The sequence below is a fragment of the Prevotella fusca JCM 17724 genome (assembly GCF_001262015.1).
GTDB lineage: Bacteria > Bacteroidota > Bacteroidia > Bacteroidales > Bacteroidaceae > Prevotella > Prevotella fusca.
Window position 1 is genome coordinate 1,740,172 of record NZ_CP012074.1, and the last position, 57,671, is coordinate 1,797,842.

The window sequence follows — 57,671 nt, forward strand, 5'->3', positions numbered from 1 at the left end:
TTTTCATGCAGTTCAAAGCTAATACATGGTCTTTTGGCTTTGAAAAGACGCCCAATTGACTTGCAATAGATGCCCTTTTGAGGTCTAACTAACGCCCTTTTGAAGTCCAATTGGGCATCTTTTCTTGTACGACTTCATAACTGACTGATTTACTGTTGGTTGCAAACTTGCTTTTTATATGTGATTTTCCCTTTGTTTGTAGATGATTTATTTGAAATTATGTAAATGTTTTTCAAATCCTTATCTGTGTTTTCAACGTATGAAAATGAAAAGGTTTTCTGTGTCTGAGGATGATAATAGAATAGACAGCCAAGGCTTTCTTGGCTATTATTTTGTATAATGCATAACTTCGGTTCTTCCGTTAAAGCTATACGAAAAGCATCTACGCATTTAACGGAAGAACCCTTTTATTTGAAGCTCCACCTTAGCTGTGGGGCTTCGTTGTTTTCATTCAATTAGTGATGGCGATAAAAGTTTTCCCATACAAGTTAGTCATTAGTGTCTTGCTATAATGACAAAAAGAAACCTCTCTTCCCTTTTTCTATTGATATGGTGTTGGTAAACACCAATGATAATGGCTGACCACCTTGGAATATGTTGCAGGGTGAGAGGCTGCTTGTCGTTAGAAGTACTTTCAATATGCTATTAGAACAATTTTCGGATGAACTAAGTCTTCTTTGAGGCTATATTCTGAAAGGATTGCTTCAGTTCTACTGCATAATCCTAAGGAGATTGGTCGGCATTAAATGCCGACTCCTCTGCGATAATCCATGGGCGTGATGCCGTACATCCTCTTGAAAGCACTGTAGAAATTAGGCGTGTGCCTGAAGCCGCAACGGTCGGCGACCTCCTCGATAGTCATTTCTGGGTTCGTTTCCAGCAGATGGCATGCCCTTTTCATCTTTATCTTCAGCATGTACGAGGAAGGAGATTCGCCTGTGATGGTCACGAGTTTCCGGTGGAACTGCCGGGGGCTCATGCAGAGTTTCTCTGCCAGAGTGTTCACGTCCAACTGTCGTCTGTCCATGAGCTGATAGATGAAGTCGACCGCTTTAGTCAGGAAGCGACGCTCTGCATCTGTGAGCTGTGTGTTTTTGTCTTTGTGCGTATCGGTGTTCTTGCTGAACTTGTCGCGCAGGCGGAGATAGCGATCGAGAAGTTTCTCCACCCTTGTGTGCAGCTCGTCAGCGTTGAAAGGCTTGGTCAAGTAGACGTCAGCTCCAGCTTCCAGTCCCTTAATTCGCTCTTCCTCTGTGATTTTTGCCGTTATCACAATGATGGGAATATGGTCGGTAATTTCGTTGGCGCGCACCTGTCGGCATACTTCCTGTCCGTCCAATCCGGGCATCATGAGGTCAGTTATGATGAGGTCGGGAACAAGCTCAAGTGCTTTTTCCAATCCATCCTTGCCATTATCGGCGTAGGAAACGGCATATCGGTCAGCAAACTGCGAGCCGATGTAGGCAGCTACGTTGTGGTTGTCCTCGATGACAAGCAGTTGGAATCGGCTTTCGCTGCTTCCGCTGTCAACAAGTGCTGTTTCGCTCTCTGGAAGAAGCGGCGTGTTGATTACCGGTGCGGCGGCAATCTGTTTCCCTGCTTCGTTGTATATCGGCACACAGATATGGAACGTTGTGCCTTTTCCTTCTTCGCTTTCTACCGTTACTGTTCCTTTCACGGCATCTATGATTTGCTTCACGAGAGCCAGCCCTACACCTGTTCCGATGTGCTTGGCATCGCCCTCACCTTGATAGAACAGATCGAAAACATGGCAGAGAGTCTCTTTGTCCATGCTACAGCCCGTATCGGTTACGTCAGCGAAAAGGTTTTCGCCCTCACGCCATACCGCCACACTCACCTTGCCGTATTCGGGAGTGAACTTGAAGGCGTTGGAGAGCAGGTTATTCATTACTTTGTTCACATAATCGGGTACGAAGTCCATCTTCACAGTTTCCTTGGCGAAGAACTGCAGGTCGATGTTACGGCTGCGGGCGTATTCGCGGTAGCTTTCCACTATCATGGAGAGATAAGCCATGATGTTTCCGTTCTGCCAGTCAGCATCTCCCACTGCCGACTTCATCTTCGAGATATCCAAGAGCTGGTTGATGAGCGTGAGCAGTTCCTTGCCCTGTTGCTCGATAGTTCTTGCCTTGTCTTCCACCTCTGCTATGTCAAGCGATTGCAGGTCATGGCTTAAAGCGAGTATCATCGTAAGAGGGGTTCTGAACTCATGAGTGATATTGGTGAAGAAATTCTCACGTAGTGCCGACATTCTCTTCAATGCCTGATGATTGCGTCGGCGCAATCGGTTTGTATAAAGTGCCATAGACAGCAGTCCTGTCAGCACAAGCAGTGCAAGTCCCGAAACTGCAAAGCCGATATACCGCATCGTGCGTTCCTGTTCCAGCCTATGCTGGGCTTCGCTCATTTGCTTTGTCTGTCGATTGCGTTCTATTTTCAGACTTATGTTTTGTATGTGGTTCACCTTCTCCATGTCCAGGATGCTGTCCCGCATCATCGTAGCCATCTCATGGAAAGCCAATGCTGAGTGGCAGTCTCCTGTCTGTTTGTGATGCTTATAATATAAGGTGTATATTTTTTCCAGATGTTCAGGAGACTTGATGTTCTCCGCCACCTGTTTTGCTATGTCAAGATATTCCATTTCCCTCTCTGCATTGCCTGTGATGTGGTAGATACCGGCAAGGGCAATGAGAGAGTTCAACGAATGCCACTCGTCTTTCGAGGCTTCCATCATCTTTCGGGCAGTCTCGTATTCTGCCGTTGCCTTGTCGTATTGATGCGCTTTCTCGTAAAGCGAGCCGAAATAGGTATGGCAGAGCGATATGCCGAGGTCGCTGCCAGCCTCCGTGTTCAGTACCATCGAGCGGCGGTAGTAGACCCAAGCCGAGTCCGTCTGCCCCCGATGCTCGAAGATGTAACCGAGATTGGCGTAATTGATAGCTTGTCCCACCAGGCTGTGAAGTTCCTGTTCGCCATGCAATGCCATGCGTAGCACGCTGTCGGCACGTGTGTAGTTTCCCAATGTCATGTATATATTGCCCAAGCCGTTAAGCGACACTGCACGGTTCTTCTTGGCAGTAAAAGAGGTGTCAGTACATTCCTCGCTCATCTTCCATGCGTTGTAATGATACTCTTGTGCCGCATCAAGCATGCCCAAACGGCGAAAGTCTGTACCGATGTTATTCAATGCCTGTACCCATTCCAGCGTGTCACCGATGCCTTCCGCCTGTTGTAATCCCTCGTTGTGGACACGCAGTGCCTCGTCAAAACGGCTCTCGTTCCGCAGTGCCTTTCCCCATTCCCTGAGAGTGATGACGCTGCCGAGCTTGTTTCCCTCCTTTTCCATTCGTTTTTGCAGCAGGGAAAGCGAGTCTATGCCGTGCGTGGAGCGTACGGTACTTTCCGTCTCTTTCCGTTCTTCCAGGCTAAAAGAGGCTTTTTCCCTTTCGCATGAAGTCAGTAGAAAGGAAAATAAAATAAACGCTGATAATGCACTTGAAAACAGGTGTTTGTGTTTGCTCCACCCCGTAAATGTCAAAAGGCTCATAGTGGGGTTGTAAAGTGACTTAAAGGACATGTATGTCGTATTGCATAGGTATGATAATCTTTGATACTTCATAAGTGTGTTCATTCTTGGGTCAGTTATTCAGAAGTGGGAATCATACGGATGGTATATCCGTTTTTCTCCACTTTACAGTCTCCGTCCAAATTGATGAGCAGAGGCTTTTTCAGTGGAGTTGCGTGGTGGCTTTCAGCAGAACATTGATTTCACGGTTCAGTTTTTTTCTGCACCGATGTTGTTCTTGATAATGGGACGAAGCAATGCCTCGATGTATTCCCGTTAGTTCTGCTTGTTCAACAGCTCATTGAGACTACAGCGCAAAACGCTTGCTCAGAACAACGTGTATCTTGCACTTTTTATTTGATCTCAAAATGGAGTTTACCTCCAATAGTGCTAATAAACGGGCTTTATGTCCCAAAGTTAAACTTTAGTCCATGAGTTATGCGAAAAGTGTGCGGTCTCAATGTTTACAAAGATAATGTTTTTGTGTGTATCGACAAAGAGAATGGCGTTAAAATTCAGTTTAATATAGGTATATTGAACTGGAATGTGGATGTTTTCCGTAATTTGCAGGTTTCCTTCTGCGATGCTTCCTTCTCAAGCGAGGCACTGAGGAAAAAACAAAGAGAAGTCAACGGAAAAATCCTTTTGGAAACTTGAATTTCATATTTCTTAAAAAGAGTAAAGCTATTTATGGGTTTCTTATGATTATAAGTGAGTTGGGAGCTTGGTATGTCTGATTAGAATAATCATGGTAGCTGCAGAATGTCCGATTAGAATAGTTTTTTGTCCACTTAGCATAGCTCTATCGATACTTTTTTCTTATAATTTTACAACAGATTCAGTAAAGAAGAACGTTTCCCTATGAACGAAAAATTACGATAGGAGGAACGTAGGCGAAGTTTGTTTTGCAAGTGTTTTGCGGGATTAATTGCTATATTAGCAGAAGGCGCATTACTTTATAAGCTCATTTATTTATTAACCTTTTAAAGAATTAAATTATGGAGACAGATGACGACAGATTATCCAGGTACATAGACGGCATGAGGCGTCAGCGAGCAGGTGATTCAGAAGATGGTCGAAATGTATCCAGCAGCGGATATGTCAGACCTACTTTAGTATCCTCAAGTGGAAGTTCCGATACTGACCGTCAGCGAACGGGTGGTTCTGAAGGAGGTCGAAATGTATCCAGCAGCGGATATATCAGACCTACTGGGGGATACTCAAGTGGAGGTTCCGATGCTGACCGTCGGCGAGCCATCAATGCCTACATCAGCGGTCTCATCGCTGATAGCAGCTTGCTCACATCATCCGAAATAGGATCTACCGGACCGAGACAGTCAGGACAGTATCTGAAAATACACCGTCGTGTGGACTGGCATGCCAAGGCGAAGACGTCGAGTGTTACCACCAGTTCAAACAACATCTTCCCCGGAGCGCTCATTGTGGTTGACGGAAATGTGACCTCGCTCAACCCCACCATTCTGAATGTGAAGCGCGGTAAGGTGAATGTGCGCGTGGAGCAGTTCAATGGAGCCGTTATCAGCGGGCGAGATTCCATTGTGGCTGATGCTTCCAAGGAATCCTCGGGAAGCATGGCCGTGGCTGTGGATCATGCCATTGATAATATCCTCCATGACTTCTACAACTCGGGTGTTACCATCCCACCGGGCATCGTTGACAAGACGGAGACCTACCACAGTTACAAGGAGGCCGAGTTCGGCATGCATGCCTCGGCAGGCTATGCCGGTGCATCACTCAAGGCTTCTTATGAGTCGAGTAGCAATTCCTGCCGCAGTATTTCCATCCGTGACTTCTGTCAGAAGTACTACACGGTGAAAGCCGACCTGCCCGATGGTGATTATTCGCAGCTATTCGGTGATGATGTAACAGTAGACATGTTGCGCCGGAAGATACAAAACAATGCTCTGCTTTTCGTGGACTCCGTAACCTACGGGCGTCGTGCCTACTACTGTTCCGAGATAGAGACCCACTCTTCGTCTATGCTCGCCACGGCAGAAGCAGCCTACAGTACTTACTTCTCTGCTGACTCGAAGTGGAAGAAGAGTTCGCAGGACATACGGTTCAAATCGTGGTTCGTGCTTGACGGAGGAAACATTGCTGGAACCAGTGCCTTCTATGAGGGTGTGCCTGGCACCAATCTCATGGCGAGTAGCGACGGACAGGAAGATGGGCAGCAGACCACCCTCGACCGTATCATCGCCTATCAGGATGAGATGAAGAGGCGAGTGAACAATTATGTGCAGAGCGGCATCTCCATCGACCGCAACACGCAGGGTGTCATTCTCTCCTATACCACCTCGTTCATGTCGAATAACCTTGTGGCTGCTCAATTTGGCAATACGGGCAGTTACATCGAAGAAACAGTCATCCCGATTCATCCCGTGCAGATACTTTTCCAGAACCGTCGAGAAAGACCGAGATACATTAGTGCCAGTTGGACGGAATATACCGTAGACGATTACGGGAATATCTGGGAAAGCCAGGTGGAGTATCCGAAGACCCATGTCGGAGGTAAGAGGGGACTCAGTATAGAAGTTACAAGGAACACCTATCAGGTGAAGAACATTAACATCAAGGTGTGGGAAGGTGACAGTGTAAATATCGTGTCGGGTGGAAATATTCTGCTCGATGCCGACAACAACTACTATCCTTCGGAGGAGGTTTACTATGTTGTCTACTGGAACAGGTCCATGAAGGCTGAACTGCTTGACAAGGCACATTGGGATGCCCATGTGGGCATGGAGGTAGACCTCGGTTAGTCTCCCTGCCAGCATCGCATCTGTGAGCGGTTGCGTAGTGTGCAAATCAGATAGTTCACCTGCACTGCCCTCGGGCTTCTGTTCGTTGGAGACAAATCACTGAAAGAGGCGGCTGTGCCGTCCTCTTTCTTTTTTTCTCCCTTTCACGATATGTTCTTATCTTTGTAACAGGTTGTTCGATTTATACAAAGCGTTGTATATAAACCCTGAAGATGGCTCACCAGATTCTGTAGTAAGTTACGTACTTAAACCAATCAACCAAGGTTAAACATAAACCTGAAAGTAGTCAGCCGGAAACATTGAAACCACGCTTTATGCAATTTATTTTCATGAAAAGAAATATTTTTTTTCGTGAAGATAAATATTTTTTTTCATGAAAATAAATTCTTCTTCTCGTGAAAATAATTCATTCGGGAGGGTTGTGGGGACGTAGCGAAGGCTTCTGAAGAGCTGTCAGACATGTATAATTCAGTGGTAAGAAAAGGTGTCTTTAGTAGCTTGTTATTCTTTTTTTGTCTATATTTGCAAATGAAAATAATTCTATATACGATATGAAACAATTCTGTAAGGTTATTCTTTGTTTAAGCTGTGTGGCATTTGTGCTGAGTGGCTGCCGTGATAAGGCGCAGTCTAAAGCTGATGCTGCAGACTCTTTGGTTTCGACAGGGCAGACGGTTAAGCCGGTGTCAAAGTCGGAAAAGGAAGAAGATATACATAAGTATGAGGTTGCTGACCGGCAACGGATAACAGATTTCATTCCTAAAGGTTATAAACTTTTCAACAAGATTTCGGGCGACTTGAACAAAGACGGGTATATTGATTGCGTGTTGATCATCAAGGCAACACGCAAGGATGGCTTCGTGAAAGATTTTAAAGACGAGGTGGTTGACCGAAACCGCAGGGGGATTATCGTGCTGTTCAACAAAGAGGGCGTCTACGAAGTTGCATCTAAGAATTACACTTGCTTCTCGTCAGAGAATGAGGACGGCGGCATTTATTTCTCTCCCGATTTGGGTGTAATCATAAAGGACGGTAAATTGTATCTACATTATTATTACGGCCGATATGGTTATTGGGAGTATTGTTTCCGTTATCAAGACTCTGACTTTATGTTGATAGGTTATGAGTCTTCAAGTGATCGTGGCCCGGTAGTGCTTAGAAAAGTGAGTGTCAATTTCCTCACCAGAGTTAAGTATGTTGATGAAAATATCAATCCAGAAGGCGAAGAAGAGGATGAAGAGTTTGAACGTGAGGTTATAAAACTAAAGAAAAGACCGTTAAAGAAACTATCGGAGATAGCTGATTTCGACGAACTTGAAATATAGAGATTGAATACTGATGATTAATAGATAAGATATAAGCGTTGAAGCGAATGAATAAGACTGTAGTAGGGCTGGTATTAGCGGTCTTTATGTTAGTTGGCTGTCGTGATAAGGCACAGAGTTCAGGTGATGCTGCTGACTTTTTAGCCATGACAGCAAAATCAGTGAAGGTGACTTCAGATTCAGTAAAGAAAGATAAAGAAAGCCAAGTAGAGGATGGTGACCGACGACGGATAACAGACTTCGTACCTCAAGGGTACAAACTAATGATGGAGAAAAGGCTGAAGAATACGAACGAGAAGATTTTAAATTGAAGAAAGCTCTATTACTAAAGCTCTCTGAGATTCGTGCTTTTGAAAACTTGGAATTTGAGCAAGAATAAGTAAAACAACTAATAATTAAGCTATATTTCAAGGCTTGCGTATAAGCCCCGAGAGCTTGCCTTTAAACGTATAGAGTGCAAGAATCGGCTCAAAATACCATTCATTTTACTCGTTTTTAGGCTCACGATGAGCCGATAATTAGCTTTTTATTGCTATATTTGCACCGATTAAGGTTTGTAAGTCATGAATGAATCAAGAGACATATTGCAATATCTGCATTATCATCCACTCTCTTCTCGTGGTGATATTACTGCTGGAACGGCTTTCAAAGGTAGTGATGCAACTTTGAAACGTGTGATAGCAGCAGGCATTAAGGCAGGTGACATCGTGGCAGAAGGAAAGGCACGTGCTACTCGTTATAGGCTTTCTCCCCAAGCTCAGTTACTGATGCCACTCAATCTTGATACCTATTTCGCACTTGAAGTGGATGAGCGACAGGTGCAAAGCAGTTACAATTTTGAATTAATTAATGGTCTACTCACAGAAACAAGACTTTTCTCAGACAAAGAGCAAGCTCACCTTGATGCGTTACAAGATGAATTTCGGCAGCATGTCAATGAGTTGACTGATAATGAGTATCGTAAGGAGATGGAGCGGTTAGGAATTGATCTTAGTTGGAAGTCTTCGCAAATAGAAGGTAACACATATACTTTGCTTGAAACAGAACGTTTGCTCCGTGAGAGTAAGACAGCAGAAGGTAAGACGAAAGAAGAGGCTGTGATGCTGCTCAATCATAAGGATGCTTTGAGCTTTATCCTTGATAACCCAGACTATCTACAGGAACTAACGGTTAGTCATATAGAGGATATTCACCAATTACTAACAAAGGATCTCTCTATAGATAAAGGTCTTCGTCGTCATCGTGTTGGTATTACTGGAACCAATTACCATCCTTTAGATAACGAGTTTCAAATCCGTGAAGCTATGAGAGATGCTTGTAAGCTAATCAACAGTAAATATAATATCTTTGAGAAAGCCTTACTCACACTCTTACTTCTGTCTTATATTCAACCCTTCTCAGATGGAAATAAGCGCACAGCACGTATTACGAGCAATGCAATACTTATCGCTAATGACTATTGTCCACTTAGTTTTCGTTCCATAGACTCTATAGACTATAAGAAAGCTATGCTCATTTTTTATGAGCAGAATAACCTTTATGCTTTTAAGCAAATATTCATAGAACAATTTGAATTTGCCGTAAAGGAGTATTTTTAATGCAAAAGAAGATGTGAACGTCGATTTATATTTACGCTTTTTGAGGTGCTAACTTAGAGATTTGGGGTTAACAGAGGGAGACTTACTTTTACGAAAACAATACGGAAAAAAGGCAATTATAAAGTGTGGAGATTCACACATTATAATTGCCTCTTTAGGTTATTTGAAAAAGCCGCTTGGGCTTATCTTATCCCACCTGACTACCCGGTTTCACCTCACCCATGGTAGTTGTGACGGTGAGTGAGCCGTCGAAGTTGACAGCTGAGAGAATCATTCCCTGACTTTCAATGCCCATCATCTTGCGAGGAGCAAAGTTAGCCACGAAGAGAACGTCCTTACCTGTGAGCTGTTCTGGCTCATAGTAGGCTGCAATACCGCTGAGGATAGTGCGCTCAACACCTGAACCATCGTCGATGGTGAACTGCAAGAGCTTCTTACTCTTCTTCACCTTCTCGCACTTGATGATATGTCCTACACGGATATCGAGCTTCTCGAAGTCCTCGAAAGGAATATCCTTCTTGATTGGTTCAGCCTTGTATGAAGCGGCTTCGTTCGCCTTCTTTGTTTCTTCTAACTTATTGAGCTGAGCATCGATAGCCTCATCCTCAATCTTCTCGAAGAGCAACTCTGGTTCAGCAAGCTGCTTGCCGGCAGCAAGGAGTTCGGTAGAACCGAGTTCACTCCAGTCATACTCCGTCATGTTAATCAGCTCACGAAGTTTCTTACTGCTGAATGGCAAGAATGGTTCGAAAGCAATACTGAGGTTGGCAACGAGCTGAAGCGAGATGTTGAGGATGGTCTCCACACGCTTAGGGTCAGTCTTCCAGAGCTTCCAAGGCTCAGTCTCCGCAATGTATTTGTTACCGATGCGGGCAAGGTTCATTGCCTCCTTCTGTGCCTCACGGAACTTGAAGATGTCAAGATAAGCCTCAACCTTTGCCTTTACGTCCTTGAACTCTTGAATTGTCTGGCGGTCAATCTCCTCTAATTCACCACAGGCAGGAACCACACCGTTCCAATACTTCTTCGTCAACTGCAGTGCACGGTTCACGAAGTTACCGTAAACAGCAACGAGTTCAGAGTTGTTACGCTCCTGAAAGTCTTTCCAAGTGAAGTTGTTATCCTTGGTCTCCGGAGCGTTGGCAGTCAGCACATAGCGCAGCACATCCTGCTTCCCTTCAAAGTCGCGGAGGTACTCATGGAGCCATACTGCCCAGTTCTTACTTGTAGAAATCTTGTCGTCTTCAAGGTTGAGGAACTCATTTGAAGGTACGTTGTCTGGCAAAATATAATCGCCATGAGCCTTCAACATCGTCGGGAAGATAAGACAATGGAACACGATGTTGTCCTTACCGATGAAGTGAACAAGGCGGGATTCCGGGTCCTGCCACCACTTCTCCCAGCTGCCGAAGCGTTCTGGATTACTGTCGCAAAGCTCCTTTGTATTTGATATATAGCCGATTGGTGCATCGAACCATACGTAAAGCACCTTGCCCTCGGCTCCCTCTACAGGTACAGGAATACCCCAATCGAGGTCGCGGGTCATGGCACGTGGCTGGAGATCCATGTCCAACCAGCTCTTACACTGACCGTAAACGTTTGGTCGCCACTCCTTATGATCCTCAAGAATCCACTGCTTCAGCCACTCCTGATAGTCGTTCAGTGGCAGGTACCAGTTCTTTGTCTTCTTGATAACAGGCTGCGAACCAGAGATTGTTGAGTGTGGATTCTTCAATTCCATAGGGCTGAGGTCGCTGCCACACTTCTCACACTGATCGCCGTAGGCATTCGGATTGCCGCAGTGAGGACACTCACCCATGATGTAACGGTCGGCAAGGAACTGGTGAGCTTCCTCATCATAGTACTGCTCACTCTCCTGTTCTACGAGCTTACCGTCGTCATATAGCTTACGGAAGAAGTCAGAAGCAAACTTGTGGTGGGTCTCGCTTGTCGTACGGCTGTACACATCAAACGAGATACCGAATTCCTCGAAAGAGTCCTTAATCATCTTATGATAGCGGTCGCATACGTCCTGCGGGGTGATTCCTTCCTTCTTTGCACGGATTGTGATTGGCACACCGTGCTCGTCACTGCCACCGATAAAGATTACCTCACGCTTCTTCAGTCGGAGATAACGCACATAGATATCGGCTGGAACATATACACCAGCAAGGTGTCCTATATGTACACCACCATTAGCGTATGGCAATGCCGCAGTAACCGTGGTGCGCTTGAATTTCTTTTCTTCCATATCTGTTTGATTATTTATTTTCTACTTGCAAAGTTACAGTAAATAAGGTAAATGACAAAGGAAATGGCTGTGTAACCTGATAATTAACTTTTTTCGTTCTTCCAAACGTGACTTGTGCAGCTTATTTGCAACTCGGAAAATAAGTAAAAACAGCATTCGAAAGTGTATCTTTATGTTCTGAAAACCTGTAAGGTCAATGCATGGAATCAGCTTTATATCTTCATTTTAGAGGTAAGGTGAAATTCATCCGTTCCTGTGTGATGGGATGAGTGAACTCAAGGTATTCTGCGTGCAGCCAAAGGCGTTCAGAACGTTGACCGTATAGGCTGTCACCGATGATAGGAGTTCCCAGTCCGTCTGGATGCGCACAATGGATGCGCAGTTGATGAGTACGACCAGTCAGCGGATAGAGTTCAATCTTCACTGCTTCCAACGCTTCCTTGCCATATGTTGTCTTGCCGATAATACGATATTCTGTGATGGCAGGCTTGCCGTTTTCAGTGTCAACACGCTGTCGGGGACGGTCGTTCGGGTCGAGAGAGAGCGGAAGTTCTATCTGTCCTGATGCTGGCAACTGCTTGTCGAGGACAGCAAGTGGAAGCAAAGCAACGTACTTCTTCTTTACAGTCCGCCCTATGAATTGCTCCTGTAAAGCCTTGTAAATCTCAGAAGTGCGGGCAACAACGAGCAAACCACTCGTAGCCATGTCCAACCGATGCACCATAAACGCATCATTCTTACCCTGCCATCGTCCTTTTAGAACACTATAAACTGATGGCTGGCAGCCTTTTCCGGGAACAGAAAGCAAGCCCGACGGCTTGGCAACGACTGCAAGGTAATCGTCTTCATAGAGTATTTTTACGTCTGTAGAAAGAGTAGTTTTGGTTTCATTTTCAGCCTCGTTATGACCTTTGTTTTCAATGTCTACCCCTTCCAACATCCACTCCAAGATAGGTTTACATTTTCCGTTGCAAGCAGGATAATAGTAACCATGCTGTCGAATCTCAGTCTTTGGCGATGGTCCCCACCAGAACATAGCCATGCTAATAGGCTTAAAACCATGCAGGAAGGCATATTGCAAGAGCTTCGGTTCACAGCACTCGCCAGCTCCGGAGGGCGGAAGGAGCGAGGGTGCAAGCCCCTTTTCAGTGGCACGTTCAGCAGGGGTTGTGGCTTTTGCGTGGGCAGCCTTGGTACGTGCAGGACTATTCTTCAGATAGTAATCACGGAAAATATCGAGCAGGTTCTTGCGTTCTTCGTGTGCATTGAGCAGTGAGAACTGGGAGAAAAGCCAACGTTGCAGATGGTCAGACTTCATTTTCCGCTCCCGCTTCCATGATGTTATCTGGTCCTGAAAGTCATTTACGGCAGTCTGTGCAGCAGTAATCTGCTCTGCGTATACCTGTTTCTTACGGTGCAATTCCGCTTTAAGAAACTGGCTCTGGCGTGTCATTTCGTTTCGTTCCTCCTCTGAAATAAAAGCCTCCTTGCGGCGTTTATCACGCAAGAACTTAGCCCCCTGCATCACCTTCCGTGCTTCCTCGATTGCCTTTTCAGCTTCCTGCTGAATCGTTTTTAGCCTTTCCTTTGCCTGTCGGTAGGCTGTTGAGGCTTTCAGTTGGGCTATCTGCGTGTTCAAATGGGTAATCTCAGCCTCGTGAATCTTGAAGTAACCATCGGGCTGGAGATAGTCAAAGACAGCAGGAACGAAGTCTTCTCCCTCGTCTGCTATCTGCCCTGAATAGGCTTGCAGATAGCCAATCTCTCCGTCTCGCTCAACAATCAGAACGCCATACATCTTCCCTTCGGTAGGTGTCATAGGGAGATTTGCCTGCAACTGCTTGGCTGCAGTACGGCAAAGAGCGTCTGGTTCGTAATCGAAAGGATTATTAAACCGAGCGGGTAAGGGCTGTTTTGATAGGATAGGATGAAACTTCACCATGCAAAGGTAAGGAAAAGTTGACGAGTTGACAAGTTGACGGGTGAACAAGTTGCTTGTTAAGAAGTTGACGAATTGACGGATTGACGGTTGAACAAGTTGCTTTTTTTTGCGATTAGGCTGGAGGTTGAAAAGGAAAGAAAAGCAAGAATAAAAGTGAAAACCACGCTTTTCTCTTGGAAAAACATTACTTTTGTCGCTATGAAGAAATGTTTTCTTGTATTTCTGATGCTGATATGCTGTGGACTATCTGTGATGGCACAGCAGAAGAATAAAGACGGTAAAGACCGCCCGAAGGTAGGACTTGTGCTTGGAGGTGGTGGTGCGAAAGGTGCTGCAACCATAGGGATACTGAAGGAATTAGAGCGGGCAAAGATTCCTGTTGACTATATCGCAGGGACAAGTATAGGAGCGATTATAGGCGGATTGTACTCGCAGGGCTATCGTGCGGACGACCTCGAGAAACTCTTTCGTTCGCAGAATTGGCTGGCACTTTTGGCAGACAGGGATACAACACTTGTCGGGAAGGTCTATAAGGAAGAAGATGGAGTAGTCTATCTCTTCGGCTTTCCTGTGCGGAGAAAGACTGATGCGAATGATAAGAAAGGCTTTGGAATGTTACATGGCGACCACGTTTATACCTTCCTTGACTCCCTCGTCAGACATTCCCCAGTTCGTCGTGGCATCGTAAAAAAGGCTGTTCCCTTCTCGTGTGTAGCCTTTGACATTCGTCGTCAACAAGAAATAATACTCGACACAGGCTCTTTGGCGCGTAATATGCGTGCCAGTATGGCTATCCCCGGTGCGTTCAAGCCCGTGCAGCTGGACACGCTGATGCTGGTGGATGGCGGTATGGGCAATAATCTTCCAGTTGATGTTGTGCGGATGATGGGGGCGGATATTGTTATTGCCATAGACCTTCAGCAGCGCAAACATGATGATTATCGTTCGCCTTTCGCCTTTCTGAAGGGAATGGGTGGTGTCCTGAAATGGTTGGCGGAACGTCCTGATATAAAGAAATATAATATCAACCGAACGCAAGCCGACCTTTACATTAATCCCGATTTGGGTTCTTATGGCGTCACAAACTTCAAGCCGAAGGCAATAGCTGCACTGCTCCAGATAGGCAAAGAGACTGGGGCTGTCCACCGGAAACAGTTGGAAACATTCATGAAAGACCATTCCCGATAGGAGAGTGGGACTTTCTGAAGTATCAAACAGGGCACTTGCTGAATGATTACCAACCACCGATAACATCATTATCAACGCCTGTTATAGATGCGGTTTGTGATATTCTGTTTTCATAATCGGCGATGACAGATTCTGGATAAGACACAGCCGCAGTCACAAGGCTGATACACTGAAGGACTACCATTTTACATGTTTTTCTTGCTGTTTCCAATGCAAATCACTACATTTGCATTGGATAGTAAGGCGGAACACGCCGTCTTGCAGCCAGAAGAATTAAAGATTTTCCAATAATAATCAATAGTCTATGGGATTAAAAGACCTTTTCAAACGGCAGCTCCGTACTGTCATCGAATGGAAAGAGCAGGGTGCTGACCTATTGTTTCATCAGATGGAAACCACAACTGATGAGATAAAGAATGCAAGTAAACTCATCGTTGCACCCGGACAGGGCTGCATTGTCGTGTATGATGGAAAGGTTATGGGTACGCTTGCCGAACCTGGTGTCTACGAGATGGAGACTGCCAACCATCCTTTTATCACCACACTGCTCAATCTTGCACAGCGGACAGAGAGCGAACACAAGATGCGTTTCTTTTTCTTCCGTACTGCTGAGATGGTGAACATTCTATGGGGAACGCCATCACCTGTGAAATACATGGAGCCTGACTATAAACTCCCTGTCACCCTTGGTGCCTGTGGTAACTTCTCTGTGGCTATATCCAATCCCGAGAAGATGTTTGTCACACTGCTCGGACCTGTCAGCAACTATTATGCTTCGGATGTGCAGGAACTTGTTTCATCCCGCATCATAGCACCCTTGACTTCCTTCCTTGCTGTCAAGGCTTATCCTTATCGTGAGGTCGACACGCACATCATGGAGATGTCTGGCGAGTTGAAGTACAAGACAGCGGAAGAGCTGGCACGCTTAGGTCTGACACTTACCGACTTCCGCATCAACTCTGTTACCTTCGATGACGATACGATGGAACGTATCGGACGGATTGCCGACATGACCACGGAAAAGCGGGCTGCAGCCGAGGTTGACCTCGATTATGCAGGCTTGCAGAAGCTGGAAGCACTTCGTGAAGCTGCCCGAAACGAGGGCGGACTGGCTGGAGCAGGATTGCAGATCGGTGCAGGACTGCAGCTGGCACAGGACATCTTCAAGACGCAGGGTGCGGGTATGGCTGCCGGAGGTGATGCTACGGAGCGTCTCCGTAAGCTGAAGACACTCTTTGACGAGCAGCTCATCACAGAAGATGAATACGAACAGAAGAAGAACGAAATACTATCGAAATTATGAAGAAGGTAATTATTCCGGCAGTAGTCATACTCTGTGTGAATGTCATCGCTGGACTGCTGCTGTCAGCTTATCCGCTGGCAAACATGCTGTTTACCAGTCTTGCCATTCTTGTCAACACACTTCTGATAATCCTGCTCTTCCTTTTCCGTGCAGAAAGCACCCACCGCATGAGCTTAGGTTTTGTATTCTTTGTCATCGGAATCATAGAGTATGTGGGCGGATTGCTTGCGCCTGAACATCTGACGGATAACTGGTGGGTCATCATGTTTGTGGTATTGACAGCCGTGCAGGTTGTATTGACCAGTCTGACACTGCATTACACCAAGAAATCATAACTCTGTAAAGATTTAAATGGGAACTAAGATAAAACCAGTAAAATGTCCGAATTGCGGCAGTGGGCTGCACACACAACTTGATGCCAAACGCTATCTCTGCCAGAACTGCGGGACGGAATATTATATAGATGATGATGACATAAACATCAATGTCAATCATCATCATGAATATAGCTACCGTTGTCCTCAATCCAATAGCAGCAGTTCTTTTTCCGATAGGTTTGCCTGGATATTCTATATCTGTTTTGTCGTGGGCTTTCTTCTTTTTATGACATTAACCTGTACCAATTCTACAGATTCCATATTCTCCAGCGATAAGGATTCTGTAAAGGTGTCAGACAACTACGACGCTATCGTTCCAATGCTGCATAAGGGAAAGCCTTGTTTCTTCTATATCTGTAGGCGTGATTTCGGGTACAACAGCAATTACACTGACGGAATCTACTATGGGTTCCGTGATGCAAATACCGGTGCAGTAATGACAGACAAGCTCCTTGTCTCGGAAGAGGAAGCCGAGAGGCAGGACAGAATGGATATATATCGGGGAAACCTGGCTTATTTCCATCAGGCAAAACGGTGGTATCTTGCGGTTCCCAATCGTTATATCTTCGAGATAGACCCTGATGCGCTCAGCATGACGGAGACTGGCAAGAAGTTCTTTAGTGGAAAGCCTGCTCTGAGTTCAGGAATATCAATGATAGACATACTTGATGATCGCTTCGGAGAGGGGTTCAAGGTAACCAACAACCTTGCAGTAACCTATTACTTCTTCCCGGCAACAGGGCGACTCTATACGGAAGATGCCTTCTCGTATGCATCAAAGTTACCTCCGGCAGAACTGAACGGTGAGATACGCGACAGTGTCTATTACAGGCTTGAGAAGGAGAATGCAAATTCCCGGACAGATGCAGGAGGGAAGTATCGGCTGTGCCGTCTGAAAATCAAGTTTCATCTTGGTGATCCGCAAAATATATTCATCCCATTGACAAATGGAAGACAATATTATGACGAGGGAGAGCGGATAATTGATGTCCAACCTGTATCCGACTGGTTCCCAGCCTTTAATGCAAAGGTTATCTATCAGGATAACCAGTATGTTCTGATAGTCTATCATCCGAATATTTCCGATAATGCTCCAACGGTTTTCCAGCTGTGGAATACCAAGGGAAATGTCATCTGGACGCAGTCACCTGATACTCGTATTAAAGTGGATGAGGCTATCCGTGACAAACAGAAGATATGGCTCGGAGGTGTAAAGGAAATCAAGAATAAAGGCGATGAGAACTATTGCTACAGCCTTGACTTGCAGAAAGGCAGTTGGAAATGTCATTATAAGTTCCCGGATGATTATAGCATCACCAAGTAACAGGATGCCGAGATTGGGCAATCGGATATGGGCGTAGTAAACATTATGCTTGTGGATAAATGGAACGTGTCCTGGTGTATTTTGCAACACAGTCAATCGTCAGCTGCAAATTATTTTCATGATGAGAAGAATTTATTTACATGAAAAAAAATATTTCTTTTCATGAAGAAAAATATTTCTTTTCATGAAAATAATTCGATGATGAGGAAGAATGAGGAGTAAGGAGTGAAGAATTAGGAATGAGGAATATTCATTGTTTTGAGCTTTGAAAAGGAGTATTAAAATTGATGCGATTATGAAAAAGAACAAAATGTTGCTGCTCCTGCTGTTGGTTTTACCGCTTGCGGGGAAAGCACAGATTAAGAAGTATATTGGTAAGGGTGCGAATGGACAGGTTAAGTCTATCTATTATCGGAATGTCCAGACTGGCAGGCAGGAAGGGCATTGGGTTGATTTTGATGAAAACGGATTGATTGCATCGGAAAGAGATTATAAGGACGGGTATAAGGATGGTAAAGAGGTTTTTTACCAGAATGGGGACGTTGAATTGATTATTGAATACCGTAAGGGAAAAATAGATGGTAAGTGCATAAAATACACAGTGCGAAAAGATGCCGGCAAAAAGCCCGTTTTACATTGTATAGCTAATTTTCGTAATGGTGTCGAACACGGTATGATGTATATATATGATGAACATGGGAAGATAATCCGGAGAGAAAGGTATAAGGACGGAGCCTTGTTAGCTGATACGTTCGCCACGCAGAAAGGGCTTGTCTGTATTGGTTATGAAGTGGATCCGGACGGTCTTTCTTATATCAAGAGCAAAAAGATCATCCCGTTCAAGTCAAAGACTGCAGGGGTATCGCGCACTACATCTGTCAGACAGGACAGGAAGGTTGCTGCACGTCCGGCTGTCAGCAAGACGCCTGACCGCAAGGGGACGCCTGTCAGACAACAGAAGAAACAGTCAGCTTCGCCACAGGACAAGTCCCGTCTGAAAGTAAGCAAGGACGGAATTATTGAGCTTGAATAAGGCTGAAGACTGATAGGATGATAAACCGGAAAAGGTATGAGCCGGACCTGTCGGATAATTCTGACTGGTCCGTTTTTTTGTTCTTTGCCATCTTCGGTAATGGCTCTTTTGGCAATGTATGGATAAGGTGAGGTCTTGTTGTTGTAAGAGGGTAAAGATGATAAGGCTGAATAATGCTGCAAGGTGCCGTCGTTGTGGCAGTGAAGGCTCTCTTGACGGTTCTTGCCAGTGTTTTTCAAACAGGTTCTTAACAGGCTCATATTGACACGCTTAGATAGCATTCGGGTGATATTTATGTGTAAATCCTTGGCAAATCAACCTTTTTTGTTTACCTTTACACCAAATTTGAATAACGAAGATTATGAGTTACAATTTATTAAAAGGTAAAAGAGGTATTGTTTTCGGAGCCCTCAACGAGAAGTCTATCGCATGGAAAGTTGCAGAAAAGGCAGTGGAGGAAGGTGCTACTATCACCTTGTCAAATACTCCAATCGCAGTGAGAATGGGTACTGTCAGTGCTCTGTCAGAGAAGCTGAACTGTGAGGTTATTCCTGCTGATGCGACCAATGTAGAGGATTTGGAGAACGTTTTTAAGCGTTCAATGGAAGTTCTGGGTGGCAAGATTGACTTCGTTCTGCACTCTATCGGTATGTCTCCGAACGTGCGCAAGCATCGTACATACGATGATCTGGACTACAAGATGCTTGACAGTACGCTTGATATTTCTGCTGTTTCATTCCACAAGATGATTCAGAGTGCCAAGAAACTTGATGCTATCAATGAATATGGTTCAATCCTTGCGCTCTCTTACGTAGCTGCTCAGCGTACCTTCTACGGTTACAACGATATGGCTGATGCTAAGGCATTGCTTGAGAGTATCGGTCGTAGCTTCGGTTATATTTACGGTCGTGAGAAGCATGTACGTATCAATACAATTTCTCAGTCACCTACGATGACAACTGCAGGTTCAGGTGTGAAGGGTATGGATAAGCTCTTCGACTTCGCTGACCGTATGTCTCCATTGGGCAACGCAAGTGCTGATGAGTGTGCTGACTATTGTATCGTAATGTTCTCTGACCTCACCCGTAAGGTGACAATGCAGAACCTCTACCACGATGGTGGTTTCTCAAATGTGGGTATGAGTCTCCGTGCTATGGCTACATACGAGAAGGGTCTCGATGAGTATAAGGACGAGAACGGTAATATTATCTACGGATAAGAAAGCCTCCCGACAAAAGCCTCCCCCAGCCCCTCCAAAGGGAGGGGAGTGCCTGACGGAAACCAGTTAGGATAACTTTATAGTGATAGTTTTCCACTACTATCTGATATAATTCCTCTTTATGATTACGCCGAGGAAGGTTTTAAGGGAAATAATAAAAAAGCTCCAGTAAGTGAAAACTTATTGGAGCTTTTTATTTCTATCGTTATTCTCGAAACAGCTTATTGTACCAAATCTTAAGCAAATTTGTCTCCCTCCCCCTTGGGGGGAGTCTATTGTTATTTTCAAAAGAGCTTATTGTACCAAATCTTAAGCGAATTTGTCTCCCTCCCCCTTTGGGGAGGGTCGGGGTGGGGCTTTATTTCCTTCCGAAGTCGGCAGGTATCTCACCCCACTGCCTCGTTTCCCACTTTATAATAGGTGTCGTTACCTTATGCGTCTGCAGCCAATGTTCGGCACGTGCAATGATTTGATGGAGCTCTTCAGTTTCTGCATTGCGGACAAAAGTAGTCTTACAACGCTTTTTGTTTACCCATAAGATGGCATTATAGGAGTCGCTGTAAATAACCTTATCGTTTATTCCCTGCTTCTCCATCAGTGCCAAAGCATGGACAATGGCGAGGAACTCACCAATGTTATTTGTTCCCATAACCGGACCAAAATGGAAAACTCTTGCACCAGTTTGCAGGTCAACACATTGATACTCCATCGGTCCCGGGTTGCCAGAACAAGCGGCATCAACAGCCCAAGCACCAGCCCCCCTCAATCCTCCCGAAAGGGGGGAAGCCCCAGTCTGCTGTGGTTGGAAGCCAGACTGAGTGTTAGTTTGAGAACTTGATGGACTCTTTGGTGGAGAATCACCTGTTTGGATTGTATTATGTGAGTCTATTGCCATTATAGTTTCTTTAATCTTCCGGATAACTTCTTCCCTATGGTTGAAGACTTCCTCGTTAGTGAATCGGATAACAGTATAGCCCCATTGCTTAAGGTTATGAGTCCGTTCCTCATCCTTTATAATCTGTTCATCATTAAAATGATACTTACCATCTATTTCAACAATAAGCTTATATTTAAGGTTGATGAAGTCAGCAATATATTGTCCGATGATATGTTGTCTACGAAACTTGTGGCCACTTTGTTTTCCTTTTAGGTATAACCAAAGTAGGTTTTCTGCTTGTGTAGAGTGCTTCCTGTTCTTGATAGCATTTGCTTTCAGCAGTTCATACTCTATCTCATCAGCTGTTTCATAGATGTACATAATCTCACCATATAAAATCCTTATCCCACCTTACCCTATTTGTCTCCCTCCCCTTTTGGGGAGGGCGGGGTGGGGCTTTACATCCTCTCAGGCACTTCAATACCGAGCAATGCCATACCGTTCTTGATGACCTTTGCCACGTTCTTCGCAATCACAAGGCGGGTAATCTTCTCAGCTTCGGTATCAGCATTGAGAATGCTGTAGTCATGATAGAACTGATTGAATTCCTTTGTCAGCTCGTAGCAGTAGTTTGCAATGCCACTTGGGCTATAGTCAATACCAGCCTGAGCGACAGCAGCACCGAAGTCGTTGAGCTTCTGGATGAGTGCAATCTCCTTGTCGTTCAGTGGAGCATCGTCGTTAAGTGATGCAGGTAAGGTGATATTCTGTGCCTCAGCTTTACGGAGAATACTGCGGATACGTGCGTAGGTGTACTGGATGAATGGTCCTGTATTACCATTGAAGTCGATAGACTCCTCTGGGTTAAAGAGCATATTCTTGCGTGCATCGACCTTAAGGATGAAGTACTTCAAGGCACCCATACCCACGATACGTGCAATCTCGTTCTTCTCTTCGTCAGTGATACCTTCCAGTTTGTTCACCTTATCCTCACTAAGACTCTTCGCATTCTCAATCATTGAAGCAACAAGGTCGTCTGCATCGACAACTGTTCCCTCACGACTCTTCATCTTACCGTTTGGCAATTCAACCATACCGTATGAGAAGTGTACAAGGTCCTTACCCCACTTGAAGCCTAAACGATCCAAGAGGATAGAGAGAACCTGGAAGTGGTAGTTCTGCTCATTGCCAACAACATAAATCATCTTGTCGATAGGGTAGTCATTGAAACGCATCTCTGCAGTACCAATATCCTGTGTCATATAAACCGATGTACCGTCCTTACGCAAAAGAAGTTTCTGGTCCAAGCCCTCATCCGTGAGGTCAGCCCATACGGAGTTGTCTTCCTTACGGATGAAGAGACCCTTCTCAAGACCTTCTTCCACCTTCTTCTTTCCAGCGAGATAAGTGCTTGATTCGTAGTAAATCTTATCGAAGCCAACGCCCATCGCCTTGTAAGTCTCATCAAAACCGGCATATACCCAGTTGTTCATCATTTCCCACAAGCCGCGAATTTCAGGGTCGTTAGCTTCCCACTTCACGAGCATGTCGTGTGCTTCCTTCATCAGTGGAGCTTCGTGTTCAGCCTTTGCTTTTGCCTCATCGGCTGTCATACCCTCTTTCTCATACTGCTCCTGAAGTTGCTTGCACTCCTCTTTGAAGTGCTTGTCGAAGAGAACATAGAAGTCACCAATCAAGTGGTCGCCCTTCTTGCCAGCCTGCTCTGGTGTGATACCATTGCCCCACTTCTGCCAAGCCAGCATTGACTTACAGATGTGAATACCACGGTCATTAACGATATTCGTCTTTACCACCTTGTTGCCGTTGGCCTCCATAATCTGTGCCAATGACCAACCAAGGAGGTTGTTACGAACGTGACCGAGGTGAAGTGGCTTGTTGGTGTTAGGTGAAGAGTATTCAATCATCACCAGCGGACTCTCATCTGTCACACGCTTCTCGCCAAACTTCTCGTCAGCATTGATGTCATTCAACAGTCCTGTCCATGCAGACTGTGCAATAACGAGGTTGAGGAAGCCCTTTACGACGTTGAAGTCAGCCACAGCCTTGCAGTTCTTCTTCAGGTATTCGCCTAAGTCCTGTGCGGTATCTTCAGGCTTCTTGTGTGAAGTCTTCAGCAGTGGGAAGGTGACGAGTGTGAGGTTACCCTCGAAGTCGCTGCGTGTCTTCTGCAGCTGAATCATCTTTTCAGGAACTTCTGTTCCGTACAATTCCTTGACAGCTGCGAGTGCAGCAACGGTAATTTGCTCTTCTATCTTCATCTTTAATTTCTTTTTATCTGTCTGCAAAGTTACGGAAAATCAGCGGAATAACGGCAGGAGCGGGGTGGTTAATTCATAATTCAAAGTCCAAAGTTCAAAATTTGAAGTTCAAAATTCGTAATATAACGGTAACTTCTGACCCTTAATTCAATGTTTGTAATCATAAACATCAACTGAAAAAAAATGATAAAACCCTGCCCGTTCTTGATATTATGTGTTATCTTTGCAGATGAATTAACTATTAATGATTAACTTTATGTGTAAAAGTATTAAGAGATGGGCTTATGCCCTTGTAGCCAGTGCCTTTGCAATGGTAATGTGTTTCAGTTTCAGTGCTTGTAGCAGTGATAATGATAATGATGTGGATAATGGGGTAAGTCCTGTTCTTTACAGTGATTTTGAAGGTAGGATAGGTGTTAACTATCCATTGGGTATCTCAGGTAAATTTGTTAGTTTCTCTATTCCTAAGAGCCAGGCAGGAAAAATTGTTGACTTAACAAAGGGCGGCGATTGGGTAGCTGGTGGTTCTGTCGTTGGTGGTTTGTATAGGTATGATGACCATTTCTTCCAGAAGGGAAGTTATGTTTATCTTCTAAAGACGGGGGCGAATGAGATAGAGCTCCGTTACAAATATGTTTGGAGAGCAGGTTCAACAAGCCATACGGTAGAGGGAAGCTATAAGAATGTAAAGATGACAACGCATCAGGATGCGCTCGACTGGGCACATAAACAGGGGCTGTATTAAAAGGATGAGTTCTTTGGAAAGATATAAAAAGCGAGGTTGTATCAAGCTGTTATGATGCAACCTTGTTTTTATTTTATCGGCTTTTCCCTTTTTGTACAGGATAGTAGGCAGGAACGTGCAGGTGTTGTAATGTGGTGTCAGTTCACTTATGATGATTATCTTGCCTGACGCCTTGTAAGGCTTATGGGCAGGACAGGGCGGGAATCCCCCTTGGTTATTATCTCAGTACTGCATCCAGTCTTCACAAATAGAGTAACAGAGGGTGCGTCTCCTGCGTTTAAAACACTGAAATATCTTTACATAAATGTTGCTCTTCCTGTCTGAAAACGGGAATAAAATCAGTCTTGTAAATACGTTTGTAACTGTCAGGTTATCAGGTTTATACTAAAGCTGTGCAAGAGAAGGTGCTTAATTGGGCTTCAATTAAGCCTTAGTTAGGCTTCAATTAACGCCCTTTTGAACGTCAATTAAGGCTTAATTCAAAAGCAATTAAGCATCAATAGAATTCAATGGGAGGAAAAAACAGGACAAAAGTTCAGTGATAGCTAATCATTGTCACACTGAGCATCACCCCGTCAGTCAGCTTTCTTTTCCTTTTTCTCCACCTCGTGAATTAAGGGTGTAGACGCCAGATTATATCTGTAAGTTCATCTGTAATCCTCTTTTCTGTCTTAAATCAGCCTCAAAGGCAATCACGCCCCGTCCATTACTCCCCCCCCTCGCTCGGTGGCAGTTGGTTATGAAAGGGACGGAACGTGAAGTGTTTTACTGTATTCTCACACTCTTTCCATCCTTATAACAAGCGATGGTGCGGGTGCCGTTGGTATAAATATCCTCACTGCCCGGCATGTCAAGAGTGAACCCCGCAGCCTTTACTTGCGCCACGAGATTGTCGTATGCAGTCTGATTGAACACTGCAATGATGATGGCGCCATCCTTGAAAGCAACGTAGCTTGACACACCCTTGCGCAATGGTTTCGGATAGTCTTCATACTTGTCAGCAGTGAGAAGTTTGGCAGGAACACAGTTCTTGTAATACATTTTCGAGAACTTATCCAGACGATAAACCTCATAATTCGTCTTCAGTTTATAGCCATACTTCTTTGTCGTTGCATCCACCTTGTCAGGATTCTGATACATATTCAAGGCTTCTGCAATACTGATGACATCCTTCAAGGGTTCAACGTTAACAACTGTATCCTTGACCACTTGTGTTACTGCAGGTGTCGTTACAGTCTGCTGTGTACCACAGCTGTTGAGTGTTATGGCTGCAACGAGGATAGCCGTTGCTATCCATAGATTCTTTTTCATTTGTCCTTTTGTTTTATTGTTTTGAAGATTCGTTTATAATGGGTTTATATGCTGTTGCTGGATGAGCTGTCTAAACCATTTAGCTGGTAGTTCTATCTTAGTTGGAAGAGTCTGATACTCCTCTCAACGATCAAGAATAGCACGCATTTCAGCCTTGACATCGGCTGCTGACACTGTCTGCAAGGCGTTATCCTTCACCTCCAGCAGACAATCAGCAAAGCGCACTGCAAGCTCTAAATCGTGGGTTGAAAGGAGGATGAGCTTGTCACGTTCGTGTGCCATACGCCGTAAAGACTGGAAGGTTTCAGCCTTGGACGGGAAGTCAAGAAAGGCAGTCGGCTCGTCAAGGAGTATGACCGGCGTCTGCTGGGCAAGTGCTTTGGCAATCATCACCTTCTGCCGTTCACCGTCAGAGAGTGTCTGAATCATCCTTCCCCGGAGCTTTTCAATTCCCACGGCAGTGATGGCATCATCGACAACCGCACGGTCATCGGCACGCAACCTACCGAAGAAGCCTGTGTAAGGTGAGCGTCCCAGTCCTATTATCTCTTCTGTCGTAAGGTTCTGTACATCGGGTTTCTGTGTCAGGACAATGCTCACCTGCCGTGCCAGTTCCCGCTGTGAGAACGAATGTATGTCACGGTTGTCCAGCAACAGGTCGCCTCCCATCTTCGGAAGAAAGCCTGCAAGTGTCTTCAGGAGCGTTGATTTTCCGATGCCGTTTTCCCCAATCAGGCACGTCAGCTGCCCACTCTTCACCTCGATATTGATGTCGGAGATGACCGGCAGGGAAGGCGAATAGCCTACGGACAGATGGGAAATACTGATAATCATTACCGCAGAAAAGAAATTGTCAGACAAAGAACATCACCAGCACCTGGGCTATGATGACCCGTATGAACATACCCAAAGGATAGACCGTAGCGTAACTGATGTTGCTCGTCTCACCCTTCACCGTGTCGTTTGCATAGCCTAATGCCATTGGATTAGCCATTGAGCCGCAAAGAATACCGCAGATAGTACCAAAGTCGAACTTCTTTGTACGCAGTGCGAGCATCCCCACAATAATAACAGGAATGACCGTAAGGGCAAAGCCCATACCTATCCACAGTAAGCCTTCAGGGCGCACAACTGTGGCAAGGAAGCCTTTACCTGCATCCAGCCCGAGGCACGCCAGATAAAGTGAAAGACCCAGTTTCCGCAGCATAAGCGAAGCACTGCGCGTCGTATAGGCAATGAGGTGCAGGCGAGGACCAAAGGCACCGGCAAGGATTCCCATGATGATAGGACCGCCGGCGATGCCCAGGCGGATAGGAGAATCCATCCCCGGGATAGAGAATGGGATAGTTCCCAGTGCCAGACCGAGGAGCATGCCGAGGAAGATTACAGCGAGATTGGGCTCGTTGAGGGTCTTCACGGAGTTGCCCAGGAACTTCTCTGCCTGGTCAATTGCTTCCGGACGGCCCACTAATGTGAGGCGGTCACCATAGCGCAGGACGAGGTCCTGTGTGGCAAGCAGTTTGATGTCACTGCGCAGGATACGGCTCACATTGACGCTGTAAACATCTCGCAGATGCAGTTGTCCGAGCCGTTTGCCGTTCAGCATGCCCTTTGACAGCACGATGACACGGCTCTCCACCTCTGAATCGAGGTGGTTCCAGTCAATCTGTTCTTTGTTCAAATCACGCTTTACTATCTGCCCGAAGAGGATTTCCATTGCCGGAACCTCATCCCGTTTCGTAGCTACAAACAGGTTGTCATTCTTGTGCAGCACCGTTGTACTCATCGGAACGATAACATCGTTACCACGCCATATACGTGAGATGATGAACTTCCGATGCGTCCCCTGTGCTATCTCTGCTATCGTCTTGCCGTTGACAGCAGGATTGAGGACGACAAACTGTCCGATATAAGTATGGTCATCATCTGCGTTTGAATCCACAACCAGGTCAGACGGTTTGACAAAGAACTTGCGGATAAATATCATAGCGAAGATAACACCTACCACACCAAGGGGATAGGTGACGGCCGTTGCCAGTGCTGCATGCCCTCCGCTCTCACCTACATGTTGCAAAGCCTGCTGGGCAGCACCCAGTGCCGGCGTGTTGGTTGTAGCACCACATAGAATACCTACCATGTCGGACATTGGTACTTTCATGGCATAGGAGAGTACCACTGCCATTACCGTACCCAGGAGGATGACGCCCAGTGACCAGAGGTTGAACGATGTCCCCTCATGTCGGAAAGAACCGAAGAAGTTTGGTCCTACACTCAGTCCGAGCGTATAGACAAAGATAACCAGTCCGAAGGTCTCACAGTAGTTAAGCATCTGTTCGTCCACATGCAGTCCAAGGCTGCCTGCAGCAATACCGAAGAAGAACACGAAGGCTATACCAAGCGATATGCCTGCTATCCTGATTTTGCCTAAGCCCAGTCCCACTGCACACACGAGTGAGAGGACAACCACTGCCTGCAGGGCAGAAGGGATGGAAAATAATGCGTTGAACCAGTCCATAATTGTTTTTTAGAAGTGAGGAGGAGAAGAGAGTCCTGAGGTGAAAAGAGCCGAATCTGCAGTGCTGTTGGCTGTTGCTGTCCGGCTGTCAGAACAGAAGAAAGTACATCCTTAACCATCCTTTCTGTTGTTCTGTCATGGGTTCTGACAGGAAATGCCTGCCTCACTTTGACCATTTACTGCTTACAGCACCTCAAGATACTTTTCCAAAGGGATACCCCTGTTCTTGTCCTCATTATCCTTGTTGAGGTCAATCAGTTTGTAAACGCCATCCATAGCTTTCTGTGTGCTTGGCACTAACAGGTCGTCATCAAGGAGATGCCCGATGAGAATGGCTGAGAAGATGTCGCCCGTACCGGGGAAATGAAAAGGAATCTCCGTATAAGGAAGTGTGAAATAGGAGTCGGTCTTGTGGTTATATCCTGCAACAGAAGGTGTACCGTCAATGAGAATGGAGGTTATCAATGCCGACTTCGTACCTATGCTTCGCAAGCCGTTGAGCAGTGCTTTCGCCCTTTCATTGCTGACACCAGCCTCATTGAACGTGCTGTCCGTGAGGTAGCAAGCCTCGGTGTAATTAGGGAAAGTAAGGTCGGCAACGCTGATCATCTCACGCATGGAGTTGATGGTTGCTGGTGTAACACCGTTATAGAGCTTTCCCTCATCGCCCATGATAGGGTCAACGAAGATTGTCGTACCCCGTTCAGCCTGCTCACGGCAGTAGTCTGCCACCAGTTTTGCCTGTCGTTCTGACGCAATGAAACCAGTTGCAATGGCGTCAAAGCTGAAGCCCAGCTCCTTCCATACGGGGAAAACGCCCTTGATGTAATCGGTAGTCTCAAGAATATTGAACTTGCCATAGTCAAGCGTGTTTGAGACCAAAGCCGTGGGAAGGTTATAAACAGGATGTCCGAGATAGGACAAGATAGGAAGCATGGCAGCCGTAGCCACCTTGCCGTATCCTGCAATGTCATTGATAAGAAGTATATGTTTCTTGCTCATTATATGTTTCTTAATTGGACTACAAAGGTAGTGTAAAGCGCATGAACAGCAAAATAAAAACCGATAAATCGCATGATGTCCCACCTTGCAGAGCTTTGTCTACAGCTTTTCCTGTGGCTTGTTCACGGACTTTCGCATGATAGGATGTGCCCGTTGAAACCTGCCCTGTCACCCTTTTCGGGCATCAGTGTTGAATTTTCTTCATGAAAAGAATTATTTTTTTTCACGAAAAGAAATATTTATCTTCATGAAAAAAAATAATTCTTTTCATGAAGAAAATTTGTTTGATAGGGTAGACTTCTGCTTTAATCCTTGTCTGTCATCATTTTATAGATACCGTCAATAGTTAACATTCACGCTCCATTAATCCCTACTCTCGTTTGTCATCTTTATATAGATACCATCATCACCTATCACCCGTCACCCATCACCCACCACCTAATAATATATAAATCTTATGCTTTTATTTTGTTATCCCGCTAAGTTGCAGTAACTTTGCACTCTTAAACTGAAAATAAACAGTAAAATCAAATATAAAACATAAGTATATGGCATATTTGTTTTCATCGGAATCTGTATCTGAGGGACACCCAGATAAGGTTGCCGATCAGATAAGTGACGCATTACTCGACCAGTTTCTTGCATACGACGAGGATGCACGTTGCGCAATAGAAACCTTTAACACCACAGGACAGGTGGTGATTATGGGTGAGGTGAGGTCTAAGGAATATGTTGATCTTCAGACGATAGCCCGCAAGACCATCAACAGGATAGGCTATACAAAGGCTGAATACCAGTTTGATGGCAACAGCTGTGGTATTCTCTCTGCCATCCATGAGCAGAGTGATGACATCAACCGTGGTGTTGACAATGGTGATGCTGACAATCAGGGAGCCGGCGACCAGGGTATGATGTTCGGTTATGCCTGCAACGAGACAGACAGTTATATGCCTGTCACGCTCGACCTGTCGCATCTCATCATGAGCACATTGGCTGACATCCGCAGGGAGGGCAAGCTGATGACTTATCTCCGCCCGGACTCCAAGAGCCAGGTGACAGTGGAGTACAGCGATGACAATATCCCGCAGCGTATTGACACGATTGTCGTTTCTACACAGCATGACGACTTCATCCAGCCTGCTGACAGCTCACGTGAGGCACAGCTAAAGGCGGATAAGGAGATGGTGGAACAGATTTACAAGGATGTCCTTGAGATCCTGATGCCACGTGTGAAGGCACAGATTACGTCGGAGAAGGTGCTCGCACTGTTCAATGACAATATCAAGTATCTTGTCAATCCGACAGGTAAGTTTGTGATTGGCGGTCCTCATGGTGATACTGGTCTGACCGGTCGTAAGATTATCGTTGATACTTACGGCGGTAAGGGCGGTCACGGTGGTGGTGCCTTCTCGGGTAAGGATTCAAGTAAGGTAGACCGCTCTGCAGCCTATGCAGCACGCTACATTGCCAAGAACATGGTAGCGGCCGGTGTGAGTGATGAGATACTCGTACAGCTGGCTTACGCTATTGGTGTTGCCGAGCCTGTCAGCGTTTATGTGAATACCTACGGTCGTTCGCACGTAAAGGCTACTGATGGTGAAATTGCAGAACAGGTGAAGAAGCTGTTTGACCTTCGTCCGAAGGCTATCGAGAAATCGCTGAAGCTGCGACAGCCAATGTATCTGGAGACTGCTGCCTACGGTCACATGGGACGCAAGAATGAGGTTGTGAAGAAGACCTTTGAAAGTCGTTACCACGAGACAAAGACGGTTGATGTGGAACTTTTCACTTGGGAAAAGCTCGACCGTGTGGACGAAATCAAAAAGACATTCGGACTTTAACAGACAATGCCGACAACTGATTCCATTGCTCGCCCCTCCCTGCTGTTGAAATCAACATTGGCGGCAGGACAGAAGGCGGATGCTGATTCTGTGGCAAGGGCGGGTCAGGCTACTGACTCGTCTATCTTGTTGCGCCCCAAAAAGCAGAAGACGTTTCAGCTGACGGATTTCAAATTTGCAGAAGAAGGCTACTTCAAAGGAAACAAGTATTTCAAGCTGGGACGTGGAAACGGACATGCTGACGGCGTGTCGGGCGTTCTTGCCCCTTATGCCGTAAGCAATGACAATACGATTACGGCACTGCTCCTGGGCTGTTTCGTGATGGCGATGGTGGCATTCTCCGTGTCGCATAATTTCATTGAACGGCAGATAAAGAGCTTCTTCCGCATCAGCCGCAGCAAGGATTCGATGACGGAGACTGACACTGAGGTGCGTTTTCAGATTTTCCTGATACTGCAGACCTCCTTGCTGGGAAGTATTCTCTATTACTTCTTTGCGCATGACAGTGGAAGTGGCAGGCTTGAGAGCGATTCGCAGATTGGGATGATAGGATGCTTCTTTGGCATTTTCGCAGGCTATTTCCTGTTCAAGTATGTGGTCTATGGATTTGTCAACTGGGTGTTCTTTGATAGGAAAAATAACGGACGATGGAGGCGGTCTTGGCTCTTCCTTTCCTCGCTTGAGGGTGTACTGTTGTTCCCTGCCGTCCTGCTACTGGTTTATTTCTCTTTGTCGCTCAACGCAGCATTGATTTATACACTGATTGTCATGTTATTTATCAAAATGCTTGCTTTTTATAAGGGTTATACCATCTTTTTCAAAAGAATCGGTGCCAGTCTGCAAATAATTTTGTACTTTTGTGCGCTCGAATTGATGCCGTTGATGGTATTGTGGGGCGTTTTGTTGATTACAGATAACTATTTGATAATAAACTTTTAGGACAAGATGATAAAAAAGATCTTGGTTTCACAACCAAAGCCGTCAAGCGAAAAGTCGCCCTACTATGATATAGCAACGGACTTAGGGGTGGAACTGGTATTCAGACCGTTTTTTAAAGTGGAAGGACTCTCAGCGAAAGAGTTCCGTCAGCAGAAAGTTAACCTGCTGGACTATACAGCTGTGGTGTTTACTTCCCGCCATGCCGTAGACAATTACTTTAATCTTGCCAAGGAAATGCGCATCACCATCCCAGAGGATATGAAGTATTTCTGTGTGATTGAAACGATTGCGCTCTACATCCAGAAGTATGTGCAGTATCGCAAGCGTAAGGTGTTCTTTGGAAATACAGGTAAGATAGACAGTCTTATCCCAACGATGGTCAAGCACAAGACTGAGAAGTATCTCGTTCCGCAGAGCTCTGTTCATACGGACTCGCTGACCAAGCTGTTGGATACAAACAAGCTCAAGCACAAGGAGTGTGTGATGTATCGTACGGTAAGTAACGGACTGACAGATGAGGAAGTGAAGAACTTTGATTATGATATGCTTGTGTTCTTCAGCCCTACAGGAGTGAAGGCCTTGAAGGAGAATATCCCTGACTTCAAACAAGGGGATATAAAGATAGCAGCCTTTGGTCCTGCTACTGCCAAGGAAGTTGAGGCGCAGGGATTGAAACTTGACCTGCAGGCTCCGTCTCAGGAGTATCCTTCCATGACGGGCGCACTGCGTGCTTTCTTGGAGAAACAGAAGAAGAATAAGTGATATAACGGCTTCTTTCCCATCTGAAAGGATGAGAGAGAAGCCGGCATCAGTACTGGGTATGTCGAATTTACAGGCTGAAAAGGAATGGAAAAGCATGAAGAAAAACTGAGGAAAGGCGAACGTCTATGCAGCAGGAGACTCATAGACATACTCTTTGGTGCAGGTGGAAGTCATGCGATGACTGCGTTCCCTTTGAAGGCTGTTTACAGACTGGTTGAAAGCAATTCAGTCTCTTCAGCATCGGAAGATGATGTTGATGAGTCGAAAGTACAGGTGCTGGTCAGTGTTCCTAAGAAGCATTTCAAGCGTGCCGTGAAGCGTAACAGGGTGAAACGACAGGTGCGTGAGGCTTATCGAAAGCACAAGAGTTTTGTGATGCTTCGTGTGAACGAGTATGCAGACAAGCAGTTGCTGATTGCTTTTATATGGCTTTCAGATGAGTTGGCTGACTCTGTTACGGTAGAACAGCGGGTTTCTAATCTGCTTCAAAGAATAGGAGAACGTATCTGATGGAAGAGAAGGAAATGGACGGAAAGGTATCACATGAGCAGTCGTCAAAGAATGTTTTTGTCAGGTTGTGGCGTCTTTTTACACGTGGCTTATCGTGGCTGTTGATACTTCCGATACTCTTTTATCGCCAGTTCATATCTCCTTTTACGCCACCTTCCTGTCGCTTCACACCCACCTGTTCGGAGTACGGCAGGCAGGCTATCCTGAAGCACGGACCTTTCAAGGGTCTGGCTCTCACCATCTGGCGTATATTAAGATGTAATCCGTGGGGCGGCAGTGGCTATGACCCTGTACCCTAACGATGCTCACATATAGAATATTAATACAGAGTTGAGGCTTGTGAAGAATGGGCAGAAAGCCTTTAACGTCTTCAATCCCTTGACTCCTTAAAGTATAAAGACATAAATGAAGAACTTTGTAGAAGAACTCCGTTGGCGTGGTATGCTGGCTCAGATGATGCCGGGTACAGAGGAAATGCTTCAGAAAGAAATGGTTTCAGCTTACTTGGGTACTGACCCTACAGCTGACTCTTTGCACATCGGACACCTTTGTGGTATCATGATGTTGCGCCATTTGCAGCGTTGCGGACACAAACCTTACCTCCTTGTGGGTGGTGCTACAGGTATGATTGGTGACCCTTCAGGTAAGAGTCAGGAGCGTAACCTGCTTGATGCGGAAACACTTTATCATAACCAGGAGGCTATCAAGAAGCAGGTAAGCAAGTTCCTTGACTTCGATGGCAACGAGCCTAACAAGGCTGAGATGGTGAATAACTACGATTGGATGAAGGACTTTACATTCCTTGACTTCGCTCGGTTGGTTGGTAAGCACATCACTGTCAACTATATGATGGCTAAGGACAGTGTGAAGAAGCGTCTTAGTGGTGAGGCTCGTGACGGACTTAGCTTTACTGAGTTCACTTATCAGCTCCTGCAGGGCTACGACTTCCTCTATCTCTATGATAAGTTCGGTGTGAAGTTACAGCTGGGTGGTAATGACCAGTGGGGTAATATGACTACTGGTACAGAACTTATCCGTCGTACTTTAAGCAACGAAGCTGAGGCATATTGCCTTACTTGTCCATTGATTACAAAGGCAGATGGTAAGAAGTTCGGTAAGACAGAAAGCGGTAATATCTGGCTCGATCGTAACCGTACTACACCATACGCTTTCTATCAGTTCTGGCTGAATGTCAGTGATGATGATGCCGAGAAGTATATCAAGATCTTCACTTCTTTGGAGAAGGATGTCATTGATAGTCTCGTTGAAGAGCACCGTCAGGACCCAGGTCGTCGTACGCTTCAGTACCGTCTTGCAGAGGAGGTTACCCGTATGGTTCACTCACAGGAAGACCTCGATATGGCGATTGCAGCCTCTAACATCCTCTTTGGCAAGAGTACAAAGGAAAACTTGCTGCAGTTGGATGAGCAGACTTTCGCTGACGTGTTCAAGGATGTACCACATTATGAAGTATCAAAGGATGTTCTTGGTCAGCCCGCAGTTGATGTCTTCAATCAGGAAGGTATGCAGATTTTCCCAAGCAAGAGTGAGATGCGTAAGCTCGTAAAGGGCGGTGGCGTTGCACTCAACAAGGAGAAACTCGCAGCTTTCGACCAGCCTGTAACAGCCGAGGACCTTATTGATGGTAAGTATCTCCTTGTACAGAAGGGTAAGAAGAACTACTCTCTGATTATTGTAAAATAAGCCTTCAGGCTTATACTATATAACTATGAAAAAGCCTTACTGCGCCCGTTGCGGTGCTGCAAGGCTTTTTGATTAACCACTCCCATTGAATTTATCAGGATATTCAAGGACCTAAAAAGATTCATTATGAAGAAAATCTTCCTTCTTTTACAGCTGGCATTGCTTGTTCTTTTTGCCTCTTGTAGCAGTGATGTCCCACTACCATACCCTACACCACAGCCTCCTACCGAGGCAGAGAACACAATCTTTGTCTATATGCCGTGGTCAGGTAGTCCCGGTAGTCTCTATCCTTTCTTCCAAAAGAATCTGACAGACATCAAGCAGGCGGTTGAGTCTCAGGGAGGATTAGGTGATAAACATCTGATTGTATTCATCTCTGATTCACCTTCAAAAGGTTCGCTGATAAATGTCAAGTATCAGCAGGGACGTTGTGTGGATGATACGGTAGCTGTATTCAATAATACGCTTGCCAGCCAACAGTTGAACTCAGCTAACTGGATAACCACAGTACTGAAACGTGTACAGGCTTATGCACCGGCTCGCAGCTATTCAATGATAGTGGGCTGTCATGGTATGGGTTGGATCCCCGGCAACTCTGGGACACGCAGGCGTTACACCACTTCCGCTTTCAGAAGACGTGATGTAGAACGCCTCCCTTTGACCCGCTGGTTCGGTGGTGATACTTACAAGACCGACATCTCCACCTTTGATAAAGGTATCGAACAGTCAGGTATCGGCAAGATGCAGTATATTCTTTTTGATGACTGCTATATGTCAACCATCGAGGTGGCTTATGAGCTCCGTCACAGTGCAAAGCATATCATAGCCTGTCCTACAGAGATTATGGCGCACGGTATGCCTTACGACCTCCTGTGGACAGAACTCTCAAAGAGCAGTCCTGACTATGGAAGTATCTGCGATACATTCTATAATTTCTACATCAGCTATTCTTATCCTTACGGAACAATCGGTGTTATTGACTGTTCGCAGATTGACGGGATGGTCGATATCATGAAGTCAATCAACCATTCTGGTAATCTTGTAAGCGTATCAGAGGATGATGTGCAGATTATGGATGGTTACCAGCCTGCCATGTTCTTCGATATGGGTGATTATGTACGCAAGATAGCGAAAAATGAAACAGCCCTGTTAGCTCGTTTCGAGCGTCAGCTCAGTCTGCTCGTACCGTATAAGCGTAATACCCCGTCGTTCTTTACGGAAGTGAGAAGCCCGGGTGTCGGTGACGTCCTGCCTATAAACACTTACTCGGGCATAACCATCTCCGACCTTTCAAGTAATACGATGGTGAAAAAAGTATTGGCATACAGCCCATATTATAAGGCTACGCATTAAGAGAATATGAATCTTGAAGAATAAGGTTAAGCTACCTAAACTGATGATAATAGTAAAGCTATATGAAGATAGTATAGGTAGCTAAACCTGTAAGGATTAAATATAAAGCACAGACGCATCGAATGAACGAGTATCTTTCACGCAGGTGTACATCATCAGCTCTGAAAGTTGCTCGTTCATTTTTTGTACCTTTTCCTCAACTCCTTCTGCTCCTTGCTGCAGCAATGGCTTTAGAATTCCTCTGCCCACTGACACTGCATCAGCTCCCAATGCCAGTGCCTTATAGGCGTCATAGCCGCTATCAATACCACAGTCAACGAAGATGGCGATACCGCTTCCCTCCAATGCTGCCTTAATCTTAGGCAGAACCATCAGCGGCGCAACACCGAAAGGAATACGACCGTGGTGATGGGAGATAACAATAGCAGCACAGCCCGCCTCCTTACACTTCACGGCATCCTGCACGGATAGCACGCCTTTGGCTACGAATGGCACGTTGCCGGCTGCCTTTACGTATTCTTTTAGATCCGAAAGCATTACAGGTCCGAGTGGAATACCATCCACAACGTCATATCGTCCGTCTGTTCCCGGGACATGGTCAACATCTACGCCGACAGCTATCGCACCGTGTTTGATAGCAAACTGAATCTCATCCAGAATAATACTATGGTCAGCAAATGGCTTAATGATTCTCACTGTGCTTGCTCCTTCAGCTGCAATCTCAGCATACTCTTCGTTGGGTTCCATACCTACCCAGTTCACAGTGTTCAGCTTCTTAGCTGCCCGTGCATATTCCAGCATCGGTTTCTTGCCATCTTTCAGCACCTTATTCAGGTGTGAGAAGGCTGGCATCATAATCGGTGAATCGAACTCTTCACCAAAGATAACTGTCTTCAATGTTGGCTCAACGGCATCAATAACACGCATCTCAACATGGATGGAATCCAGGTAATTGCGGTTAAATACGTTTGCGTCGTCTGCTTTGCCGCTTGTTACGGGTATCATTCCCGCTGGCCCTGGCCACGGACTCTTTATGTTATCGTTCATATTTACTTATTTTTTACTCCTTAACTCTAAAAACCTTCTATATCAATAGTAATGTAATCAACGTATATACTACCATCGCCACAGCAATGAAGATAGAGATAAAAGCCGACATAAAGCTCTCGTCGTCCTCATCTTTACAAAGACTTTCTATCTGCAGTGGTACAGGGAATCCTGTCGGACAGGCAAAGTAGAGTAGTACTCCCACAAGGAATATCTTTACAGCCATTAGTTCTGGGAACAGAAGGAAGAATGCTGCAACGATAGCTCCACACAGCACGAGGCGCACCACCGTCAATGCAAGAAGCGGCTTGAGCTGTGCTGTTCGCAGATGGAAACCATAGCCGAGTGTGAAGAGAATAATACTTGCTATCGGTGCCATTGCTATATCCATCGTACCGTCATACACCCTGTGGATGTCATTCTCTGTCAGCCATTGGTACAACCCCGACAGATTTACGAGAATGCCTACGATAACGGCGATGATGAATGGTGCAGTAATGATTCGTTTTGCCAGTGGCAGAAAAGCCACATCTTTAGCCGTCTGGCGGGTGACAAGTGCCGGAACAAGTCCGAAATTTATGAGGATTCCAGCCACGTCAAAGGTGATGATATTCACAGCGTGCTCTGCTCCTACAAGTGCAATATAAAGCGGAAGGGCAACGCTGCCGCCCTCACAGGTCATCAGCAGAAAGGGTGCCAGTCGGGCATAACGTCCGCTGACGGGCTTTGCGATACTCTTACCTATCAGATAGACAAGAATCCACGCTGCATCCAGAAAGAGAATCTCATAAATGAAATTCGTGGACAGTTCAGCTTTCACAAGGACGTGAAAGACTAATAGCGGAAAAAGAATATTGAATACTAACGACTTTGCCCCTTCGTTCTGTCCTTCTGTTACCCAGCCTCTTCTGTGGCTCAACCAGCCAAGGAACATCATGAAGAAGACAGGAAAAAGGATTTCTATTGCTTGCATCTATTTGTTGAATTTATCTTATTTGTATTTGTTACAATGTACAAATGTAGGTAAAAAGGATGATATAGGCAAATGAATAGAGGGAATTTAAATAAACAGCCTCACCCCCAACCCCTCTCCAAAAGGAGAGGGGAGTAATTACCGAGAAGAGTAATCGTAACTCGCTTTGAGCGTAAGTTGCTTCTATACTAACAACATATTGTAAGGTGATTAACCCTCCGCACTATTGGTGTTTAGCATCCGCACCATTGGTGTTTGCCGTTCGCACCATTGGTGTTTACCAACAACACGATGTTAAATAATAGCTTGCAATGATACTAAGAGGATGTTGTTGGAATACAAAACTGGCACAGCTTGTTCCTGCCGTGCCAGTTGTTGGGGATAAAAGAGGTTGTCTTTGAATGCGTTTCTTTGCAAAAAGAGTTTACGGTTTATTGTGTTGTAATCGTAAAAACCTTTGTTTCGTGGGGTTGCAAAGTGCCCTGCCAAGCCTTATGCTGACGTGTAGTCTTGTGTTCCCATACGTCTCTGAAACTGTATTCTTTCGCATTGCCGATGATTGAAAGTGGTAACTGGACAGGCTGCGGAGTGTTTGAAGGGTTAATGATGGCAAGTGCCTGACGGTTACCGCTCAGTTGACGGAGGTAAATACGGCACGCACCGGGGAAGTCTATTCTGTGGGCTGCCTCGCCGAGTGCATCCTGGTTGATGGCAATAATCTCCTTGTTGAGGAGGATGTGGCGTGTCGCCTCGTTCTCATTAAGGATGTCGTGACTCATCGCCAGTGGTGAGGCGAACATACACCACATAGACATCTGTGTCTGATATTCAGAGTATGTACAGCCTACGCCACCCAAATCACTCGAAGGTCCGCCCTTTCCGTCAAGACCAACAACGAGCATATCCATGTCAAGCCAGTGACCTGGTCCGGCGTATTTATAGAGTGGCTCGGTAATGTCGATGATATCAATGATACCCATACCGCCCTGCTTCACGATGTCTTTCCACATATCACGCACGTCATAGCTCACACGCCAGAGCGAACCACCAGCCTGACGTGCCCACAGTTCCGGGTTCAGCTGTCCCCATTCGCAGACACCGAGGGCAATCTTACGCCCTGACTTCTGCAGTGCATCCGCCATCTTCTTGTAGCGTTTGTGGGCAACGGCACTGTCAGAAGGGGCGTGGCAGTAGTCGTACTTCAGATAGTCTATACCCCATTGTGCAAAGGTCTTGGCATCTTGTTCTTCAAACTTGTAGCTGGCGGTGTAGCCGGCGCAGGTGAGATGGGCAGCATCAGAGTAGATTCCGAGCAGCAAACCCTTTGAGTGAACATAGTCTGCGAGTGCCTTCATTCCGCTTGGGAACTTCTTTGGGTCAGGTAGGATGTTGTTACGTTTGTCACGTCCTCCCTGCCACCCGTCATCAATGAAGATGTATTTATATCCTGCCTCTGCATAGCCGTCAGCTGCCATCTTGTCGGCAATTTGTCGGATAAGCTGTTCGTTAATGTCCTCCTTGTATTTGTTCCAGGTCATAAAACCCATAGGAGGGGTTAGTGCCAGTGAGTCACGTTTGGTCGCTGTCGTGTTCAGCGATGCCAGCAGAAAGGCTGCAATGAACAGGAGTGATTTACGAAGTTTGAGTAATTGAAAAGTCATAATTATAATAGTTTAGGAATTAGCTTAAACCCAAAAATCCGCAGAATCATTAAGAATCCGCGGATTTTCTGTGTTGTCCCAGGCGGATTCGAACCACCACTGACAGAACCAAAAACTGTAGTGCTACCATTACACCATAGGACAATCGTGGGTGCAAAGGTAGTGTTTTTTAGTCTAATGCCCAAATTTTGGTGTATAATTTTGCGCATCTGCCGTCATTGTGCAGTAAATATGCTCGTAATACTTTCGGTTCGCTTGATATTTCTTCCTGTCTGCTTGGAATTGATGTGAGAAAGTGTTATCTTTGCAGTTGTATATTATTCGGAATATTCCGTGACATCGTGTCGCATGAGCCTATGAAACCTATATCGTCAGTTATTATCTTTTTGTTACTCGTCTGCTCGGCAGTATGGGCAAGTCTTGACAGTTATTACTGTGCAGAAACAGCTATTGTTCAGGATATGAACCAGGCTTTGTCGAAGACGCTCGCACAGAAGCGTGAGGCGTGGATAACGCCCGATACGATACAAAGTTATCGGCAGCATTTGCAGATAGCCGACCTTAAAAACTGTTCGTTCGTGTCTTATGCCTTGGGTGAAGACAGTCATTCGCTGTGCAGCAGGCAGATGAAGTGGGCGTCAGGTAGTCACTTGCTTACATTCCAGAGTTATGCTGACTGTTCCTTTGCTACGGTATGGGGATTGTCAGACCAGCGTCTGCCGCTTGCTTTCCTGTTGTTGGCAATGGTTTGGATGGCAGTATCTGTCGTTTATATCCGTCGTCACCGTGCGGGTCGTTTCGTTTTAGGCAGGATGGTATATGCCACTTCTGACCATAGTTTCCGTGACTGGCATGGGGAAAAGATTGCCTTTACACCGATGCAACAGCAGCTGATGGAGCTATTTGTCAATGCAACTGATCATAAGCTGTCGAAGGCTGTTATCTGCGAAACACTTTGGCCTAAGAAACCCGATGCAAGCGAAACACTCTACACACTTATCCGTCGTCTGAAGCCCATTGTTAGTGAACGTTGCGGATTGAAGATTGTGGCTGATAGGGGTGATGGGTATCGACTTACTTCTGATTCGTCATCAAAGAAGATATTGGATAGCCTTTCTTAAAGGAGAAGAATGTACCTTTGAAATATAAATCCTAACCTTTCTCTATAGAAATATTATGCCTGACAAGGGGTTGGCAGGTTGGTATTGTCGTGCTTTTTCTTGACTATCAAACTTCAATTTGCTATTGTCAGTTAATTGTCAGTGACTATTTTTGCCTTGAAAGTGACTGAATTCTATCTTTGCATCAAAAAACAAAGACTATGAGAAAAGGTTTATGGTTGCTGCTGTTATGCTTTCTTGCGCTGCCAGTTGGTGCACAGAATGAGAAAGAGGGCGATAAGACAGCAAAGAGTGTAGAGATGAAGGAGGTGACAGTTGAGGCTGCACGAGTGACGAAAAAGATTGATGGTCTGCTGATTATACCGTCTGATGCACAGCGGGATGCGGCAACGGACGGTTATAGTCTGCTTGGAAAGCTGTCTCTTCCACGTGTCAGGGTAGACGAGGTGATGCGTACCGTTGTGCCTTTAACGAACAATGGAACTGTTCAACTAAGGCTCAATGGAACCTTGGCAAGTAAGGAAGACCTACTTTCACTGGACCCCAAACTTGTAAAAAACATCGATTTCATCGATAATCCGGGTGTTAGATATGGTGACGGAATAGGCTATGTCATTGATATTCGGACGAAGCGTAACACCACAGGCTACGTGCTCGGAGCAGATTTGTCGAACTCTGTTACGACAGTGAATGGCGGTAATACGCTCTATGCAAAGTACAATCATAAGAAATCGGAACTGGCTTTAACCTTTACTTCCCTTTATAAAGACCAGCATGGTTTTCGGTCTTCAGAAACGGCTGACTATACTTTGAACAACGGTAGTCATTATCTTGTTTCACGCAATCAGACCGATGGAAGGAGTCGTCGTTTTGGTAATCAGTTTGAGGTAAAGTATAGTCTTGCCGACTCGGCTACGTATGTTTTCCAAGCGAATCTGTCAGTGGGAGGAGGCAATACGCCAGGTAATTATGCTGATTTTGTGTATCGGGACGGAACGGTAGAGCAGACTTTTCGGACAATCAATGTGTCAAGTGATTTCTCTCCGACTCTTGATCTTTATTTCTTTCATCAGCTTGGTAAGCATCAGAGTATTACGGCCAACGTGGTCGGTTCGGGTATTTATACGGACAAGCGGGGATATAATGGAGAAGGAAGAACCTATGCCTATGATGTTGATGGGCGTACTTGGTCGCTGGAGAGTGAGGCTGTTTATGAGAATAAACTCAAACCTTTTACCCTTTCTGCAGGTTTGGAGCACTCAATGTCGTTCACCAATAATGAATATACAGGTGATGTAACCGCTCTCAATAAAGTGCGAAGAGGAGAATTATATTTTTTCTCAGAGGTAAAAGGGCGATGGAAGCATTTAGGCTATTCAGCTGGCGTTGGTATGGCAAACAAAACCTATTCACAGGAAGATTACAACTTTGATTATTGGACTTTCCGTCCAAAACTCACGTTGAGTTACGAGATTTTGGCAGGATTAAATGCACGTTACACCTTTGAGACCTATCGTCGTGTTTCTTCATACGCTATGGTGAGCAATGCAAGAATCAGAAATAACAGTCGTGAATGGACGATTGGAAACCCGGATTTGCGCCCTTCAAAGGTCATCAAGAACATTATAGATATAAGTTATAATGGTAAGCGTGTGAGCAGTGGTATGAATATGGAGTACCGACGTAATATTGGGACGAATATGAGTGTGTATGAACGTACGGCAACAGATGAATTTCTTTATTCACAACAGAACATTGGTAATGTTATGATGTTCGTTGCTCAGAACTATGTCAAGTATGATGTTGTACCGAAGCATCTGTCTGTAATGCTTTTCGGAGGTATCAATCGTTTCTTTAATATCAGCAGTCTGTACCGTCATCATCTTACAAGTTACAACTATGGTGGTAACATTCAGGCTTATCTTGGACGCTGGACACTCACGGGATATGCCGATAATGGTTGGAAATTTGTTGAAGGAGAGCATGAGGGAAGGAATGGTCCAGCGGTCTATTTAGGAGCCAGTTACAGATGGAAGAAGTGTAATGTATCTCTCTTTTTACAGCATCCTTTCCAGCAGCATCCCGCTATACAGCGTGGTAAGGTGCTGAATGAGAACCTCCACAAAGACTATGTTTATCGCAGCAGAGACTTGGGAAATATGATAACTCTCAGGTTCAGTTGGAAGTTGTCAAGGGGTAAAAGCTATAAGGAAATTGATAAGAAAGTGCAGCATGAAAGGAATAAACAGACGGGGATCATGTAGTGAAGACCTGCCGGAGAGTTATGGCTGGTAAAATCTGCTTCATATATTCCGTGCGTCCCTGCACCCTTTTTTTCTTCTTCAGTAATATCAACAGTAGGGAAAAACGCCCTCTTATGCCATTGGAAGTGTCATCCAAATGGATAGAAGAGGGCATTTTTTCCTTTTTTTCATTAATATTTCATCAGCGTCAAGATGTGGATGTTTCCAAATTCTTTTCATGAAGAAAAATATTTCTTTTCATGAAAATAAATATTTCTTTTCGTGAAGAAAATTATTTTTTCTCATGAAGATAAACTGTTTCAGGCTGCCTGACATTGAAACAACTATTGTCAGTGTAAGGGTTTTTACCGCTTTGTCAGAGGCAATTTGACACCTGTTATAATAGAAAAAGGCAAGCCGATGGCTTGCCTTTTATTTCATGTAATTTATTTACATATTACTTGTTTACAGCATCTGCTAACTCAGCACCAGCCTTGAACTTAGCTACCTTCTTGGCAGCGATGTGGATCTTCTCCTTTGTTGCAGGGTTGATTCCCTCATGAGCAGGGCGCTCATTGATTGAGAATGTACCGAAGCCTACGAGTTGTACCTTATCACCAGCAACGAGTGCTTCCTTGATAGCCTCTGTTGTTGCATCCAATGCCTTCTTTGCGACAGCCTTGCTCACTTCAGCATTAGCTGCAATTTTCTCAATTAACTCTGTCTTGTTCATAATTTTGATTTATTTATTGATTAATTTTATGAATGATATACAAGATTATGCTGCAAATATAGTCGTTTACTTTTATAAAACAAATAAAATCAAGGGAAAAGTGTAGAAATTTATAAAAAAAAGCCTTTATCTTCCTCGTTTCCTGCTTGATAACAGGAGAATTTCGTAATTTTGCAGTGATTAAATGATACATTGTAAAGAATAAGAAAATTAATAAATGCGAAATATACCTGTAGTAACAAAGAATCTTCTTATCATCAATATTCTGGTGTTCATAGCTACATACGCTTTAAGAGGATTGAACATAGACTTGAATGACATTCTTGGCTTACATTTCTTTTTAGCTTCAGACTTCCGCATCTGGCAGTTTGTTACCTATATGTTCATGCACGGCGGTTTCACGCATATTCTGATGAATATGTTTATGCTGTGGATGTTCGGTATGGTCGTGGAGAATGTATGGGGGCCGAAGAAGTTTCTTTTTTATTACATGGTCTGCGGTATCGGAGCTGGATTCTGTCAGGAGCTGGCGCAGTACGGAAGTTATGTTGTTGAGGGACTGGCACAATATGAGTCGGTAAATACGGGTGTGAACATTATTCCAATGGAAACTTATCTGAACATGATGAACACTGTAGGTGCCTCGGGTGCTATCTATGGTGTGCTGCTTGCATTCGGAATGCTTTTCCCGGAGGAGCGTATGTTCATCATCCCCATCCCTGTTCCGATCAAGGCAAAGTGGATTGTCATTGGCTCTGTGGCGATTGAATTGTTCTCGGCTGTGAGCACAAGCAATGACGGAGTGGCGCATCTGGCACACTTGGGTGGTATGCTTTTCGGCTTCCTCCTCATCCGTTACTGGAAGAAACATCCATATTCAGGCTATGGCGACTTCGGTATGAACAAGGGACAACAGTTCTTTGACCGTATGAAGAATACGTGGGAACAGCGTTCGGGGAATAGGTCTGGAGGCTTTACAGGGAACAACAGCAGTTCATGGTCGGGCTCTTCGCAGGGTAATACACCTGACAGCAACAGCGATTGGGATTACAATGTCCGCAAGAAACAGCAGCAGGAAGAGGTGGACCGCATACTTGATAAGATTCGCAGGAGCGGTTATGACAGCCTTTCAAAGGAGGAAAAGCAGAAGCTGTTTGACAGCAGTAAGAATTGACGGATTGTATGTTGATAGATTGACAGATCGTTTGTCTACGAGCTGGGATTGACTGCTTGATAATTTGTCGCTCAATGAGTTGGCTGTCTGACTGTCAGCACTTTGACGGATTGGAGGCTTACCTGTTTGTGTGACTATTGGGCTGTACAGCCTTCTGATAACTATTTTTATTAGCTGCAAAGAAAACATATTATAGCCACTGTGCAGCCTGAGAGGCTGGAAATGAAATGATTAAGATATTCAAGAAACTTACACGCAGAGTTTTAATGACAGTCAACATCATCGTGATTCTGACGATGTTTCTTGTCGGCAATGTCGACAGGCTCAATCCTGTTGACCATCCGCTGCTGGCAAATCTGGGCTTGGGATTTCCTATACTCCTCGTGCTCAATCTGATATTTCTTGTGTTGTGGGCTTTCGTCCGACTGCGTACCATCTGGCTGCCGCTGTTGGGCTTTCTTCTCAGTTATGGTTCTATCCGCACCTATTCGCCCGTCAATCTGCCCAAGGATAAGCCGCATGGGTCAATTAAGGTGCTGTCTTATAATGTCTTTTTATTCTCAACATGGAGTGAGCCCGATGGTGAAAAGAACTCGATAGTCGATTATATTGTCAAGAGCAAGGCGGATATTGTCTGCCTGCAGGAGGCACAGGCGAGTGTGGAAGGAACGGATCATATCTACCCGACACTGAAGCAACATTACCCTTACTTCAAGCTGATGGTAAAGAAGAGTCCTGGTGCTGACAATATGGTGTTGCTCAGTAAGTACCCTGTTCTCTGGCAAGACACGATACCATACGGCTCAAGCACTAATCAGAGCGTGGCTTATATGATTGATATCAAGGGGACTAAGACTCTCGTTGTCAATAACCATTTTGAGAGTAATGGGCTGAGTTCTGACGACAAGGAAGGGTTCAAGACGCTCGTGAAGGGTAATATGGGGACGGGTGAGGCAAAGCTCCAGTCGTTCCATTTGCTGAGCAAGCTGGGCGAAGTCTCCGCAAGACGTGCACCGCAGGCAGAGATGGTGGCGCGTTATGTCAGGAAGTATCTTGACAAGAAAGTGCCTGTTATCCTTTGTGGTGACTTCAACGACAATCCGTTGAGTTATACCCATCGGACAATAGCAAAGGAGCTGACAGATTGCTTCGTAGCAAGTGGAAACGGTCCCGGGACAAGCTATCACAAGAGCGGAATGTACTTCCGTATCGACCATGTGTTCTGTTCTGATGACTTTGAACCTTATGGAGCAAAGGTGGATAACAGCGTGACCACTTCCGACCATTATCCCATCTATTGTTGGCTCAAATACCGTCCCAAACCTTAAAAAACACACATTTATAAGGTATAAATTTCCCAAAGTGTGAAAATTTGCTTATCTTTGCACGTCTATCAAGTGTAGCGAAACAATAATTAAAAACAATCAAATAAAATGCAAAACAAAGGATTAGTAATTTGCGTAGCTGTTCTCTTGACGCTCGCAAGTGTCTTCTACCTGTCATTTTCAGTAGCAACAAGCTACTATGATGGTCAGGCAGCAAAGATCAAGGACCCTATTGCGCAGCAGGATTATAAGGATTCTGTCAAGTATCTGGGTATCTACTCTTACCAGAAATGCCTTGAAACACAGATCGGACTTGGTCTTGACTTGAAGGGCGGTATGAACGTTGTACTTGAAATTTCAGTGCCTGACGTTGTTGACGTATTGGCTGACCACAAGCAGGATGCTGCTTATCTGAAGGCTATGGCAGAGGCTAAGCAGGAAGAAATGACCAGTCAGAAAGACTTTATCACGCTCTTCGTTGATGCTTACCACAAGGTTGCTCCGGCTCATAAGCTCGCTGAAATCTTCGCTACACAGCAGCTCAAGGGCAAGGTCAGCACACAGAGTACCGATGACGAGGTTGAGAAAGCACTCCGTGAAGAGGTTGCTGCAGCCATCGATAACTCTTACAATGTCGTAACAAACCGTATCGACCAGTATGGTGTCGTTCAGCCTAACATCCAGAAGTTGGAAGGTCAGGAAGGGCGTTTGATGGTTGAGATGCCTGGTATCCGTGAGCCGGAACGTATGCGTAAGCTCCTTCAAGGTTCTGCTAACCTTGAGTTCTGGGAGACTTATAACAATCAGGAAGTTGCTCCTTACCTCGTACAGCTTGACCAGCGTCTGGCTAATGGTGGTGAGACAAAGGTTGATACTATAGCTGCTGATTCTACCAAGAAGGCACAGGTTAAGCCTGCTGCAGCTCCAAAGTTTGCACTGAATGCAAACAAGACGGGTGCCGGTGAGGATGTGAAGATGGAGGCATTGAAGAAGATGCATCCGCTGTTGTCACTGTTGCAGACCTTCCCTGGTGATGCGCTCAGCCTCGTTGGATACGCAAGTGTACGTGATACTGCTGCTATCAACAAGATGCTCCACAGTCCTGTTGCCAAGCAGATTCTGCCAAGCGACTTGAAACTTCTTTGGAGTGCCAAGCCTGCAGATGGATTGAATAAGAAGAATGTCTATGAGCTTCATGCACTGAAGGTGACAAGCGCAGACGGTCGTGCTCCTATGGAAGGTGACGTTGTTACTGATGCTGAGGACAAGTTCGACCAGTTCGGCCGTCCGGAAGTCAGCATGACAATGAACTCTGAAGGTGCCCGTCAATGGGCTGCTCTGACAAAGGCTAACATCGGTAAGGCAATCGCAATCGTATTGGATGGCGTTGTTTATTCAGCTCCACGTGTAAACGGTGAGATTGATGGTGGACAGTCATCTATCAGCGGTAACTTCTCGGTTGAGGATACCAAGGACCTTGCAAACACGTTGAAGTCCGGTCGTATGCCAGCTCCTGCAAAGATTGTACAGGAAGAAGTCGTAGGTCCTACACTTGGTGCACAGTCTATTGAGCAGGGTCTTGTATCTTTCGCTATTGCTTTCGTACTGCTGATGCTTTACATGGTTGTCATGTACAACATCATCCCCGGTATGATGGCTAACCTGGCTCTGATTGTCAATATCTTCTTTACCTTGGGTGTCCTGGCATCCTTCCAGTCGGCTTTGACCATGCCTGGTATCGCTGGTCTTGTGTTGTCTCTGGGTACAGCCGTGGATGCCAACGTGCTCATCTATGAACGTATCAAAGAGGAATTGCGAATGGGTAAGGGTATGAGACAGGCTTTGAAAGAGGGTTATGGAAATGCCTTCTCAGCCATCTTCGACTCTAACTTGACATCACTCATCACTGGTGTTATCCTTCTTGTGACAGGTACTGGTCCTATCCGTGGTTTCGCAACAACGTGGATCATCGGTATCATGATTTCATTCTTCACAGCTGTATTCCTCACACGCCTCGTATTCGAGAACCGTGTCAGCAAGGACAAGTGGTTGGGTCAGACATTCTCTACAAGTTTCTCAAAGAACTTCATGCAGGATAAGAGCTTCCATTTCCTCAGTATGTACAAGAAGAGCTTTACCGTATGGGGTGTCGTAGTAATGATATGTATCGTCAGCTTTGCTGTACGTGGTTTGAGCCGTAGTATCGACTTCACTGGTGGTCGCAACTATGTTGTAACACTGAACAAGCCTACACAAGTTGAGGAGGTTCGCAAGGTGATGAACGGTGCTTTTGTCAATACTGTAGGTGAGAATGCCGGCAAGACTGCTACAACAACTGTAATTGCACTGGGTACTGACGGTAAGACTGTCCGTATCTCAACCAACTATAACATTGACTCCAATAATCCTGCCGAGGACGACAAGGCAGAAACAATCCTTTACAACGCTTTGAAGAAGGGTGGTTTCGTCAACCAGGCAAGTGTTGAGAACTTCAAGAACCCGGATATCCGTGAGGGTGGCTCAATCATCCAGAGTGCGAAGGTTGGTCCTTCAATCGCAAAGAACATTACTTATAATGCGTTCATGAGCGTTCTGCTGGCAATCTTCTTCATCTTCCTGTATATCCTCCTGCGTTTCCGCAACATTGGTTTCTCTGTTGGTTCTGTTGCAGGTCTTGTACTTGATACGACAATCGTTATCGGTTGCTTCTCATTGTGCTATGGATGGATCGGCTTCTCACTTGAGATTGACCAGACCTTCATCGGTGCTATCCTTACGGTAATCGGTTACGATATCAACGATACTGTGGTTGTTTACGACCGTATCCGTGAAAATCTCGGCAAGCACAAGCACAACCTTGCTAAGGCTGATATACAGAAGATTTTTAATGATTCTATCAACCAGACCCTCTCACGTACCATCAATACGTCAGCATCTACGTTGATAGTGCTTGTGTCTATCTTCATCCTTGGTGGTGCCAGCATCCGTAGCTTTGCTTTCGCAATGATTATCGGTATTATTATCGGTACATTGAGTTCAATCTTCATCGCATCACCTGTTGCTTACCTCGTGTTGGGTAAGAAGATTGAGAAGCGTTCACATGAGCTGGCTGAGGCACCGGTTGAGGCTTAATTCGTAGTTCGTCTGAACTAAGGTTTTATACCTTATTATATATAGGCAGCCCGTTACCACTAATGGTAACGGGCTGTTTTTATTTCTAAGTGCTGTGGTTATCTTCGTACCTCCTTTGGAAAAGTAAGTCTCCTGATTGGATAAGTTTATTTTGTTTTTGGTAGTATGATCCTTTTCAGGCAACAGGTTGCTCTTCCTCTGGCAACATATATTGCAAGGTATTCAGTTCTCAACACCATTGGTGTTTACCAACACCACCACGTGTGATGGGCTATACCACGTCAGTTGGAAATGGGAAGAGGTGTTTATGATGGTCATTATAATATAGTAAGGCTCTAATGATTAGCTTATGTGGAAATGTTTGTCGGACAGCACTAATGATTAAGCCTAATCAGTCATTAGAGCACAATATCCATTATTCTTATTAATCATATTGTTGCCTGACACCTAATACTCTCTTGTCGGCATCTTATATGTCTTTATAACTTGACTTAGTCCGCTACGCCTTCGTTACAAATACAAACAATCTGTTCGACAATAAAACAAAATCTGCTTAGACTCTGATAAAGAATTGGGAATAAATGATGAAAGGCGGTGTTAAGCATCAATTACATTAAATGTAAAGCCGCTTAACATCGCCTTTCAAAGTTTTCCGGAGTCATTACTCCTTATCTTCTGCAAATTATTTTCACGAGAAAAAACATTTATTTATGTGAGAAGAAATATTTGTTTTCACGAAGAAAAATATTTCTTTTCACGAAAATAATTCGCATCCCACAGTCTGTGGGATGAAAAAGGACTTGTAAAAGCCTTTTTTCAAACACAGAATGCGCATTATTTTGCAGGTGTCATTACCACCTCTGCGTGGTTGCCTGCAGCAAGAATCTGCTTCAGATGAGCTGCGAGCTTAGCTGGGGTGAGCCCCTCAACAGCTGCCTTATAGCCTGTCTGGAAGTCAATACCTGTCCAGATGTACTCATCAAGTACGTCCATCCAATGGGTGTTGCTCTTGGCAGAAAGCTCTGCATTCTTCAGCATGAAGTCCTTTACTTTCTGAACCTTGTCGGCATCCATCTTGACGGTATTGTCCTTTATGCCCTCAGCAAGAAGTTTCAAAGCAAGCTCCGACTTCTCCGGATCCATCGGGCAATAGCCCTGGACAACGGCAATAGCCTTGTTGCCAAGGCGGCGCAGGGAGCCATTTGCGCTTACAGAGTAAGCTGCACTGGCATCCTCGCGGATGCTCTTCAGGTAAACCATTGAGAGCACCTGGGCTGCTGCATTGGTAAGAACATCATTCTCAAGGGTGTAAGCAATTGGCGTATGCCACATCTCGAAGGCAATCGCCTTTGGTGTCTCCGACTTACGTGTGAACTTGTTTACAACCTTACCATTTACATAGCTTGGAACTTCCTTCCAGTTTTCAGCCTTGCCCTTTGGCAGGGATGCGATGTACTTTTCAATCAATGGGCGGAATGTTGCCTCATCAAAATTGCCCACGAAGTAGTAAACAAACTGACCGGGATTTGCATAACGCTCCTTCCATATCTGAAGGATACGGTCGTAGCTGATGCCCTTCAATGAGTTAAGCGTCAATGGAGCGTAACGTGCTTCGTGACCATAGATAGTGCAGGTGAGAGAATCACCGAATACGCTTTCTGGTGAGAGGTCTTTGTTCTTCAGTGCCAATTCAAACTGTGCCATCATTGCCTTGTAGGAATCTTCATCCTTGGCAACATTGGTGAAGTTGAGGTAAAGCAGCTGCATCATGGTTTCTATGTCCTTTGGAACACATGAACCGCCGAGCATCTGATAGTAGCTTGACATAGAACATGACATTGATGCCTGCTTGCCGGAGAGTGCCTTCTGGAGTTCCTGACGTGAGAAATTGCCCAATCCGCTGTATCCGAGAACAGCATCAAAGAGCTGCAGGTTATTGAAGTCAGCCTTGCCATAAAGCCCCTTGCCGCCCTTTGCAACAGCCTGGAACTGTATTTCATTGTCCTTGAAGTCAGTCTTTTTCAGAATGACACGTGCACCGTTGCTCAGTGTCAGTTCCTTGTAACCGAGCACCTTGTTTTCCTTCTCGCCGGTAATCTTGCCTGCCTTAGGGAGCTTCTTCTCATCGAGCAGCGGCTCCTGCTTCACGTTGTCAACGTATGGTTCAATCTTCTCGGCACGTACGGCTTTGACAGCCTGTGCCATCTGAGACTCTGTTGGATAAGCCTTGCCAGCCTTCTCCTGTGCGAATATATATGCTACGAAGTTGCTGTCATTGTCAGTGATGAGTTCCTGGGCATATTTGTTGATAACGTCAACGTTCAGTGCAGGCATCTCAATCAGCTGCTTCATAATCTGATACTCTTCCTCCTTGCCCGGGATAGGCTCGTTGGCAAGATAATGGTCGCGGAGCTCATCGCCATACTGTGAGTTCTTAATCTTATTACGGTTGACATAAGCTGACTCCAGCTGAGAGAGGTATTCAGACTTCATACGGTCGAACTCGCCAGCAGTAAAGCCATACTGACGGACACGCTGTGCCTCACGGTAGATTGCCGAAAGCGCATCTATATCCTTTCCGTCCTTAGCATCTGCTTCCATTGTAAACGCTGCCTTTGGCTTTGAAATCAGATAATCGCCATCATAAGAATAGGCACTTGTAAAAGGACTTTCAGGCTTCTGTGCCAACTCGGAAAGACGTTGGTTGAGCATCATGCTGATGATGTTCTTTGCATAAGAGTCTATGTAATAGTACATGTCACCCTTCTGTGAATCAGGGAATGCGTCATGCTTCATGCAGAAACCCACCTGGCTGTAAGGCATCTCCTTGTCCTTTCCGAACACGTAGATGGCTTCTTTGGTGTCAGGCACCTGCTCCTCAACCACCTGAGCTGCGTTGGAAGGTACGGTAGAGTTTGCCCAGAGCTTCTTGATTTCGTTCTCTGTATGGTCCACATCCACATCACCTACAACGATGATGCACTGGTTGTCAGGGCGATACCACTTCTTGTAGTAGTCGCGGAGGTCCTGATAAGGAAAGTTGTCAACAATGCTCATCAAGCCGATTGGCATACGATGACCGTACTTTGAGTCAGGATAGAACTTCGGCAATACGTCATCATAGATTCGCATTACCGGACTACGGCGCAGCTGCCACTCCTGATGAATGACTCCACGCTCCTTGTCAATCTCCTTATCGGCAAGAACCAAGCCGTTTGACCAGTCCTTGAGAATCAGCAAGCAAGAGTCGAGAGCCGTCTGACGGGCTGTCGGTACGTCGCAGATACGATAGACTGTCTGGTCGATGCTGGTGTAAGCATTCAGATTGCTGCCGAATGCAACACCGAGTGAACGGGTGTATTCGAGGAGGGTAGAGTCGGGGAAATGCTCCGAACCGTTGAATGCCATGTGCTCAAGGAAGTGAGCCAGACCACGCTGGTTGTCGTTCTCCTGAATGGAACCGACACGTTGCGCAATGTAGAAGTTGGCTACACGCTCCGGCCATTCGTTGTGGAGGATGTAGTAAGTTAAGCCGTTGCTGAGCTTACCTTGTCTTACGTTTTTGTTCACAGGAATCGGTCCCATCTGCTGTGCAGATACCATACCAGTGACAAAAAGTAAGACGATTAAGAATAAATGTTTGATTTTCATCTTAAACGTTGTTTGTAATTTAATATTAGTTTTATGACACAAAGATACATAAAAATCCGTTATGCAATCCGTTTTTTTCCTTTTTTATATATTGACAAAGTGTCAATAAAGATTATTCTGTCGGTAAATCCATTTGCTGACGCTCGTTATACAGAATATTACGGGGGTGATGTTCAAGGATTTCCTGTCGCAGCGTGGAGGTGTCAATATGGGTGTAAATCTCTGTCGTTCCGATACTTTCGTGTCCTAACATTGCCTGAATTGCACGTAAATCGGCACCTCCTTCGAGCAGGGAAGTGGCAAAGGAATGGCGCAGGGTGTGAGGGGAAATGGTCTTCTTGATACCTGCTTCGACCGCATATCGCTTAATCATGATGAGAATCATGGTACGGGTAAGATGGTGCCCACGGCGGTTAAGGAAGACATAATCTTCCTCTCCGGGCTTGATTTTCATCACATTGCGGTCGGCAAACCAGTAGTTCAGTTCATCTAAAGCACGAGGTGAAATCGGAACTAATCGTTCCTTCGACCCTTTACCCATCACTCGGACATACTGTTCTTCGATATACAGATTGGAAAGTTTCAGATTTGTAAGTTCAGATACACGCAGTCCACAAGAGAACAGGACTTCAATAATGGCACGGTTTCGGTGTCCTTCCCACTTTGATAGGTCTATCGCCTGCTCTAAAAGGTCTACTTCTGCAGTGGAAAGAACTTCCGGTAAGTGGTCGGGTTGCTTCGGCGACTCCAATAACTCAGTCGGGTCAACCTCTAAATAACCGTCAAGAACAAGGAAACGATAGAACTGTCGCACCCCACTGAGGATGCGAGCCAGGGAGCGGGGACCGATGCCAAGGTCAGAAATAAAGGCTGCAAAGTGTTCCAAGTCTTCTAACTTCACATCCAATACGTCAACCTGCTCCACAGCAAGATAGCGCAGGAGCTTATCCAAATCACGCATATAAGCATCCAGCGTATTAGCCGAGTGCCCCTTCTCTAACTTCAGATAACGGCGGTAACGGCTGACAATATCCTTTGAATTCTTGTCTGTTTCCATTTAATTTCTTATTTTTGCATACTGCAATTTACATGCAAAGATACATCAAAAAACGATATTTGAGAAGAAAGAGATATGAAAGTAATCATCATCAACGGTCCTAACTTGAACCTCTTAGGGGTGCGTGAGCCTAAGATATACGGTAGTCTGTCAATGGAAACATTCCTTTCACAGCTGCGTGAAAGCTATCCTGACAGCACCATCGACTATTACCAAAGTAATGTTGAGGGAGAACTGATCAACAAACTGCAGGAGACAGGATTCTCGTATGATGGAATCATCCTCAATGCGGGTGCTTATACGCATACAAGTATTGCCCTTTTGGATTGCATCCGTTCCCTGCAAACACCAGTGATAGAGGTACATATCAGCAATGTCAACGACCGTGAGGACTTCCGCCGGCACTCAATGATTGCCCCAGCCTGCAAGGGTACTATCCAAGGATTTGGTCTTAACAGCTACAGATTGGCTATGGAAGCATTGTCGCTCTTATAATCTTTCGTTTCTCATCATCACCATTAACACCCATGCCAACAACCAACACCTATACTTCTCTCACTGACGAAGCGGGCTGCGACGCCTATCTTGCCTCGCATATTGACCCGGAAGGCGATTACCTTTACCGCCTCTATCGTGCCACAAACATCCATACCATTCACGGACGTATGGCAAGCGGACACCTGCAAGGGCGACTCCTGAAGATGCTTGTACAGATGATACGCCCCAAGAATATCCTCGAAGTGGGTACTTTCAGCGGTTATTCGGCTATCTGTATGGCTGAAGGACTGGAAGAAGGTGGCAGGCTCTATACCTTTGAAATCAATGATGAGATGGAGGATTTCACGCGTCCTTGGATTGAAGGGGCGCCTGTTGCCGACAAGATTGATTTCCGAATCGGTGATGCTGCGGAAGAAGCTCCGAAGTTAGGAATCATGTTTGATATGGCTTTCGTTGATGGCGACAAGCGGAACTATACGGAAGTATATGAGAAACTGTTGCCCGTCATCCGTCCCGGTGGCTATATCCTTGCTGACAACACGCTGTGGGACTGGCACGTCATTGACCCTGCCTACGACCACGACCATCAGACTATTGGTATCCGTCACTTCAATGATTTCATTGCCAAGGATGACCGCATCGAGAAGGTTATCCTGCCGTTGCGTGATGGCTTGACACTGATTAGAAAGAAATAAGCAGTCTGCCAACATCCTATATCCAAAAGATTAAGAAGAAGCCTTGCTGTTCAAGAAGGTGTGATTGGAAGTGGTCAGTCTCCAAGTTAAGATTAAATCGTGCTTTTGCGGATTATGAAAGGGAATATTACAAGTTAGTGTTGTCTGGTAAATACTTCCCGTATGTGTTAGTCATTGGTGCCTTACTGTATTTTATAATGATAATAAAGAAACTCTCTTTCCCATTTTCTACCGATGTGTTGTTGCCCAGCACACGTGGTGTTAAGGGTAAACACCAATCGTGTTGTTGGTAAACACCAATGGTGTTAGGGGCTAAACACCTTGCGGTATGTTGCCGGGATGCGAGTAACTTGTTGTCAGGAAAGCGTCGTGTTACCAAAAGGTAAACAATACCTGTTTGATTTGGAGAGACTTGCTTTTCCAACGATAAGATGATGTTCTCTGTTTAAAAGGATTCCACACGGGAGGTTATACTGTTTAACCTAAATCGGTCATCAGAGCCTGTGCATCCTCTTCATTTATGGAGGTGATAAGAAATGAGCTTTTGTTTCATTTTATTTCCTTTGTCCACAGCTGTCCTTTATGCGCTCATAGAACTGTCCGAGAATCTCAAGCATATCATCGGGCAGATAGCTGACAGCCTTCTCAATCATCCATTCCGGCGCCTGATAATAGGCTTCAGCAACAGAACCGGCAATGCACGCCTTCGTGTCCGTATCGCCATCACATAGCACAGCGAGGCGGATAGTCTCCTCAAAGCTGTTGGCATCCATGAAGCAGCGCAGTGCCATCGGTACGGTTTCCTGACACGTTCCATCGAAGTGTCCCTGTGCTCCGATCTTCTTGATGTCCCGCATGGGCGGTAGTTCGTAGCCGAAGAACTTCTCTACTTTCCGTTCTACGTCCGACTTTGAGAAGCGCATCAGGCGCAGCCAGCAGATGACTTCAGCAATACATTGTGCACCTTTCACGCCCTCGGGATGGTTATGACTTACGATGGCGCTCTTCTTTGCTTCCTCAAGCACATCCTCCCACTCGTCAAACAGCCAGCCGATGGAGCTGACACGCATGGCTGAACCATTGCCGAAAGAGTTTGTGGGCTGTGGGTCTTCAGAATGAATCCATTGGTAGAAACGGTTGCCGTATGAGCCCATCGGGTCAGGATAGCGCCGGCACCAGTCGAGCAGGCTCTCCTTATAGTCACGACCGTTCAGCACCGCATCGGCAACAGCGATGGTGCAGATAGTGTCATCCGTGTAAGAACAATCGGATGTGAAAAGCTCAAATCCTTTCTGTGGAGCTGCTCCGAATTCGAAGCGTGAGCCAACAATGTCTCCTATAATAGCACCAATCATAAAGTCTTTTTCCCAGTTCTTCTTCCTTTAAAGCGGGGGAGTGGAATGAACTTTGGGGTATATCTTTTCTTTTAATTGTTAGTAGTAAATAGATGTTTAAAACGGTAACCGTGCCCTCATCCTTTGTGAAGTAGATGGAGGTGAGACGGTGGAAAGGTCTTTGGGTGGGCTTTAAGTACTCCGACCGGGAATCGAACCCGGATCAAAGGTTTAGGAAACCTACGTTCTATCCATTGAACTATCAGAGCGAGTTTTTCAAGCATTGCTTTGCTTCCATTCGGTGGCTATGCAATGACTCTTGTCTGCAAAGGTAGGAAAAAAAAGTTATATATATAGTGAAACGACAGATTTTTTACCTTTTTCTTATTGTTACTGTTTGTGGTTTTAAACTAAAAATGGCTGTATCAAGCGGCATCATGTGCCAGTTGATACAGCCCGTCTTGTTGTCATCAACGTAGGATTATGCCTACATTTATGCTCCGTGGAAGAGATATTCCTGCTGAATGTCCTGTGTCATCAGCGTGAAGAGTTTTTCCTGCAGACGGTCGGCAAGGTCGAGCGCACTGTTGAGAATCCTGTCAGAGAACTCCTGCAGCATATCTTGTGCGTGGAGAGGCTGCGTCTTGTAGATGCGCAGATACTCCTCTTCCATCTCACGCTGGCGCTGGTCGGTCTCAGCTTCAAACTTCGCATACGCCTCCTTGATGACAGGCGCATACTTGTTGTAGTTGGTCATACCCAATGCCATTACCTTGCGGAACTTCCAGTAAGCTGAGTCAGCACTTGACTCACCATTACCCTTTGTATAAGCCTCTGGGTAAGAAGTGACACCCTGATAGAGTGGGAGGAACACACCGAGGTCTGCCATACCCATTGCTACATAGTTGACACAGCCGATAGCCTGTGGAAGTTCCGGGCGTACCTGTAAGAGGTGGGTCTGCGTGGTACGGAAGATAGAAACCGGACGATAAGGTTCCTTTGGATTACAGTTGAGATATGGGTCGTGATCCGTATTGTCGTAGTGGAAGCGGAATGCCGTGCGGAGTTCAGTCAGTGTGACCTTATGAGCAGCCTTGGCGAAGACAGGGAAGGTGTTTTTTGTTACATCATTCTTGATTTCCGGGGAGAATAACTGCTGCAATCCCCATACACGTGGATAGTTGTAGGTGGTGTCGAGCTTGATGTCACGTGCGTAAGCCTCGTGGAAGTCGAAGGCACCTTGTGCAGGATTGTAGAGTCCGT

At 45.5% G+C, this 57,671-nt stretch carries 43 protein-coding genes, 2 tRNA genes and 1 pseudogene (1 of these 46 running past the window's edge); 25 read left to right on the plus strand and 21 right to left on the minus strand.

Features of this window, described 5'->3' with window-relative positions; all coding sequences use genetic code 11:
* Positions 1 to 742: 742 nt before the first annotated feature.
* Complete coding sequence (locus ADJ77_RS07095; RefSeq protein WP_394330584.1) at positions 743 to 3,568, minus strand: hybrid sensor histidine kinase/response regulator transcription factor; 2,826 nt, start codon at positions 3,566 to 3,568, stop codon at positions 743 to 745.
* Between the two features lie 1,016 nt (positions 3,569 to 4,584).
* On the opposite strand from ADJ77_RS07095, the gene ADJ77_RS07105 reads away from it, so the two are divergent.
* The 4 genes from ADJ77_RS07105 to ADJ77_RS07120 all read left to right on the plus strand — a co-directional run bounded on the left by ADJ77_RS07105 (position 4,585) and on the right by ADJ77_RS07120 (position 9,289).
* Positions 4,585 to 6,366 (plus strand): thiol-activated cytolysin family protein, encoded by a 1,782-nt coding sequence (locus tag ADJ77_RS07105; protein ID WP_025077739.1) that lies wholly within the window; start codon positions 4,585 to 4,587, stop codon positions 6,364 to 6,366.
* Between the two features lie 551 nt (positions 6,367 to 6,917).
* Positions 6,918 to 7,691, plus strand: a complete 774-nt coding sequence (locus ADJ77_RS07110) for a hypothetical protein (RefSeq protein WP_042740818.1) — start codon at positions 6,918 to 6,920, stop codon at positions 7,689 to 7,691.
* 47 nt (positions 7,692 to 7,738) lie between these two features.
* Positions 7,739 to 8,002 carry a hypothetical protein gene (locus tag ADJ77_RS07115; protein ID WP_025077740.1) on the plus strand — a complete coding sequence of 88 codons (264 nt, stop codon included), beginning with the start codon at positions 7,739 to 7,741 and terminating at the stop codon, positions 8,000 to 8,002.
* Positions 8,003 to 8,254: 252 nt separating this feature from the next.
* Positions 8,255 to 9,289, plus strand: coding sequence for a Fic family protein (locus ADJ77_RS07120; RefSeq protein ID WP_025077741.1), 1,035 nt, complete (start codon positions 8,255 to 8,257; stop codon positions 9,287 to 9,289).
* Between the two features lie 187 nt (positions 9,290 to 9,476).
* Here the strand turns inward: ADJ77_RS07120 and metG are convergent, their stop codons facing one another.
* Both metG and ADJ77_RS07130 read right to left on the minus strand, forming a co-directional pair.
* Positions 9,477 to 11,540, minus strand: a complete 2,064-nt coding sequence (metG, locus tag ADJ77_RS07125; protein ID WP_025077742.1) for a methionine--tRNA ligase — start codon at positions 11,538 to 11,540, stop codon at positions 9,477 to 9,479.
* Positions 11,541 to 11,760: 220 nt separating this feature from the next.
* Positions 11,761 to 13,479 carry an RluA family pseudouridine synthase gene (locus ADJ77_RS07130; protein WP_050696232.1) on the minus strand — a complete coding sequence of 573 codons (1,719 nt, stop codon included), beginning with the start codon at positions 13,477 to 13,479 and terminating at the stop codon, positions 11,761 to 11,763.
* 201 nt (positions 13,480 to 13,680) lie between these two features.
* Here ADJ77_RS07130 and ADJ77_RS07135 point away from each other — a divergent pair, with 201 nt between their 5' ends.
* The gene (locus ADJ77_RS07135; RefSeq protein WP_025077743.1) at positions 13,681 to 14,670 is read left to right on the plus strand and encodes a patatin-like phospholipase family protein; all 990 of its coding nucleotides are present in this window, start codon (positions 13,681 to 13,683) and stop codon (positions 14,668 to 14,670) included.
* 46 nt (positions 14,671 to 14,716) lie between these two features.
* Here ADJ77_RS07135 and ADJ77_RS13775 read toward each other — a convergent pair whose 3' ends face one another.
* Entirely contained in the window at positions 14,717 to 14,854 is a 138-nt protein-coding gene (locus tag ADJ77_RS13775; RefSeq protein ID WP_154663388.1) for a hypothetical protein, read from the minus strand.
* A 120-nt stretch (positions 14,855 to 14,974) separates the two neighbouring features.
* Between ADJ77_RS13775 and ADJ77_RS07140 the strand changes: the two genes are divergently transcribed.
* The 5 genes from ADJ77_RS07140 to ADJ77_RS07160 all read left to right on the plus strand — a co-directional run bounded on the left by ADJ77_RS07140 (position 14,975) and on the right by ADJ77_RS07160 (position 19,926).
* Positions 14,975 to 15,973, plus strand: a complete 999-nt coding sequence (locus ADJ77_RS07140; protein WP_025077744.1) for an SPFH domain-containing protein — start codon at positions 14,975 to 14,977, stop codon at positions 15,971 to 15,973.
* Complete coding sequence (locus tag ADJ77_RS07145; protein WP_025077745.1) at positions 15,970 to 16,308, plus strand: hypothetical protein; 339 nt, start codon at positions 15,970 to 15,972, stop codon at positions 16,306 to 16,308. Before ADJ77_RS07140 ends, ADJ77_RS07145 begins: the two co-directional genes overlap by 4 nt.
* A gap of 16 nt (positions 16,309 to 16,324) precedes the next feature.
* Positions 16,325 to 17,674, plus strand: a complete 1,350-nt coding sequence (locus ADJ77_RS07150) for a hypothetical protein (protein WP_025077746.1) — start codon at positions 16,325 to 16,327, stop codon at positions 17,672 to 17,674.
* A 295-nt stretch (positions 17,675 to 17,969) separates the two neighbouring features.
* On the plus strand, positions 17,970 to 18,707 hold the full coding sequence (locus ADJ77_RS07155) for a toxin-antitoxin system YwqK family antitoxin (RefSeq protein ID WP_042740819.1): 738 nt from the start codon (positions 17,970 to 17,972) through the stop codon (positions 18,705 to 18,707).
* A gap of 361 nt (positions 18,708 to 19,068) precedes the next feature.
* Positions 19,069 to 19,926: an enoyl-ACP reductase FabI gene (locus ADJ77_RS07160; RefSeq protein ID WP_025077748.1), complete on the plus strand. Its 858-nt coding sequence runs from the start codon at positions 19,069 to 19,071 to the stop codon at positions 19,924 to 19,926.
* 358 nt (positions 19,927 to 20,284) lie between these two features.
* Here the strand turns inward: ADJ77_RS07160 and ADJ77_RS14475 are convergent, their stop codons facing one another.
* The 3 genes and pseudogenes from ADJ77_RS14475 to argS all read right to left on the minus strand — a co-directional run bounded on the left by ADJ77_RS14475 (position 20,285) and on the right by argS (position 23,082).
* Positions 20,285 to 20,821 carry an RNase H family protein gene (locus ADJ77_RS14475; protein WP_394330592.1) on the minus strand — a complete coding sequence of 179 codons (537 nt, stop codon included), beginning with the start codon at positions 20,819 to 20,821 and terminating at the stop codon, positions 20,285 to 20,287.
* A 60-nt stretch (positions 20,822 to 20,881) separates the two neighbouring features.
* Positions 20,882 to 21,184 (minus strand): annotated as a pseudogene (locus tag ADJ77_RS14480) (endonuclease domain-containing protein); the annotation flags it as partial.
* Between the two features lie 77 nt (positions 21,185 to 21,261).
* Positions 21,262 to 23,082 (minus strand): arginine--tRNA ligase, encoded by a 1,821-nt coding sequence (argS, locus tag ADJ77_RS07170; protein WP_025077750.1) that lies wholly within the window; start codon positions 23,080 to 23,082, stop codon positions 21,262 to 21,264.
* 256 nt (positions 23,083 to 23,338) lie between these two features.
* Here argS and ADJ77_RS07175 point away from each other — a divergent pair, with 256 nt between their 5' ends.
* Positions 23,339 to 23,827 carry a hypothetical protein gene (locus ADJ77_RS07175; protein WP_050696184.1) on the plus strand — a complete coding sequence of 163 codons (489 nt, stop codon included), beginning with the start codon at positions 23,339 to 23,341 and terminating at the stop codon, positions 23,825 to 23,827.
* Positions 23,828 to 24,592: 765 nt separating this feature from the next.
* Here ADJ77_RS07175 and ADJ77_RS07180 read toward each other — a convergent pair.
* The 4 genes from ADJ77_RS07180 to ADJ77_RS07195 form a co-directional block, all read right to left on the minus strand.
* Positions 24,593 to 25,138: a hypothetical protein gene (locus ADJ77_RS07180; protein WP_025077751.1), complete on the minus strand. Its 546-nt coding sequence runs from the start codon at positions 25,136 to 25,138 to the stop codon at positions 24,593 to 24,595.
* Between the two features lie 123 nt (positions 25,139 to 25,261).
* Complete coding sequence (locus ADJ77_RS07185) at positions 25,262 to 25,972, minus strand: ABC transporter ATP-binding protein (protein WP_025077752.1); 711 nt, start codon at positions 25,970 to 25,972, stop codon at positions 25,262 to 25,264.
* A gap of 19 nt (positions 25,973 to 25,991) precedes the next feature.
* A complete protein-coding gene (locus ADJ77_RS07190; protein ID WP_025077753.1) occupies positions 25,992 to 27,653 on the minus strand; it encodes a putative transporter in 1,662 nt (553 codons plus the stop codon).
* Positions 27,654 to 27,836: 183 nt separating this feature from the next.
* Complete coding sequence (locus ADJ77_RS07195; RefSeq protein ID WP_025077754.1) at positions 27,837 to 28,655, minus strand: pyridoxamine kinase; 819 nt, start codon at positions 28,653 to 28,655, stop codon at positions 27,837 to 27,839.
* A gap of 548 nt (positions 28,656 to 29,203) precedes the next feature.
* On the opposite strand from ADJ77_RS07195, the gene metK reads away from it, so the two are divergent.
* The 7 genes from metK (at position 29,204) to ADJ77_RS07230 (ending at position 35,764) form a co-directional block, all read left to right on the plus strand.
* Positions 29,204 to 30,496 (plus strand): methionine adenosyltransferase, encoded by a 1,293-nt coding sequence (metK, locus tag ADJ77_RS07200; protein ID WP_025077755.1) that lies wholly within the window; start codon positions 29,204 to 29,206, stop codon positions 30,494 to 30,496.
* Positions 30,497 to 30,502: 6 nt separating this feature from the next.
* Positions 30,503 to 31,435: a DUF4271 domain-containing protein gene (locus ADJ77_RS07205; protein WP_050696185.1), complete on the plus strand. Its 933-nt coding sequence runs from the start codon at positions 30,503 to 30,505 to the stop codon at positions 31,433 to 31,435.
* Between the two features lie 6 nt (positions 31,436 to 31,441).
* The gene (locus ADJ77_RS07210) at positions 31,442 to 32,197 is read left to right on the plus strand and encodes a uroporphyrinogen-III synthase (protein WP_050696186.1); all 756 of its coding nucleotides are present in this window, start codon (positions 31,442 to 31,444) and stop codon (positions 32,195 to 32,197) included.
* A gap of 84 nt (positions 32,198 to 32,281) precedes the next feature.
* Positions 32,282 to 32,707, plus strand: coding sequence for a ribonuclease P protein component (locus ADJ77_RS07215; RefSeq protein ID WP_025077756.1), 426 nt, complete (start codon positions 32,282 to 32,284; stop codon positions 32,705 to 32,707).
* Between the two features lie 14 nt (positions 32,708 to 32,721).
* On the plus strand, positions 32,722 to 33,006 hold the full coding sequence (gene yidD / locus ADJ77_RS07220) for a membrane protein insertion efficiency factor YidD (RefSeq protein ID WP_394330593.1): 285 nt from the start codon (positions 32,722 to 32,724) through the stop codon (positions 33,004 to 33,006).
* A 106-nt stretch (positions 33,007 to 33,112) separates the two neighbouring features.
* Complete coding sequence (gene tyrS / locus ADJ77_RS07225) at positions 33,113 to 34,411, plus strand: tyrosine--tRNA ligase (protein ID WP_050696187.1); 1,299 nt, start codon at positions 33,113 to 33,115, stop codon at positions 34,409 to 34,411.
* Positions 34,412 to 34,537: 126 nt separating this feature from the next.
* The gene (locus tag ADJ77_RS07230) at positions 34,538 to 35,764 is read left to right on the plus strand and encodes a clostripain-related cysteine peptidase (protein ID WP_050696188.1); all 1,227 of its coding nucleotides are present in this window, start codon (positions 34,538 to 34,540) and stop codon (positions 35,762 to 35,764) included.
* Between the two features lie 96 nt (positions 35,765 to 35,860).
* On the opposite strand, the gene ADJ77_RS07235 is transcribed toward ADJ77_RS07230, so the two are convergent.
* From ADJ77_RS07235 to ADJ77_RS07250, 4 genes are all read right to left on the minus strand, one after another.
* Positions 35,861 to 36,811 carry an alpha-hydroxy-acid oxidizing protein gene (locus ADJ77_RS07235; protein ID WP_025077758.1) on the minus strand — a complete coding sequence of 317 codons (951 nt, stop codon included), beginning with the start codon at positions 36,809 to 36,811 and terminating at the stop codon, positions 35,861 to 35,863.
* Between the two features lie 37 nt (positions 36,812 to 36,848).
* On the minus strand, positions 36,849 to 37,784 hold the full coding sequence (locus tag ADJ77_RS07240) for an AEC family transporter (RefSeq protein WP_025077759.1): 936 nt from the start codon (positions 37,782 to 37,784) through the stop codon (positions 36,849 to 36,851).
* Positions 37,785 to 38,215: 431 nt separating this feature from the next.
* A complete protein-coding gene (locus ADJ77_RS07245; RefSeq protein WP_025077760.1) occupies positions 38,216 to 39,445 on the minus strand; it encodes a glycoside hydrolase family 27 protein in 1,230 nt (409 codons plus the stop codon).
* A gap of 73 nt (positions 39,446 to 39,518) precedes the next feature.
* Positions 39,519 to 39,589: transfer RNA gene (locus ADJ77_RS07250), tRNA-Gln, on the minus strand.
* 212 nt (positions 39,590 to 39,801) lie between these two features.
* Between ADJ77_RS07250 and ADJ77_RS07255 the strand changes: the two genes are divergently transcribed.
* Both ADJ77_RS07255 and ADJ77_RS07260 read left to right on the plus strand, forming a co-directional pair.
* Positions 39,802 to 40,566 carry a winged helix-turn-helix domain-containing protein gene (locus tag ADJ77_RS07255; RefSeq protein ID WP_025077761.1) on the plus strand — a complete coding sequence of 255 codons (765 nt, stop codon included), beginning with the start codon at positions 39,802 to 39,804 and terminating at the stop codon, positions 40,564 to 40,566.
* 200 nt (positions 40,567 to 40,766) lie between these two features.
* Entirely contained in the window at positions 40,767 to 42,830 is a 2,064-nt protein-coding gene (locus ADJ77_RS07260; RefSeq protein ID WP_025077762.1) for a TonB-dependent receptor, read from the plus strand.
* Positions 42,831 to 43,266: 436 nt separating this feature from the next.
* Here ADJ77_RS07260 and ADJ77_RS07265 read toward each other — a convergent pair whose 3' ends face one another.
* Positions 43,267 to 43,542 (minus strand): HU family DNA-binding protein, encoded by a 276-nt coding sequence (locus ADJ77_RS07265; RefSeq protein WP_025077763.1) that lies wholly within the window; start codon positions 43,540 to 43,542, stop codon positions 43,267 to 43,269.
* 217 nt (positions 43,543 to 43,759) lie between these two features.
* On the opposite strand from ADJ77_RS07265, the gene ADJ77_RS07270 reads away from it, so the two are divergent.
* From ADJ77_RS07270 to secDF, 3 genes are all read left to right on the plus strand, one after another.
* Positions 43,760 to 44,716, plus strand: a complete 957-nt coding sequence (locus tag ADJ77_RS07270; RefSeq protein ID WP_050696189.1) for a rhomboid family intramembrane serine protease — start codon at positions 43,760 to 43,762, stop codon at positions 44,714 to 44,716.
* A 227-nt stretch (positions 44,717 to 44,943) separates the two neighbouring features.
* Positions 44,944 to 46,044: an endonuclease/exonuclease/phosphatase family protein gene (locus ADJ77_RS07275; protein ID WP_050696190.1), complete on the plus strand. Its 1,101-nt coding sequence runs from the start codon at positions 44,944 to 44,946 to the stop codon at positions 46,042 to 46,044.
* A 105-nt stretch (positions 46,045 to 46,149) separates the two neighbouring features.
* The gene (gene secDF / locus ADJ77_RS07280; RefSeq protein WP_025077764.1) at positions 46,150 to 49,173 is read left to right on the plus strand and encodes a protein translocase subunit SecDF; all 3,024 of its coding nucleotides are present in this window, start codon (positions 46,150 to 46,152) and stop codon (positions 49,171 to 49,173) included.
* Positions 49,174 to 50,007: 834 nt separating this feature from the next.
* Here the strand turns inward: secDF and ADJ77_RS07285 are convergent.
* Positions 50,008 to 52,824: a M16 family metallopeptidase gene (locus ADJ77_RS07285; RefSeq protein ID WP_050696191.1), complete on the minus strand. Its 2,817-nt coding sequence runs from the start codon at positions 52,822 to 52,824 to the stop codon at positions 50,008 to 50,010.
* Between the two features lie 112 nt (positions 52,825 to 52,936).
* Complete coding sequence (xerA, locus tag ADJ77_RS07290; protein ID WP_025077765.1) at positions 52,937 to 53,881, minus strand: site-specific tyrosine recombinase/integron integrase; 945 nt, start codon at positions 53,879 to 53,881, stop codon at positions 52,937 to 52,939.
* Between the two features lie 75 nt (positions 53,882 to 53,956).
* Between xerA and aroQ the strand changes: the two genes are divergently transcribed.
* Together aroQ and ADJ77_RS07300 are read left to right on the plus strand one after the other, a co-directional pair.
* On the plus strand, positions 53,957 to 54,376 hold the full coding sequence (aroQ, locus tag ADJ77_RS07295) for a type II 3-dehydroquinate dehydratase (RefSeq protein ID WP_025077766.1): 420 nt from the start codon (positions 53,957 to 53,959) through the stop codon (positions 54,374 to 54,376).
* 32 nt (positions 54,377 to 54,408) lie between these two features.
* Positions 54,409 to 55,074 (plus strand): O-methyltransferase, encoded by a 666-nt coding sequence (locus ADJ77_RS07300; RefSeq protein WP_050696192.1) that lies wholly within the window; start codon positions 54,409 to 54,411, stop codon positions 55,072 to 55,074.
* A gap of 554 nt (positions 55,075 to 55,628) precedes the next feature.
* Here the strand turns inward: ADJ77_RS07300 and ADJ77_RS07305 are convergent.
* The 3 genes from ADJ77_RS07305 to ADJ77_RS07315 all read right to left on the minus strand — a co-directional run.
* Positions 55,629 to 56,429 (minus strand): ADP-ribosylglycohydrolase family protein, encoded by an 801-nt coding sequence (locus ADJ77_RS07305; protein WP_050696193.1) that lies wholly within the window; start codon positions 56,427 to 56,429, stop codon positions 55,629 to 55,631.
* A gap of 176 nt (positions 56,430 to 56,605) precedes the next feature.
* Positions 56,606 to 56,677, minus strand: a tRNA-Arg gene (locus ADJ77_RS07310).
* 224 nt (positions 56,678 to 56,901) lie between these two features.
* Positions 56,902 to 57,671, minus strand: the 3' portion of a protein-coding gene (locus ADJ77_RS07315; RefSeq protein ID WP_025077767.1) for a C69 family dipeptidase. 673 nt of this gene lie beyond the right edge of the window; 770 of the gene's 1,443 nt are visible here — the last part of the coding sequence; its start codon lies off the right edge, out of view; its stop codon occupies positions 56,902 to 56,904.

Coding starts and splice junctions, on each gene's coding strand:
- ADJ77_RS07235 (WP_025077758.1), bottom strand. CDS start 36,811: ATGAACGATAACATAAAGAGTCCGTGGCCAGGGCCAGCGGGAATGATA.
- ADJ77_RS07150 (WP_025077746.1), top strand. CDS start 16,325: ATGGGAACTAAGATAAAACCAGTAAAATGTCCGAATTGCGGCAGTGGG.
- ADJ77_RS07175 (WP_050696184.1), top strand. CDS start 23,339: ATGTGTAAAAGTATTAAGAGATGGGCTTATGCCCTTGTAGCCAGTGCC.
- ADJ77_RS07260 (WP_025077762.1), top strand. CDS start 40,767: ATGAGAAAAGGTTTATGGTTGCTGCTGTTATGCTTTCTTGCGCTGCCA.
- ADJ77_RS07300 (WP_050696192.1), top strand. CDS start 54,409: ATGCCAACAACCAACACCTATACTTCTCTCACTGACGAAGCGGGCTGC.
- tyrS (WP_050696187.1), top strand. CDS start 33,113: ATGAAGAACTTTGTAGAAGAACTCCGTTGGCGTGGTATGCTGGCTCAG.
- ADJ77_RS07145 (WP_025077745.1), top strand. CDS start 15,970: ATGAAGAAGGTAATTATTCCGGCAGTAGTCATACTCTGTGTGAATGTC.
- ADJ77_RS07110 (WP_042740818.1), top strand. CDS start 6,918: ATGAAACAATTCTGTAAGGTTATTCTTTGTTTAAGCTGTGTGGCATTT.
- ADJ77_RS07190 (WP_025077753.1), bottom strand. CDS start 27,653: ATGGACTGGTTCAACGCATTATTTTCCATCCCTTCTGCCCTGCAGGCA.
- ADJ77_RS07245 (WP_025077760.1), bottom strand. CDS start 39,445: ATGACTTTTCAATTACTCAAACTTCGTAAATCACTCCTGTTCATTGCA.
- secDF (WP_025077764.1), top strand. CDS start 46,150: ATGCAAAACAAAGGATTAGTAATTTGCGTAGCTGTTCTCTTGACGCTC.
- ADJ77_RS07140 (WP_025077744.1), top strand. CDS start 14,975: ATGGGATTAAAAGACCTTTTCAAACGGCAGCTCCGTACTGTCATCGAA.
- ADJ77_RS13775 (WP_154663388.1), bottom strand. CDS start 14,854: ATGGTAGTCCTTCAGTGTATCAGCCTTGTGACTGCGGCTGTGTCTTAT.
- ADJ77_RS07115 (WP_025077740.1), top strand. CDS start 7,739: ATGAATAAGACTGTAGTAGGGCTGGTATTAGCGGTCTTTATGTTAGTT.
- ADJ77_RS07135 (WP_025077743.1), top strand. CDS start 13,681: ATGAAGAAATGTTTTCTTGTATTTCTGATGCTGATATGCTGTGGACTA.
- metG (WP_025077742.1), bottom strand. CDS start 11,540: ATGGAAGAAAAGAAATTCAAGCGCACCACGGTTACTGCGGCATTGCCA.
- ADJ77_RS07255 (WP_025077761.1), top strand. CDS start 39,802: ATGAAACCTATATCGTCAGTTATTATCTTTTTGTTACTCGTCTGCTCG.
- ADJ77_RS07285 (WP_050696191.1), bottom strand. CDS start 52,824: ATGAAAATCAAACATTTATTCTTAATCGTCTTACTTTTTGTCACTGGT.
- aroQ (WP_025077766.1), top strand. CDS start 53,957: ATGAAAGTAATCATCATCAACGGTCCTAACTTGAACCTCTTAGGGGTG.
- ADJ77_RS14475 (WP_394330592.1), bottom strand. CDS start 20,821: ATGGCAATAGACTCACATAATACAATCCAAACAGGTGATTCTCCACCA.
- ADJ77_RS07205 (WP_050696185.1), top strand. CDS start 30,503: ATGCCGACAACTGATTCCATTGCTCGCCCCTCCCTGCTGTTGAAATCA.
- xerA (WP_025077765.1), bottom strand. CDS start 53,881: ATGGAAACAGACAAGAATTCAAAGGATATTGTCAGCCGTTACCGCCGT.
- ADJ77_RS07230 (WP_050696188.1), top strand. CDS start 34,538: ATGAAGAAAATCTTCCTTCTTTTACAGCTGGCATTGCTTGTTCTTTTT.
- yidD (WP_394330593.1), top strand. CDS start 32,722: ATGGACGGAAAGGTATCACATGAGCAGTCGTCAAAGAATGTTTTTGTC.
- ADJ77_RS07160 (WP_025077748.1), top strand. CDS start 19,069: ATGAGTTACAATTTATTAAAAGGTAAAAGAGGTATTGTTTTCGGAGCC.
- metK (WP_025077755.1), top strand. CDS start 29,204: ATGGCATATTTGTTTTCATCGGAATCTGTATCTGAGGGACACCCAGAT.
- ADJ77_RS07120 (WP_025077741.1), top strand. CDS start 8,255: ATGAATGAATCAAGAGACATATTGCAATATCTGCATTATCATCCACTC.
- ADJ77_RS07215 (WP_025077756.1), top strand. CDS start 32,282: ATGGAAAAGCATGAAGAAAAACTGAGGAAAGGCGAACGTCTATGCAGC.
- ADJ77_RS07185 (WP_025077752.1), bottom strand. CDS start 25,972: ATGATTATCAGTATTTCCCATCTGTCCGTAGGCTATTCGCCTTCCCTG.
- ADJ77_RS07180 (WP_025077751.1), bottom strand. CDS start 25,138: ATGAAAAAGAATCTATGGATAGCAACGGCTATCCTCGTTGCAGCCATA.
- ADJ77_RS07095 (WP_394330584.1), bottom strand. CDS start 3,568: ATGAGCCTTTTGACATTTACGGGGTGGAGCAAACACAAACACCTGTTT.
- ADJ77_RS07105 (WP_025077739.1), top strand. CDS start 4,585: ATGGAGACAGATGACGACAGATTATCCAGGTACATAGACGGCATGAGG.
- ADJ77_RS07155 (WP_042740819.1), top strand. CDS start 17,970: ATGAAAAAGAACAAAATGTTGCTGCTCCTGCTGTTGGTTTTACCGCTT.
- ADJ77_RS07270 (WP_050696189.1), top strand. CDS start 43,760: ATGCGAAATATACCTGTAGTAACAAAGAATCTTCTTATCATCAATATT.
- ADJ77_RS07240 (WP_025077759.1), bottom strand. CDS start 37,784: ATGCAAGCAATAGAAATCCTTTTTCCTGTCTTCTTCATGATGTTCCTT.
- argS (WP_025077750.1), bottom strand. CDS start 23,082: ATGAAGATAGAAGAGCAAATTACCGTTGCTGCACTCGCAGCTGTCAAG.
- ADJ77_RS07275 (WP_050696190.1), top strand. CDS start 44,944: ATGATTAAGATATTCAAGAAACTTACACGCAGAGTTTTAATGACAGTC.
- ADJ77_RS07265 (WP_025077763.1), bottom strand. CDS start 43,542: ATGAACAAGACAGAGTTAATTGAGAAAATTGCAGCTAATGCTGAAGTG.
- ADJ77_RS07305 (WP_050696193.1), bottom strand. CDS start 56,429: ATGATTGGTGCTATTATAGGAGACATTGTTGGCTCACGCTTCGAATTC.
- ADJ77_RS07195 (WP_025077754.1), bottom strand. CDS start 28,655: ATGAGCAAGAAACATATACTTCTTATCAATGACATTGCAGGATACGGC.
- ADJ77_RS07210 (WP_050696186.1), top strand. CDS start 31,442: ATGATAAAAAAGATCTTGGTTTCACAACCAAAGCCGTCAAGCGAAAAG.